Source organism: Pseudomonas poae, from assembly GCF_001439785.1.
In the GTDB taxonomy this organism is placed as follows: Bacteria; Pseudomonadota; Gammaproteobacteria; order Pseudomonadales; family Pseudomonadaceae; genus Aquipseudomonas; species Aquipseudomonas poae.
Map to the genome: position 1 here is coordinate 1 of NZ_JYLI01000015.1, position 57,000 is coordinate 57,000.

55 protein-coding genes (1 of these 55 only partly in view) are annotated in these 57,000 nt (G+C 60.8%); 26 read left to right on the plus strand and 29 right to left on the minus strand.

The features are described 5' to 3' along the window. Window positions 1–114: 114 nt before the first annotated feature. Together istA and TU75_RS17785 are read right to left on the minus strand one after the other, a co-directional pair. Window positions 115–1,116, minus strand: a complete 1,002-nt coding sequence (gene istA / locus TU75_RS17780) for an IS21 family transposase (RefSeq protein WP_231982007.1) — start codon at window positions 1,114–1,116, stop codon at window positions 115–117. Between the two features lie 239 nt (window positions 1,117–1,355). Continuing rightward, window positions 1,356–1,619 carry a hypothetical protein gene (locus tag TU75_RS17785; RefSeq protein WP_012723150.1) on the minus strand — a complete coding sequence of 88 codons (264 nt, stop codon included), beginning with the start codon at window positions 1,617–1,619 and terminating at the stop codon, window positions 1,356–1,358. A 112-nt stretch (window positions 1,620–1,731) separates the two neighbouring features. Here TU75_RS17785 and TU75_RS28120 point away from each other — a divergent pair, with 112 nt between their 5' ends. Both TU75_RS28120 and TU75_RS17795 read left to right on the plus strand, forming a co-directional pair. Continuing rightward, window positions 1,732–2,772: a hypothetical protein gene (locus tag TU75_RS28120; RefSeq protein ID WP_012723149.1), complete on the plus strand. Its 1,041-nt coding sequence runs from the start codon at window positions 1,732–1,734 to the stop codon at window positions 2,770–2,772. Between the two features lie 60 nt (window positions 2,773–2,832). Next, entirely contained in the window at window positions 2,833–3,507 is a 675-nt protein-coding gene (locus TU75_RS17795) for an ISL3 family transposase (protein WP_256097796.1), read from the plus strand. A gap of 55 nt (window positions 3,508–3,562) precedes the next feature. Here TU75_RS17795 and TU75_RS17800 read toward each other — a convergent pair whose 3' ends face one another. From TU75_RS17800 to TU75_RS17860, 13 genes are all read right to left on the minus strand, one after another. Next, entirely contained in the window at window positions 3,563–3,775 is a 213-nt protein-coding gene (locus tag TU75_RS17800) for a cold-shock protein (RefSeq protein ID WP_003237709.1), read from the minus strand. A gap of 392 nt (window positions 3,776–4,167) precedes the next feature. After that, a complete protein-coding gene (gene gcvT / locus TU75_RS17805; RefSeq protein WP_060549650.1) occupies window positions 4,168–5,292 on the minus strand; it encodes a glycine cleavage system aminomethyltransferase GcvT in 1,125 nt (374 codons plus the stop codon). Between the two features lie 53 nt (window positions 5,293–5,345). After that, the gene (gene gcvP / locus TU75_RS17810) at window positions 5,346–8,183 is read right to left on the minus strand and encodes an aminomethyl-transferring glycine dehydrogenase (RefSeq protein ID WP_060549651.1); all 2,838 of its coding nucleotides are present in this window, start codon (window positions 8,181–8,183) and stop codon (window positions 5,346–5,348) included. A gap of 10 nt (window positions 8,184–8,193) precedes the next feature. Beyond that, window positions 8,194–8,577, minus strand: a complete 384-nt coding sequence (gene gcvH / locus TU75_RS17815) for a glycine cleavage system protein GcvH (RefSeq protein ID WP_003237716.1) — start codon at window positions 8,575–8,577, stop codon at window positions 8,194–8,196. A gap of 315 nt (window positions 8,578–8,892) precedes the next feature. Next, window positions 8,893–10,401, minus strand: a complete 1,509-nt coding sequence (locus TU75_RS17820) for a sigma-54-dependent transcriptional regulator (protein WP_003237717.1) — start codon at window positions 10,399–10,401, stop codon at window positions 8,893–8,895. Window positions 10,402–10,485: 84 nt separating this feature from the next. After that, on the minus strand, window positions 10,486–10,848 hold the full coding sequence (locus tag TU75_RS17825; protein ID WP_060549652.1) for a DUF5064 family protein: 363 nt from the start codon (window positions 10,846–10,848) through the stop codon (window positions 10,486–10,488). Between the two features lie 329 nt (window positions 10,849–11,177). Continuing rightward, window positions 11,178–12,527 carry a CoA transferase gene (locus TU75_RS17830; protein ID WP_060549653.1) on the minus strand — a complete coding sequence of 450 codons (1,350 nt, stop codon included), beginning with the start codon at window positions 12,525–12,527 and terminating at the stop codon, window positions 11,178–11,180. Between the two features lie 40 nt (window positions 12,528–12,567). Continuing rightward, complete coding sequence (locus TU75_RS17835; protein ID WP_060549654.1) at window positions 12,568–13,911, minus strand: sensor histidine kinase; 1,344 nt, start codon at window positions 13,909–13,911, stop codon at window positions 12,568–12,570. Window positions 13,912–13,981: 70 nt separating this feature from the next. After that, window positions 13,982–14,458, minus strand: a complete 477-nt coding sequence (locus tag TU75_RS17840) for a Spy/CpxP family protein refolding chaperone (RefSeq protein ID WP_015372834.1) — start codon at window positions 14,456–14,458, stop codon at window positions 13,982–13,984. A gap of 400 nt (window positions 14,459–14,858) precedes the next feature. Beyond that, on the minus strand, window positions 14,859–15,536 hold the full coding sequence (locus TU75_RS17845) for a response regulator transcription factor (protein WP_060549655.1): 678 nt from the start codon (window positions 15,534–15,536) through the stop codon (window positions 14,859–14,861). A gap of 7 nt (window positions 15,537–15,543) precedes the next feature. After that, a complete protein-coding gene (locus tag TU75_RS17850) occupies window positions 15,544–15,951 on the minus strand; it encodes an SH3 domain-containing protein (RefSeq protein WP_003237729.1) in 408 nt (135 codons plus the stop codon). A gap of 106 nt (window positions 15,952–16,057) precedes the next feature. Then, window positions 16,058–16,357: a YciI family protein gene (locus tag TU75_RS17855; protein WP_003237731.1), complete on the minus strand. Its 300-nt coding sequence runs from the start codon at window positions 16,355–16,357 to the stop codon at window positions 16,058–16,060. A gap of 1 nt (window position 16,358) precedes the next feature. Continuing rightward, the gene (locus TU75_RS17860; RefSeq protein ID WP_003237732.1) at window positions 16,359–16,955 is read right to left on the minus strand and encodes a septation protein A; all 597 of its coding nucleotides are present in this window, start codon (window positions 16,953–16,955) and stop codon (window positions 16,359–16,361) included. An 87-nt stretch (window positions 16,956–17,042) separates the two neighbouring features. Here TU75_RS17860 and TU75_RS17865 point away from each other — a divergent pair, with 87 nt between their 5' ends. The 7 genes from TU75_RS17865 (at window position 17,043) to rluB (ending at window position 22,468) form a co-directional block, all read left to right on the plus strand. Then, on the plus strand, window positions 17,043–17,906 hold the full coding sequence (locus TU75_RS17865) for a PHP domain-containing protein (RefSeq protein WP_015372833.1): 864 nt from the start codon (window positions 17,043–17,045) through the stop codon (window positions 17,904–17,906). A gap of 13 nt (window positions 17,907–17,919) precedes the next feature. Continuing rightward, window positions 17,920–18,549 (plus strand): L-threonylcarbamoyladenylate synthase, encoded by a 630-nt coding sequence (locus tag TU75_RS17870; RefSeq protein ID WP_003237737.1) that lies wholly within the window; start codon window positions 17,920–17,922, stop codon window positions 18,547–18,549. Beyond that, window positions 18,550–19,368, plus strand: coding sequence for a segregation and condensation protein A (locus tag TU75_RS17875; protein ID WP_003193795.1), 819 nt, complete (start codon window positions 18,550–18,552; stop codon window positions 19,366–19,368). 12 nt (window positions 19,369–19,380) lie between these two features. After that, window positions 19,381–20,301 carry an SMC-Scp complex subunit ScpB gene (gene scpB / locus TU75_RS17880; RefSeq protein WP_060549656.1) on the plus strand — a complete coding sequence of 307 codons (921 nt, stop codon included), beginning with the start codon at window positions 19,381–19,383 and terminating at the stop codon, window positions 20,299–20,301. A 138-nt stretch (window positions 20,302–20,439) separates the two neighbouring features. Then, the gene (locus tag TU75_RS17885) at window positions 20,440–20,838 is read left to right on the plus strand and encodes a hypothetical protein (RefSeq protein WP_003237742.1); all 399 of its coding nucleotides are present in this window, start codon (window positions 20,440–20,442) and stop codon (window positions 20,836–20,838) included. A gap of 70 nt (window positions 20,839–20,908) precedes the next feature. After that, on the plus strand, window positions 20,909–21,100 hold the full coding sequence (locus TU75_RS17890) for a DUF1289 domain-containing protein (protein WP_003237744.1): 192 nt from the start codon (window positions 20,909–20,911) through the stop codon (window positions 21,098–21,100). 144 nt (window positions 21,101–21,244) lie between these two features. Further along, on the plus strand, window positions 21,245–22,468 hold the full coding sequence (rluB, locus tag TU75_RS17895) for a 23S rRNA pseudouridine(2605) synthase RluB (protein WP_060549657.1): 1,224 nt from the start codon (window positions 21,245–21,247) through the stop codon (window positions 22,466–22,468). A 191-nt stretch (window positions 22,469–22,659) separates the two neighbouring features. Here rluB and TU75_RS17900 read toward each other — a convergent pair whose 3' ends face one another. Both TU75_RS17900 and TU75_RS27675 read right to left on the minus strand, forming a co-directional pair. After that, complete coding sequence (locus TU75_RS17900; protein ID WP_003237749.1) at window positions 22,660–23,619, minus strand: CgnE/CgnB domain-containing protein; 960 nt, start codon at window positions 23,617–23,619, stop codon at window positions 22,660–22,662. A gap of 73 nt (window positions 23,620–23,692) precedes the next feature. Continuing rightward, complete coding sequence (locus tag TU75_RS27675; protein WP_003237751.1) at window positions 23,693–23,830, minus strand: hypothetical protein; 138 nt, start codon at window positions 23,828–23,830, stop codon at window positions 23,693–23,695. Window positions 23,831–24,476: 646 nt separating this feature from the next. On the opposite strand from TU75_RS27675, the gene TU75_RS17910 reads away from it, so the two are divergent. Both TU75_RS17910 and arfB read left to right on the plus strand, forming a co-directional pair. Next, the gene (locus tag TU75_RS17910) at window positions 24,477–25,880 is read left to right on the plus strand and encodes an amino acid permease (RefSeq protein WP_060549658.1); all 1,404 of its coding nucleotides are present in this window, start codon (window positions 24,477–24,479) and stop codon (window positions 25,878–25,880) included. A 36-nt stretch (window positions 25,881–25,916) separates the two neighbouring features. Continuing rightward, entirely contained in the window at window positions 25,917–26,330 is a 414-nt protein-coding gene (gene arfB, locus TU75_RS17915; RefSeq protein ID WP_003237756.1) for an alternative ribosome rescue aminoacyl-tRNA hydrolase ArfB, read from the plus strand. Here arfB and TU75_RS17920 read toward each other — a convergent pair. The 3 genes from TU75_RS17920 to TU75_RS17930 form a co-directional block, all read right to left on the minus strand. After that, window positions 26,327–27,523, minus strand: coding sequence for an MFS transporter (locus TU75_RS17920; RefSeq protein ID WP_060549659.1), 1,197 nt, complete (start codon window positions 27,521–27,523; stop codon window positions 26,327–26,329). The two genes, arfB and TU75_RS17920, sit on opposite strands and share 4 nt — an antisense overlap. 94 nt (window positions 27,524–27,617) lie before the next feature. Next, entirely contained in the window at window positions 27,618–27,803 is a 186-nt protein-coding gene (locus TU75_RS17925) for a hypothetical protein (protein ID WP_015372824.1), read from the minus strand. A 316-nt stretch (window positions 27,804–28,119) separates the two neighbouring features. Continuing rightward, window positions 28,120–28,431 (minus strand): Mpo1-like protein, encoded by a 312-nt coding sequence (locus TU75_RS17930; RefSeq protein ID WP_003237761.1) that lies wholly within the window; start codon window positions 28,429–28,431, stop codon window positions 28,120–28,122. Between the two features lie 160 nt (window positions 28,432–28,591). On the opposite strand from TU75_RS17930, the gene TU75_RS17935 reads away from it, so the two are divergent. Continuing rightward, a complete protein-coding gene (locus TU75_RS17935; RefSeq protein ID WP_060549660.1) occupies window positions 28,592–29,650 on the plus strand; it encodes an AraC family transcriptional regulator in 1,059 nt (352 codons plus the stop codon). On the opposite strand, the gene TU75_RS17940 is transcribed toward TU75_RS17935, so the two are convergent. Further along, complete coding sequence (locus TU75_RS17940; RefSeq protein ID WP_015372821.1) at window positions 29,607–31,061, minus strand: TrkH family potassium uptake protein; 1,455 nt, start codon at window positions 31,059–31,061, stop codon at window positions 29,607–29,609. The genes TU75_RS17935 and TU75_RS17940 overlap by 44 nt on opposite strands. Before the next feature lie 136 nt (window positions 31,062–31,197). On the opposite strand from TU75_RS17940, the gene TU75_RS17945 reads away from it, so the two are divergent. Then, on the plus strand, window positions 31,198–35,346 hold the full coding sequence (locus TU75_RS17945; protein ID WP_060549661.1) for a dermonecrotic toxin domain-containing protein: 4,149 nt from the start codon (window positions 31,198–31,200) through the stop codon (window positions 35,344–35,346). An 80-nt stretch (window positions 35,347–35,426) separates the two neighbouring features. Here the strand turns inward: TU75_RS17945 and TU75_RS17950 are convergent, their stop codons facing one another. The 6 genes from TU75_RS17950 to TU75_RS17970 all read right to left on the minus strand — a co-directional run bounded on the left by TU75_RS17950 (window position 35,427) and on the right by TU75_RS17970 (window position 41,243). Next, the gene (locus TU75_RS17950) at window positions 35,427–36,770 is read right to left on the minus strand and encodes an imelysin family protein (protein ID WP_060549662.1); all 1,344 of its coding nucleotides are present in this window, start codon (window positions 36,768–36,770) and stop codon (window positions 35,427–35,429) included. Window positions 36,771–36,897: 127 nt separating this feature from the next. Next, window positions 36,898–38,949, minus strand: a complete 2,052-nt coding sequence (locus tag TU75_RS17955) for a putative bifunctional diguanylate cyclase/phosphodiesterase (RefSeq protein WP_060549663.1) — start codon at window positions 38,947–38,949, stop codon at window positions 36,898–36,900. Between the two features lie 185 nt (window positions 38,950–39,134). Further along, complete coding sequence (locus TU75_RS27680) at window positions 39,135–39,305, minus strand: hypothetical protein (protein WP_163001042.1); 171 nt, start codon at window positions 39,303–39,305, stop codon at window positions 39,135–39,137. Window positions 39,306–39,459: 154 nt separating this feature from the next. Next, entirely contained in the window at window positions 39,460–40,056 is a 597-nt protein-coding gene (locus tag TU75_RS17960; protein ID WP_060549664.1) for a superoxide dismutase, read from the minus strand. 177 nt (window positions 40,057–40,233) lie between these two features. Next, window positions 40,234–40,836: a LysE/ArgO family amino acid transporter gene (locus TU75_RS17965; RefSeq protein WP_015372818.1), complete on the minus strand. Its 603-nt coding sequence runs from the start codon at window positions 40,834–40,836 to the stop codon at window positions 40,234–40,236. A gap of 5 nt (window positions 40,837–40,841) precedes the next feature. After that, complete coding sequence (locus tag TU75_RS17970; protein ID WP_060549665.1) at window positions 40,842–41,243, minus strand: ACT domain-containing protein; 402 nt, start codon at window positions 41,241–41,243, stop codon at window positions 40,842–40,844. Between the two features lie 95 nt (window positions 41,244–41,338). On the opposite strand from TU75_RS17970, the gene TU75_RS17975 reads away from it, so the two are divergent. From TU75_RS17975 to TU75_RS18025, 10 genes are all read left to right on the plus strand, one after another. Then, the gene (locus TU75_RS17975) at window positions 41,339–42,235 is read left to right on the plus strand and encodes a LysR family transcriptional regulator ArgP (protein WP_060549666.1); all 897 of its coding nucleotides are present in this window, start codon (window positions 41,339–41,341) and stop codon (window positions 42,233–42,235) included. A 49-nt stretch (window positions 42,236–42,284) separates the two neighbouring features. Beyond that, the gene (locus TU75_RS17980; protein ID WP_060549667.1) at window positions 42,285–43,283 is read left to right on the plus strand and encodes an NAD-dependent epimerase/dehydratase family protein; all 999 of its coding nucleotides are present in this window, start codon (window positions 42,285–42,287) and stop codon (window positions 43,281–43,283) included. 123 nt (window positions 43,284–43,406) lie between these two features. Beyond that, window positions 43,407–44,240, plus strand: a complete 834-nt coding sequence (locus TU75_RS17985) for a hypothetical protein (RefSeq protein WP_060549668.1) — start codon at window positions 43,407–43,409, stop codon at window positions 44,238–44,240. Window positions 44,241–44,754: 514 nt separating this feature from the next. After that, the gene (locus TU75_RS17995; RefSeq protein ID WP_003237787.1) at window positions 44,755–46,014 is read left to right on the plus strand and encodes a D-mannose isomerase; all 1,260 of its coding nucleotides are present in this window, start codon (window positions 44,755–44,757) and stop codon (window positions 46,012–46,014) included. Between the two features lie 104 nt (window positions 46,015–46,118). Beyond that, entirely contained in the window at window positions 46,119–47,405 is a 1,287-nt protein-coding gene (locus tag TU75_RS18000; RefSeq protein ID WP_003237789.1) for an ABC transporter substrate-binding protein, read from the plus strand. 92 nt (window positions 47,406–47,497) lie between these two features. Continuing rightward, on the plus strand, window positions 47,498–48,406 hold the full coding sequence (locus TU75_RS18005) for a carbohydrate ABC transporter permease (RefSeq protein ID WP_003237790.1): 909 nt from the start codon (window positions 47,498–47,500) through the stop codon (window positions 48,404–48,406). Further along, window positions 48,399–49,244 (plus strand): carbohydrate ABC transporter permease, encoded by an 846-nt coding sequence (locus tag TU75_RS18010; RefSeq protein ID WP_003237791.1) that lies wholly within the window; start codon window positions 48,399–48,401, stop codon window positions 49,242–49,244. Before TU75_RS18005 ends, TU75_RS18010 begins: the two co-directional genes overlap by 8 nt. A 2-nt stretch (window positions 49,245–49,246) precedes the next feature. Further along, window positions 49,247–50,407: an ABC transporter ATP-binding protein gene (locus tag TU75_RS18015; RefSeq protein ID WP_003237793.1), complete on the plus strand. Its 1,161-nt coding sequence runs from the start codon at window positions 49,247–49,249 to the stop codon at window positions 50,405–50,407. Window positions 50,408–50,493: 86 nt separating this feature from the next. Continuing rightward, a complete protein-coding gene (locus TU75_RS18020) occupies window positions 50,494–51,840 on the plus strand; it encodes a carbohydrate porin (protein WP_057007124.1) in 1,347 nt (448 codons plus the stop codon). Window positions 51,841–51,939: 99 nt separating this feature from the next. Beyond that, entirely contained in the window at window positions 51,940–52,785 is an 846-nt protein-coding gene (locus tag TU75_RS18025) for a D-hexose-6-phosphate mutarotase (protein ID WP_060549670.1), read from the plus strand. 115 nt (window positions 52,786–52,900) lie between these two features. Here the strand turns inward: TU75_RS18025 and TU75_RS18030 are convergent, their stop codons facing one another. Next, window positions 52,901–53,761, minus strand: a complete 861-nt coding sequence (locus TU75_RS18030; RefSeq protein ID WP_169895723.1) for a MurR/RpiR family transcriptional regulator — start codon at window positions 53,759–53,761, stop codon at window positions 52,901–52,903. 220 nt (window positions 53,762–53,981) lie between these two features. Here TU75_RS18030 and zwf point away from each other — a divergent pair, with 220 nt between their 5' ends. Genes zwf through TU75_RS18045 form a run of 3 tightly spaced genes read left to right on the plus strand, consistent with a single transcriptional unit; the run spans window position 53,982 to window position 56,831 of the window. Next, window positions 53,982–55,448, plus strand: coding sequence for a glucose-6-phosphate dehydrogenase (zwf, locus tag TU75_RS18035; RefSeq protein WP_060549671.1), 1,467 nt, complete (start codon window positions 53,982–53,984; stop codon window positions 55,446–55,448). Beyond that, complete coding sequence (pgl, locus tag TU75_RS18040; protein WP_003237804.1) at window positions 55,435–56,148, plus strand: 6-phosphogluconolactonase; 714 nt, start codon at window positions 55,435–55,437, stop codon at window positions 56,146–56,148. Before zwf ends, pgl begins: the two co-directional genes overlap by 14 nt. 17 nt (window positions 56,149–56,165) lie before the next feature. Continuing rightward, window positions 56,166–56,831 carry a bifunctional 4-hydroxy-2-oxoglutarate aldolase/2-dehydro-3-deoxy-phosphogluconate aldolase gene (locus TU75_RS18045; protein ID WP_003237806.1) on the plus strand — a complete coding sequence of 222 codons (666 nt, stop codon included), beginning with the start codon at window positions 56,166–56,168 and terminating at the stop codon, window positions 56,829–56,831. 156 nt (window positions 56,832–56,987) lie between these two features. On the opposite strand, the gene TU75_RS18050 is transcribed toward TU75_RS18045, so the two are convergent. Then, window positions 56,988–57,000, minus strand: partial view of an aminotransferase class V-fold PLP-dependent enzyme gene (locus tag TU75_RS18050; protein WP_060549672.1) — the 3' portion only. Its footprint extends 1,163 nt past the window's final position; only the last 13 of its 1,176 coding nucleotides appear in the window; its start codon lies beyond the right edge, outside the window; its stop codon occupies window positions 56,988–56,990.

A 57,000-nucleotide genomic window follows, 5' to 3' on the forward strand; every position in this document is an offset into this window, starting at 1 on the left:
GAGCACGAGGTCGGCAGCCTCGCGTTTGAATTCAGGAGTAAAGGAGCGGCGTTGTTTGGTCATCTGACACCTCGATCTGGCGAGCATTCTCGCCTAAATGGGTGTCCGGTTTCATTAGACCACTACATACACCCACTTGCTGTAGCTGTACTTATGTTCTGGGAGCGGCTTGAGGGCTGGATAGTCAAGCTCAAGGAAGCGGCTGGTTCGGCTCTTAGGGTACGTTCGAGTGATTCGACTGTTTAGCTCATCAACCCAGTAGCTGATTTTCTCGTTGAGCTCTTCTAAGGAAAAAAAGGTGCTCGCTCTCAGCCTTGCGAGAACGAATCTTTGTACCAGTTGAACAGCAATCTCACCTAGCGACTTGTCTTGCGGTTTACGCGGTCTGGCGGGGTAAATTTGAAATCCGTAGTGCTCAGAAAACTCGGCGTAGGCACGATTTAGGGTCACCACATCTCTCGTGTTTTTCGTCACTGCTGACTTCAAATTATCAGGCACAACGAACCGTGGAACCCCGTCGAAGAACTCCAGGGCCAGAATGTTGCATCTGAGCCAGTCTGGGATCGTTTGACTTCTCACGGCGGTGGCAAAAATGTATCCCGAGGCACCTAGCGTTGCCACGAACACCTGAGCTTGGCTGATTGCTCCAGTATCCGGGTTGGTCACAGGCATTGTCCTGCCACAAAAGTCCACGAAGCACTTGTCTCCGGGGAGGTGAGTCTGTCGCATGCTCAGCTTTTGCCTATTGACCCATTCACGATAAATCCGTGTGAACTGAGCATAAGACACGCCTTCTGGCTCGCTTGTACGAAACTCTTGCCATAGGAGTTCCAAGGTGATGTCAGGAAGTTTTAGCTGTTCATGGATGGCAGGCCATGACGGGTAAGCCTTCCTTTGAGATGAGACTTTTGGCTGGGTATGCAGACGCTCCGCCAGCGCTTTGTCGTCAAGGTGCTTCAGTTCTTCCCAGCTTTGTCCACACTGTGCCAACTGATCCCGAATGGTGCGAACAGTGTTATGGGACACTTTGGCTAATAGGCCAATAGCCCTATTCGACAGCTTGGGGTCGCTCGTAAGGCGTAGCACCTCGCGCTGCGTACTTATTGGCAGCCTCATATGTTCTCCTCGCGACAGGTGTGTGAACACCTCACAGGTCGCGCCGTGTGAAAATTGCAGACAAACGGAATGTGATCGACTTGACGCCGAACGCGAGGGAACACAGAATGACGGCGCGTAGGGCTGAAACCTAACACCATCAAAAAAGCCTAGGGCTCCACCCCTGGGCTTTTTTGTGCTCCAAATCCACCGGCTAGCTCCTATCCTGATCTCATTGTGATACTCCTCATATGCTTAGTTCATACGGCCTGCTGCCGTGCGCAGCGCTGCGTAGCAATCCACCAAGCGACCTCTTTGGACAGAGCAAAGAACCCCCGACGATTAGGCACTTCAAATAGCGGCACCTCAATTGTCCCTCGCTGTTTAGCTTTACGAAACGCGTCGTACGATGTGTAACCCAACTCTCTCCACAGCGCGCTGCCACCCACCATCAGGCCATATCGCTGTTTGAGGTCGAGCTCTAATTCGAATGACAGAAATTGGATTTCAAGGGGCTCGCGCATCGCACTTAATGTCCGGTTTGGTCACAGTTGATAGTAATAAACCGCCCCCTTGCGCTCCAGCCGTAAGACTTCTACATTTTTTACGGTACAAAGATCGTTCGGGGATTTTTAAGTGTCTGATTTTAAGAGAATTGCAAACATTTATTCGGAGTTCGCAGGCAGCTTGCGCGAACAAATTCCGGAAAATAGCCGCCCCCGAAGCAACACAGTGGAAATGCTCGCAGTGGGCTACTGGTTCGAAGGACTGAGGCAGCGGACAGGCCTCAAAACTGCCTATGCCCTTGAGCTGTATTTCGAAAAAGAGTCATTTCGAAGAAATACGAATGGCACGATCCGGCATTACCGAAGCAAGTGGTCTAGGTACGAACAGAAAATGATCTCCCCCAAGGCCAAGACCTTGAGTAGGGTGGAACTGCTAGCACCTGGATCGTCCCGCGACCTGAATCATCCCATATGGACTTTGATGAAGCTGATCTCCCGGCAACAGAAAATCAGCTTCGACAGCTACTTCCGTGCGTTAAATACCGATGTCCAACTGGTGCTTTATCGCAGCACCAGCAACATGATTTGGGACAGTGTTCAGCGCGAACCAATCACTCAAGTTCTACTCGAAAAACTCGAACGCAGGGCAAGCTTGGATGCCCTCGCTGCGTTGATCGCGATAGTGGTCGAAGCAGATCTCCTAGGTCGAAAAACCGTTGCTATCAAGGCAGCAGGCACCTTGCACAAAGTACTTCTGATGCTGGCAATGGAGCTTCAAGCGCGCGGTGTTGCCGTTGGCCTAATCGATTGGCTCGTGTTCAACGTCCTACCCCTTGGAGTGCCTGCCCATCTGCATATCTGGATGAGCAGCGCTGACTACATCCACGCGTCGGCGCATTTGAACACCATGGTTTACCAGCATCCGGAAAGGCGCGGAAAAGCCCTACCTTGGAAGCTTCGTAATAAGCTGATGTGCAAGCTGCTTGCCGGGGACATGGGAATTGACGTTTTGCACGCAATGCGCCCTCAGTTCGAGTTGCGGACGGACATAGGGGAAATTGCGGCCGAGCTGGTCGAGGAGTTTAAGAAGACGTCGGCACTGAGAACTTGGGGATGGATGTGCATCATCGATGGCGCGCCACAGACAGTGCCACCAGTACCGCTGCTTTAGCCTTTCAAATGACTCGCTAGGCGAGTGGTCAAGTCCAATGCAAATGCCTGGTCACTTCCGATGCAAACGACTGGTCAAGTCGAATGCAAATGGCTGGTCAAATGGGTTGCAATTTCCCAGCCGGAGGGATGTGCTCGAATCCAAGCGGTGGCGATGGACATGAATACCGCTTTTGACCTGGAGGTTCGTCAGCACTGCCCGAAAGCGCGAGTGGTGTACGACCTCTTTCATGTGGTGGCCAAATATGGCCGAGAGGTGATTGATCGGGTCCGCGTCGATGAAGCTAATCGGCTACGTCATGACAAGCCTGCCCGAAAGGTCATCAAGCAAGCGCGATGGCTGTTGCTACGCAACCCGCAGAACCTGAAAACGCCGGAGCAACAGGTGCGTTTAAAGGACCTGCTGGCGGCCAACCAAGCATTGATGACAGTCTATCTAATGAAGGCTGAACTCAAAACGCTTTGGGCACCTAGCAGCGCCTGGGGCTGGCGATCAGCCTGGCAGCAATGGCTGCGTCATGCTCATGAAAGCGAGATACCACCTCTGATCCAGTTTGCCAAACGGCTAAAGGGTTACTGGCGGGGCATCGTCAGCCGGGTTCGCTGGCCGATGCATACGGGTCAGTTGGAAGGAATAAACAATCGAATAAAGGTCATCAAGCGGATGGCGTACGGTTACCGGGATAGCGAATTCTTTTTCATGAAGATCAAGAACGTCTTTCCCGGTAATCCGTGAAGAACCATAAAAAAGCCCCTGATGTAATATCAGGGGCTTTTTGTTGCAGGAAGGATCAGCCTTCCGCTTGTACTTCGTCAGCCTGCATGCCCTTCTGGCCCTGCACGGCAACGAAGGTCACTTTCTGGCCTTCTTTCAGGCTCTTGAAGCCGTTGCCCTGGATAGCGCGGAAATGCACGAACAGATCCGGACCGCTTTCTGGTGTGATAAAACCAAACCCTTTTTCGTCATTGAACCACTTGACGGTACCGCTCTGACGTGTGGACATTTCTTCTTTCCTTTGACGCTAAAAATTAATGACAGCCCCTTTCACATGAAAGAGCACTGGGCTGGGTTGCAGGAAAGTAAGAGACGTCGAACGGGTTGTAGCAAACTACCTCAGCTACTGCCCAGGTCCAGGTTCCAAGCGACCCATGCAAACACAGTGGACAGACTCTACGCCAACTAACGCAGAAAAAACAAGCCCTGCAAAACCCCCAGCGTTTACTCGGCTTCGTGGCACTTTGACCCGCCACGTATTGCCGTCTTATTCGATAGATAAGTTCACTTGTTATAAGCGCTTGCCTATAAAAAAGCCTATCAGTAATGCACTGTTTTATGGCGGCTGCGTGACAGTTTAGTGCACGTTAACGCAGCCGCGTTACTTATAGAAACAGCCAGTCAGCCACGGTAGTAACGCTGTGGTACGAATGGCATTTTACTTACACGTAATGGCACCTTTTTCCCACGCACCAAGGCAGACACCTCGGTATCCAGTGCGGTGAACGCGCTGTCCAGGTAACCCATTGCCAGCGGGCCACCGAGGCTCGGCCCAAAGCCGCCGCTGCAGATGGTGCCGATAACGGTGCCCTGTTCGTCGACAACCTCTGCACCTTCACGCACGGGTGTACGTTCCTGGGGCAGCAGGCCGACACGCTTGCGGGTCACGCCAGTTTGTTGCTGGCTGAAGATTTTCTCGGCGCCCGGGAAGCCGCCGGCGCGTGCGCCGTCGCTACGACGTGCCTTGGAGATGGCCCATAGCAGGCTCGCTTCAATCGGCGTGGTCTCGGTGTTCATGTCATGGCCATAAAGGCACAGGCCGGCTTCCAGGCGCAGGGAGTCGCGGGCGCCGAGGCCAATCGGCTGCACTTCGGTTTCGGCCAGCAGACTGCGCGCGAGGCTTTCGGCATTGGCGGCGGGTACGGAGATCTCAAACCCATCCTCACCGGTGTACCCCGAGCGGCTTACATAGCAGTCAACCCCCAACAGGCGAACGCTGGCGAACTGCATGAACGTCATCCGAGTGACTTCCGGCGCCAGGCGTGCCAGTACCTTTACCGCCGCCGGGCCTTGCAGGGCCAGCAGCGCGCGCGCTTCGAACAGAGGCTCGATGCTGCATTGCTCACCGATGTGTTTGCGCAGGTGTGCCAGGTCCTGATCCTTGCACGCGGCGTTGACCACCAGGAACAATTCGTCATTGCCCAGGTTGGCCACCATCAGGTCGTCAAGAATGCCGCCCTGTTCGTTGGTGAACATCGCGTAGCGCTGCATCCCCACCGGCAGGTCGATAATGTCGACCGGCACCAGGCTTTCGAGGGCCTTGGCGGCATTGGCGCCGCTGAGGCGGATCTGGCCCATGTGGGACACGTCAAACAACCCGGCGTGTTCGCGGGTGTGCAGGTGTTCCTTCATCACGCCCAGCGGGTATTGCACCGGCATGTCGTAGCCGGCGAAAGGCACCATGCGCGCGCCAAGTTCGAGGTGCAGGGCGTGCAAAGGGGTTTTCAATAGAGTGTCAGTGGACATGTTCAGCTCCTGAAAAAGGGCGAAGTGTGAGAGGGAGCAAGCTCCCTCCCAGCTCAGGCGTAGCTTTCGATTGACGGGCAGGCGCACACGAGGTTGCGATCGCCGAACACGTTGTCCACGCGCCCAACTGGCGGCCAGTATTTGCCATCGATCAGCGACGCAACCGGGTACACCGCCTGTTCGCGGCCGTACGGGTGGGTCCATTCGCCAACCAGCTCCGCCGCTGTGTGCGGGGCGTTTTTCAGGGGGTTGTCGTCCTTGTCGAGCGTGCCGTTTTCCACCGCGCGAATTTCTTCACGGATGGCGATCATGGCCTCGCAGAAACGGTCCAGTTCTTCCCGTGATTCGCTTTCGGTCGGTTCGATCATCAACGTGCCCGCCACCGGGAACGACATGGTTGGCGCATGGAAGCCAAAGTCGATCAGGCGCTTGGCCACGTCATCCACGCTAATGCCGCTGCTGTCCTTGAGTGGGCGCAGGTCAAGGATGCATTCGTGGGCCACCAGGCCGTTGCTGCCGGTGTAGAGCACCGGATAGTGCTCTTCGAGGCGACGGGAAATGTAGTTGGCATTCAGGATCGCCAGCTGCGAAGCCCGCTTGAGGCCTGCGCCACCCATCATGCTGATGTACATCCAGGTGATCGGCAAAATGCTCGCGCTGCCGAACGGCGCCGCGCACACCGCGCCTTCCTTGCGCGCCATGGCCGCGTGGCCCGGCAAAAACGGCGCCAGGTGCGACTTGACGCCAATCGGGCCAACGCCCGGACCGCCGCCGCCGTGGGGGATGCAGAACGTCTTGTGCAGGTTCAGGTGGGACACGTCGCCACCGAATTTGCCCGGCGCGCAGAGGCCGACCATCGCGTTCATGTTGGCGCCGTCGATGTACACCTGGCCGCCGTTGTCATGAATGACGCCGCAGATTTCGCGGATGCCTTCCTCGAACACGCCGTGGGTGGACGGGTAGGTGATCATCAGCGCGGCGAGGTGCTCGCGGTGTTCGATGGCCTTGGCGCGCAGGTCGTCGATATCGACGTTGCCGCGCGCGTCGCAGGCGGTGACCACCACGCGCATGCCGGCCATGTTGGCGGTGGCGGGGTTGGTGCCGTGGGCGGACGAGGGGATCAGGCAGATGTCGCGGCGTTCATCGCCACGGCTCTGGTGATAGGCACGAATGGCCAGCAGGCCTGCGTATTCGCCCTGGGAACCGGCGTTCGGTTGCAGCGAAATCGCGTCGTAGCCGGTGGCCGCGCAGAGCATGGCTTCCAGGTCGGAGGTCAACTCCAGATAGCCGGCGCTTTGCTCGGCCGGGGCGAACGGGTGCAGCGCACCGAATTCGGCCCAGGTCACCGGGATCATTTCGCTGGCGGCGTTGAGCTTCATGGTGCACGAGCCCAGCGGGATCATGGTGCGGTCCAGTGCCAGGTCCTTGTCGGCCAGTTTACGCAGGTAGCGCATCAGCTCGGTTTCCGAGTGATAACGGTTGAACACTGGATGGCTGAGGATCGGTGACTGGCGCAGCAAGGCCGCTGGCAGGGTGCTTTGAGCCTGGGCGAAAACCGGCAGGTCCTTGCCGTCGGCGAAGAGCGACCACAGGGTTTCGATATCGGCCTGGGTGGTGGTTTCGTCGACCGAAATGCCCACACGCTCGGCATCCACCCACCGCAGGTTGATGCGCTGCGCGTGCGCCTTGTCGTGCAGGGCGGCAGTGTTGGCGCCGGTGCGGAGGGTGAGGGTGTCGAAGAAGTGTTGCTGCTCCACCGTCAGGCCCAGGGCGGTCAGGCCTTTGGCGAGAATCGCGGTGAGGTGATGAATGCGCTGGGCGATTTGGGTCAGGCCTTTGGGCCCGTGGTACACGGCGTACATGCTGGCGATGTTGGCCAGCAGCACCTGGGCGGTGCAGATGTTGCTGGTGGCTTTCTCGCGACGAATATGTTGCTCGCGGGTCTGCATGGCCAGGCGCAGGGCCGGCTTGCCGAAGCGGTCGACGGAAACACCCACCAGACGGCCTGGCATGTCGCGCTTGAACGCATCCTTGGTAGAGAAGTACGCCGCGTGCGGGCCGCCAAAGCCCAGCGGTACGCCAAAGCGCTGCGCGCTGCCGATGGCGACGTCGGCGCCGAACTCGCCCGGCGGGGTCAGCAGGGTCAGCGCCAGCAGGTCGGCGGCTACGGCCACCAACGCATTGGCGGCGTGGAAGCGCTCGGTCAGCTCACGGTAATCGAACACATCGCCGTTGCTGGCGGGGTATTGCAGCAACGCGCCGAAGAAGGCGCTGACGTCGCTCAGCTCGCGCTCATCGCCCACCACCACGTCGATGCCCAGTGGCTCGGCACGGGTGCGCAGCACATCCAGGGTTTGCGGGTGGCTGTGGATCGAGGCGAAGAAGGCGTTGCTGCCCTTGTTCTTGCTCAGGCGCTTGCAGAACGTCATGGCCTCGGCGGCGGCGGTGGCTTCGTCGAGGAGGGAGGCGTTGGCGATCGGCAGGCCGGTGAGGTCGCTGATCAGGGTCTGGAAGTTCAGCAGCGCTTCCAGGCGGCCCTGGGAAATCTCCGGCTGGTAAGGGGTGTAGGCGGTGTACCAGGCCGGGTTTTCCAGCAGGTTGCGCAGGATCGGCGACGGCGTGTGGCAGTTGTAGTAGCCCTGACCGATGTAAGTCTTGAACAGCTGGTTCTTGCCGGCGATGGCCTTGATCCTGGCCAGGGCCTCGGCTTCGCTCAGGCCGTCTTCCAGGCCGAGCACGCTGGTGCCCTTGATGCTTTCCGGGATCACGCTGGCGCTCAGGGCTTCAAGGGAATCAAAACCGAGGCTGGCGAGCATGTGCTGCTCGTCTTGCGGGCGCGGGCCGATATGGCGGGCGATGAATTCGTTGGCAGTGCCGAGAGTGATGGTCATGGTGCGCTCCTCAAGCTTCAGCGTTGGCTTTGATCAGGCGATCGTACGCGTCCTGATCGAGCAATTTGGCGACCGCTTCGGCATCGGCCGGTTTGAAGCGGAAGAACCAACCTTCACCCATCGGGTCTTCGTTGACCAGCTCCGGGCTGCCATCGAGCTGGTCGTTGACTTGTAGCACTTCGCCGTCCAGCGGCATGTACACGCCGCTCGCCGCTTTTACCGACTCCACGGTAGAGGCTTCAGCGCCTTTGGCGTAGGCCTGCAACTCCGGCAGTTGCACGAAAACCACATCACCCAGCGCGTTCTGCGCGAACGCGGTGATACCCACGGTGACGCTGCCGTCGGCTTCGGCGCGCAGCCATTCGTGATCTTCAGTGAAACGCAACTCGCTCATGGAAACTCCTGGGGCCAGAATCGGAATGATGAGCGTTGATTAGCAATATTGCGGCCAATGTTAATAAGTCCATATAAATCAATGGCTTGATAAATATGGATATAACGTTAGAGGGTGCGTGTGTAGCGATATCGTTACGGCTCGGCCCGTGAAAAAAAGCCTATGTGGATCAAAGCCTTGCAGGGCGCGTTTAAGCGATGGCTGTAGCGATATCGTTCCGCTGTAGCGCTTTCAGTACACTGGATGTCGTTCCTGGACCAAAAATTGAAGCGCCAAGTGCACTGACAGCGCCCACCGTTTGATCGGTGCGCGGTTTCAGGGTTTGTTGGGAATGCCGTACTTGCGCAGGCGATGGGCGATAGCCGTGTGGGAGGTCTGCAACCGGCTCGCCAGTTGGCGGGTCGAGGGGTAGCGGCTGTACAGCTTGTCCAGCAGGTCGCGCTCGAAATCTTCCACCGCCTGTTCCAGGCTCTCCACCTCGCCGTCGCTCTGGCGTGCCACGGACGTGCCGGCGATATCCAGGTCGCCGATGTCCACCAGGCTGCTTTCGCAAATGGCCGCAGCGCGAAAGATCACGTTCTGCAATTGCCTGACGTTACCCGGCCAGCGGTTGTCGAGCAGGGCCGGGTAGGTGCCGGGCGCCAGGCGACACATCGGGCGCTGGATCTGCGCGCAGGCCTGCTGCATGAAGTAGCGCGCCAGCAGCAGGATGTCCTGGCCGCGCTCACGCAACGGCGGCACTTCGACGTTGAGTACATTGAGGCGGTAGAACAGGTCTTCGCGAAAGGTGCCCTCGCCGACCATTTTTTCCAGGTCGCGGTGCGTGGCGCTGAGGATGCGCACATTGACCTTCACTTCGCGATCACCGCCCACCCGGCGAAAGCTGCCGTCATTGAGAAAACGCAGCAACTTGGCCTGCAGATACGGCGACATTTCGCCGATCTCATCGAGAAATACCGTGCCCTGGTTCGCCAGCTCCATCAGCCCTGGTTTGCCACCGCGCTGGGCGCCGGTGAAGGCACCGGGGGCGTAGCCGAACAGCTCGCTTTCGGCGAGGTTCTCCGGCAGCGCCGCGCAGTTGAGTGCCAGGAACGGCGCACTGTGCCGCGCACTGATCGCATGGCAGGCACGGGCCACCAGCTCCTTGCCGGTGCCGGTTTCGCCCTGGATCAGCAGCGGTGCATCCAGCGCCGCCACCCGTTGCGCCCGCGCCTTCAGGGTGCGGATCACTGGGGATTCGCCCAGCAGGGCATCGAACCCTTCGGCATGGTCATGGTGCAGCGCCGACAGTTGCTCGCCGATGCGGTTGGGCTGGTAAAGGGTCAGCAGCGCGCCCGCATCGGTGATCGGCGTGGCGTCCAGCAGCAGGGTCTGGCCGTTCACGCTGATCTCGCGCAAAGGCAGGCGAAAGCCGTGTTCGAGCAAGGTGTCGAGCAGCGCAGGGTCATTGAACAGCTCACTGATGCTATCGCCGGCGGGTTCGCGTCCATACAGCGCGATCAACGCCGGGTTGGCCAGCAGGATCTTGCCCGCGCTGTCCAGAGCCAGCACCGGGTCGGTCATGGCGGCCAGCAAGGCATCGAGCTGCAGATGCCGACGCTGGCCGGGAAGGATGTCGACCACCGTCACGGCCTGCACGCCCTGCACGCTGAACAGCGCGTCGCGCAACTCTTCCAGCACCGCGGCGCTGAGGGTCGGTGCGTCGATATACACGTTGGGCGGCACCATCTCTACCGCGTCCAGATTGAGATTGCGCCCACCGAGCAGGGCCAGGACTTCCTGGGTGATACCGACGCGGTCGATAAAGCTGACGTGGATACGCATGGGGCGCTAGTAATTCTTGAGAGCGGGAGGCGGCAAGTATGCCTTGCAGATGATGGAGATCAAAATGTGGGAGCGGCGGTGTGCTTACTCCAAGTGTTCGGGCTTGACCGGGTCACCGGATTTCACGTCCAGTTGATGGCGCACATCCTCGAACATCTGGTCGTATTGCTTATGCATCGTGCCATTCAGGACCGCCGTTTTCGGCATGCCGTACTTGTATGTAATGTGCATGGCGTGCCGGGCAAAATCGAAGGCCTGGTCTTTGGGCAGGAAGAATTCCTCGTTGAGGTCCTTGCCCTGCACCGAACCGTGCAGCTTGAACAGCATGCCCGTGCCTTCCTTGGGGTCCTGACTGACGGTGTATTCGATATGCAGGTTGTAGCTGTAGTCGTCCTGGTTGAGCGCATGGCGCTCGACATGCAAGTGTCCGGGTTCAAAGGTAGCCATTGGCATCTCTCCTCTATGTCATAGATAGGTGAACCGCTCCCACAGTTGTGACCGCGTACGGCCATTGAAATGCGATCCGACGGTGGGAGTCTCCGCTAAATTTGGACTTAACGCTGTCGCGCGCCAAACAGAGAGACTGTGGTGAGCGGGCTTGCCCCGCGTTGGGGTGCGAAGCGCCCCAATCCAGCAAAACGCGGTGTACCTGATACGGCGCGCCTGGTTTTGGGGCTGCTGCGCAGCCCGACGCAGGACAAGCCTGCTCGTCACAGGGATGTGGTTGCCTGAAATAACTCATGCGCAGTCGATATTCGATAGGAGCAGATCCTGATTTACCACTGCGCCCGGTGCGAGCCCAATTCCTGCGCCGGCAAATCCCATTGCAACGGTGTGCCGCTGATGTTCAACGGCGCCAGCAGCCGATGCGCCGGGCCCCAGGCGGTCTGCTCCACCACCAGGCCTTGATCGCCGGGCTCTTCGGCGCGCAACGCCGGTTGCTCCGGTACTTGCCCCGCTTCCAGTAAACACTTCGCCGTTCGTGCCAGCGACAAGCGTGCCGAACCGCCACGCCCGGATCGCAAGCGCTCGCTCAAGGCCTGCAGGGCACTGGCTGCCATCAGGTAACCGGTCGCGTGATCCAGCGCCTGCACCGGCAGCGGTAGCGGTGTGTCGGCCTGTTTCCAGGCCATGCCCGCCTGGGCAATCCCGCAGCTCATCTGCACCAGGCTGTCGAACCCACGCCTATTGCGCCACGGGCCGCTCCAGCCGTAGGCGTTGAGGCTGACGTCAATCAGGCCGGGGGCCAGTGTCTGCAACTCAGCCGTCGTGTAGCCCAAATGCTCCAGGGCATCGGCGCGGTAGCCGTGGAACAGGATATCGGCGTCCTTGAGCAAACCTTCGAACGCCTGGCGATCGTCGCTGCGTTTGAGGTCCAGCCGGGCGCAGCGTTTGCCCAGGGTCATTTCCGGCACCACGCCCGGCTCGTTCCAGGTGGGTGAGTCGATGCGCAACACATCAGCGCCCAGGCCGGCGAGAAAGCGGCTGGCCACAGGGCCGGCCAATACCCGGGTCAGGTCCAGCACCTTGATGCCGGCCAGCGGCCGCGCGATGGAGCCGAGCCATGGCGTTTCGCGGGCAGTGGCGAAGGTCTGACGCTGTACCAGTGGCTCGCTGTTAACCGCCAACCCCTGGGGGTGACGTTGCCAGTCCTGCACGGAACGCATCTGCGCGGCGCAACCGTCGGCCTGCACAATCGCCTCTTCCAACTCGGCGGCATTCCAGCGGGCGACGTTCGCGGCCATGCCGGCGCGGTCAGCCACCTTGCCGAGTACCCGTTCGGCCGCCGCGCGATGATGGGGCGCATTGGTGTGCAGGCGAATCCAGCCATCGGCGCTGGCGTAGTCGCCAGCGACCGCATCCCACAATGGCGGCACCTGCCAGCCCTGCGGGCGGATCGAGGACGCGAACCAGAAGGACGCCAGGCGTCGATCGACACTCACGCCGGGCAGGCGCCCGGTCTGTTGCTCGATCAACCGGGCCATGGCCTGGCCTGCGGCGGCGATGCTGGCGCTGGCCAGGTCAGTGACGGCGAACGCCGAGGGCAGGGCGCCGGCCCCGTTGAAGGTCGGCGCGGTGGCGGGCAGTGCGAGTGCGGCTTGGATGGTGTTGAGCAGGTCAGTCATCAAGGGCCCTCCGTAAGAGAAGGGCCACTATAGAAGATCATCACACCGCTGTGACAACCCCGGGCACCAACGGCAGGTCGATGCTCGCTATAAACCCGCCATCGGCATGGTTGGCCAGGATCAGGTTTCCGCCATGACGCTCGGCGGCACGGCGCGCAATCGCCAGGCCCAGGCCGTGGCCCTGGGCGGTCTGGCCGGGCGCGCGGTAGAACGGCTCGCCGAGCTGGCTCAGGTGCGCGGCGTCGACGCCCTGGCCGTGGTCGCGCACGCTGATCAGGATGCGCTCGCCCTGAAGCTGTGCCTGCAACTCGATGGGTTGTCCGGGCGGGTTGAAGCGCTGGGCGTTGCGCAGCAGGTTATCCACCGCGCGCTCAATCATGGTCGGCCAGCCCTTGAGGTGCAGGTCGGCGGCGGCGGTGAGCTGCACTGTTTGTTCCGGCGCGCTCAGTTGGGCGTCTTTTTGCAGGGTCTTGAGCAGCAGGGTGAGGTCGATGTCCTCGACGCTGGCGTTGTCGGCGTCCACCCGCGCCAGTACCAGAATCTCGCTGATCAGCGCTTCCAGGCGGTCGCATTCGCGGGTCAGGCGCGGCCAGAGTTTTTCCCGTTCTTCGCTGCCGGCACGTTCGGCCAGGGCCAGGGCGATACGCAGGCGCGCGAGCGGCGAGCGCAGTTCGTGGGACACATCGCGCAGCAGTTGGCGCTGGCTGCCGATCAGGCTTTGCAGGCGGGCCCCCATACGGTTGAAGTCGGTGGCGAGCACGCCGAACTCATCGCGGCGGTTGGCCAGGCGCGCCAGGCTGTTCTGCTGATAGGTGGCCTGGCCCAGGTCATGCACCGCGCCGCGCAGCCGGCTTAACGGGCGCGTGATGGACAGCGTCACGAACAGGCTGAACAGGGTCAGCACCACCAGGGCAATCGCCAGCGCGCTCAATGGCCACGCCAGGCTACTGCGGTGCCATTGGTCGAGTTCGGGGTGCGGAATACGGTAGATGAAGAGGTAGGTGTCGCCGGTCTTTTCGCTGGTGTACTCGGCGGTCAGGCGCCGCCAGGGCAGGGGGCCAACCTGTCCGTCGGTCTGGCGCGCTTCAAACGCAGCGGCCCGTTTTGGAAAGGTGCCACGCACCACCGCTTCGCCGCTTTCGTTGAGCACTTGCACGTCGATGTGGTACTGACGCTTGCGCTGTTGCAGCAGTTGCTGCGCGGCATCCTCGCCCTGGGCTTCGTACAGTTGAGTCCACTCTTCGGCCAGGTTGCTGACGCCGGGATGACGGCTGAGAATCCAGGCGTCCTGATTGAGCATGTGCCCAAGCAGCAGCGACAACCCGGCAACCAACGCGATGGCCAGCCAGAAACTGGCCAGGATGCGCCAGAACAATGAACGCACAGGAAACCCTCAAACAGGAAAAGCCCAGCGGCGCACGGCCGCTGGGCTGGGGGGGTGTAACACTAGGGCATTATTGCGCTTTTTGCGGCTGTTGCGCTTTCCAGGCTTTGAACTCTCGCCATTCGGCACGACGCTGGTCCTGCTTTTTGACGATCTCGTCGAACTGCTTTTGCTGCTCGGGCGTCAGCACGGCGCGAATGCTGCTCTGGGTTTTCTTGCGGCTGGCGTCCTTCTCATCCTGCATGGCTTTCTGGTCGGCGGCCGGCATTTTGTCGAGGTACTTCTCAACCAGCTCACGACGGCCTTCCCTCTGCTCGCGCATCAGGCGGTCGATCTGCTGATGCTGTTCGGGGGTCAGGTCCAGTTCGCGCAACGGACCGCCGCGGCCACGTGGGCCATGATCGGCACCAGGGCCTGGGCCGCCCATCATGCGACCTTCAGGGCCGCCCATCGGGCCGGCGCCTGGGCCTGGACCTTCGGGCATGGCAGCCATGGCAACGGCGGGCAGGGCAGTGGCGAACATCAGAGCGATAAGGGTCTTGCGCATGGTGATTCTCCTGTCTCTATTCCGGTGAGTCCGGATGTGAGTAGAGTACGGCGATCAAGGTCAGCCGCTGTCAGCGCAGGGTAAGGCTTCGGTAAAGACAGTTTGGCGGGCGCCTGACAAAACTGCCACGGCGAATGGCGCGAGAGGCAGTTTCGTGGCGGTGGGGCTTGTCCTGTGGCGAGCGGGCTTGCCCTGATGCCGCTCAGTTAAGGAAAGTTTGTAGGCTTATTGTGGCGAGCGGGCTTGCCCCGCGTTGGGGTGCGAAGCGCCCCCAATCCAGCAAAACGCGGTGTACCTGATACGGCTCAGCGCCTGGTTTTGGGGCTGCTGCGCAGCCCAACGCAGGACAAGCCTGCTCGCCACAGAGGTATTCGCTGATTCACAGAGACCGGCGTTGCATTTAGAGGCTGTAGTAGTAACCACGGCTGCGCAACGCCACGATCCGTGGCCGACCATCCGGGTGCGGACCGATTTTTTTGCGCAGGTTACTGACGTGCATGTCCAGGCTGCGATCGTACAGCGTCAGCTTGCGGCCCAGGGCGATCTGCGCCAGCTCCTGCTTGTCCAGCGGTTCGCCGGGCTGGCGCAGCAAGGCTTCCAGCAGGCGGCTTTCGGAGACGGTGAGGGCAAATTCCTGTTCGTCGATGCTGACCACGCCGCGTATCGGGCTGAAGCACAGGTCGCCGAGTTCGAGTTGGGTGGACACGGCGGCCGGGTGGCTGCGGCGCAGCACCGCGCGCAGGCGGGCGGTGAGTTCGCGGGGGTCGCAGGGCTTGGCCAGGTAATCATCCGCGCCCAGTTCCAGGCCGAGGATGCGGTCCAGCGGTTCGCCCCGGGCCGAGAGCATCAGCACCGGCAGCTCCGGGTGGTCGTTGCGCAGTTGCTTGAGCAGCTCCAGGCCGCTGCCGTCGGGCAGCATCACGTCAAGCACCACGGCGGCGGGCGCGCTGTCGGCCAAGGCTTTACGGGCGCTCAAGCCATCGTGGCAGGCGCGCACCTGAAAACCTTCCTGGCTTAACCAACTGGTCAGCAGCTCACAGAGCTCCTGGTCATCGTCTATCAGTAACAGCTCGCTCATGACTCACTCAATTTAGCCATTGTCGACGGCGACGGTGCCCACCGCTGGCAAAGATCCCGCACAGCAGGGCGATCAGGGCGACGGCGGCGCCCGTGACAAACCACTGCTGCTGCTCGGTGAGCCAGCGGCTCAAGGCCCCGCCCTGTGTTTCTTTGAGCTGCTGGGCCAGGCGTTGGTTCTCCTGGCGTAAACGGCTCAGTTGCGCGCTTTCGCGGTTGGCGTCCGCGGTTTGCAGTTGTCTGCTCAATTCTTCACGCAGCCGTTCGCTTTCTTTCAAACGCTGCTGCAACTCGCTGACCTGGCTGGCGGCACTCAGGGACAGCGGCGTGGAGCTGCCATTGTTCGAGGTTTCTTCAGCGTGGGCCGTGGCCCCGGCCATGATCACTGCCAACAGACACAACTGAGGTAAGCGCATCGGAACTCCTGATTCCACACGAATATTCAGAAAGTTGTCGGCAGGTTACCGGGAATAATGAGCAATTAGGAGCGCGCCGAACCGATAAGGCTCGGCGTCACCTGAATCAAGGCAGGACTTGTTTGAATGGTTTGACGTTGACGTTCGCATACACGCCCGCCGTGACGTACGGGTCAGCGTCGGCCCAGGCCTGGGCGTCGGCCAGTGAAGCGAACTCGGCAACGATCAGGCTGCCGGTGAAACCGGCGTCGCCCGGGTCATTGCTGTCCACCGCCGGGTGCGGGCCGGCCAGTACGATCCGGCCTTCGGCTTGCAGCACTTTCAAGCGCTCGACATGGGCCGGGCGCACGGACAGGCGTTTTTCCAGCGAGTGGGCGACGTCGGTGGCAATGATGGCGTAGAGCATGTCAGTCCTCGGTTTTCGGCGTGGTGGGGTCGGTGTCATGCAGATGGCGCGACAGGTAGATGCCCTGGGCGACCAGGAACAGCACGGTCATGCCCAGGCTGCCGAAGACTTTGAAGTCGACCCAGTAGTCCTGGAACGTGAACGCGACGAACAGGTTGGCGGCACCGCAGAACAGGAAAAACACAATCCAGGCCACGTTCAGGCGAGTCCACACGGGCTCCGGCAGGGTCAGTGCGTGGCCCATGATCCGCTTGATCAGCAGGCGATCGCCGATGAAGTGGCTGCCGATAAACGCCAGGGCGAACAGCCAGTTCACCACCGGGGCTTTCCATTTAAGGAAGGTTTCGCTGTGGAAGGCCAGGGTCAGGCTGCCGAAGACAAGGCAGGCGATCAGGGTCAGCCATTGGCTTTTTTCCAGTTTGCGCTGGGAGATGAAGATGGCGCCGTAGACCACGACAGAGCTGATGATCAGCACAGCAGTGGCGCTGTAGATGCCGCCAAAGGTGAGCTCGTGGCCGGCCAGATCGACGACCCGAGGGTCGAGTTTGTAAACGATGAAAAACAGCAACAGCGGGATGAAGTCGATGAATTGTTTCACAGTAAGAGCCAGAAGCTGGATGTGGCGGCATAATAACAAACATCCTTGGTTGCGATAGCGCCAGCTGACTTGAGGTTACAGACCCCCGTGAATGTTGATTTGCACTGCCACAGCACGGCCTCCGACGGCGCCCTGGCGCCTGCGGTACTGGTTGCGCGTGCGTTTGAAAAAGGCGTGCGAGTCCTGGCGTTGACCGACCACGATACCGTCGAAGGCCTCGACGAGGCCCGCGCGACAGCCCAGGGCCTGGGCATGCAACTGGTCAATGGCGTGGAGTTGTCGTGCACCTGGGGCGGCGCCACCATTCATGTGCTGGGCTACGGTTTCGACCAGAACGCGCCGGCTCTGGTCGCCGCCATCGCCCAATTGCACGATGGCCGCTGGCTGCGGTCCGAAGAAATAAGCCGCAAGTTGAGCCTCAAGGGCATGCCCGGCGCCCTCGACGGCGCCCGCGCCATTCAGCAGGAACTGGGCGACAGCGGCAATGCGCCGGCCCGGCCGCACTTCGCCGACTGGATGGTGCGCGAGGGCTTCGTGAAGGACCGCGCCGAAGCGTTCCGCAAATGGCTGGGCGCCGGCAAGCTGGGCGATGTGAAGCAACATTGGCCGACCCTGGAAGACACCGTGCAGACCCTGCGGGCCGCCGGGGCCTGGGTCAGCCTGGCGCATCCCTGGCATTACGATTTCACGCGCAGCAAGCGTCGCAAGCTGATTGGTGACTATATAAGTGCCGGCGGCCACGCGATTGAAGTGGTCAACGGGCATCAACCCGCCGATCAGGTGGGCAGCCTGGCGATCCTTGCCCGCGAGTTTGGTCTGCTGGTCAGTGCCGGCAGTGATTTTCATGGCCCAGGCGGCTGGTCCGAGATTGGCGAGTACCGTGCCATCCCGGAAGATTTGCCGCTGTTGTGGGGGCGATTCAAGCATGACCCCATTATTGCCACCGTCTGAACAGGTAGAGCACGTGAGTCAATTCTTCCAGATTCATCCGGAAAACCCCCAGGCGCGCCTGATCAAGCAGGCAGTCGAGATCATCCGCGCCGGCGGCGTGGTGATCTACCCCACGGACTCGTCCTACGCTATCGGTTGCCAGATCGGCGACAAGAGCGCGGTCGAACGTGTACGACGCCTGCGTGACCTGGACAAGAACCACAACTTTGCGCTGATCTGCAGCGACCTGTCCCAGTTGGGCCTGTTCGCCAAGGTCGACACCGGCACTTTTCGCCTGCTCAAGGCCCACCTGCCCGGGCCCTACACCTTTATTCTCAATGCCACCCGCGAAGTGCCGCGCCTGCTGCTGCACCCGAAGAAGCGCACCATCGGCCTGCGTGTGCCCGAGCACCCGATTGCCCTGGCGTTGCTGGCCGAGCTGGGCGAGCCGTTGATGAGCGTGTCGTTGATCATGCCCGGCGACACTGAACCGCTGGAAGACCCTTATGAAATGCGTCAGCTTCTGGAAAAGCAGGTCGACCTGATCATCGACGGCGGCTTCGGCGGCGGCAAGGCCTCCACCGTGATCAACCTGGCTGACGGTGAGCCGCAGGTGGTGCGCGTCGGTTGCGGCGACCCCACGCCCTTCATGGTCGAGGCCTGAATGTCGGCCGTGGAAACCGCCGATCCCCAGGCAGGCGCTCAGCAGGAACTGCCCTTTGCCATGGTCTACGGCCAGGCCGTCATGGAAATGCCGCTGGACCTGTACATCCCGCCGGACGCCCTGGAAGTCTTCCTTGAAGCCTTCGAGGGCCCGCTGGACTTGCTGCTGTACCTGATCCGCAAGCAGAACATCAACATCCTCGACATCCCCGTGGCGGAAATTACTCGCCAGTACATGGGCTATGTCGAGCTGATGCAGTCGGTACGCCTGGAGCTGGCTGCCGAGTACCTGGTGATGGCCGCCATGCTCGCCGAGATCAAATCGCGCATGCTGCTGCCGCGCTCCGAAACCGTCGAGGCCGAGGAAGACGATCCGCGCGCCGAGCTGATCCGGCGCCTGCAGGAGTACGAACGCTTCAAGGCGGCCGCCGAAGGCATCGACGGCCTTAGTCGCGTGGGCCGCGACGTGGTGGTGCCCAAACTGGACGCGCCCGAGGCCCGCGCGCGCAAGCTGCTGCCGGACGTGAGCCTGGAGGAATTGCTGATGTCCATGGCCGAAGTGCTGCGCCGAGGCGACATGTTTGAAAGCCACCAGGTCAGCCGTGAGGCACTGTCGACCCGCGAGCGCATGAGCGATGTGCTCGAGCGCCTCAAGGGCGGCGGATTTGTGCCGTTTGTCGAGCTGTTTACCGCCGAGGAAGGGCGCCTGGGGGTGGTGGTCACGTTTATGGCGATCCTGGAACTGGTCAAGGAATCGCTGGTTGAGCTGGTGCAAAATGAGCCTTTTGCGGCTATCCACGTGCGGGCGCGAGCCGAATAAAGAGCTGAATCGATGAATCTGACTGAACCCCGTGAACTGGCGCCGCTGCTGGAGGCCTTCCTCCTGGCTTCGGGCAAGCCGCAATCGCTTGAGCGCCTGTTCGAATTATTTGAAGAGGCTGAACGCCCTGAGCCGCCGGTGTTCAAGAAGGCGCTGGAGATCCTGCGCAAGTCTTGCGACGGCCGCGCTTTTGAACTGCGCGAAGTGGCGTCGGGTTATCGCCTGCAGATCCGTGAGAAGTTTTCCCCGTGGGTCGGCCGTCTGTGGGAGGAGCGCCCGCAACGCTATTCACGGGCGATGCTGGAAACCATGGCGCTGATCGCCTATCGCCAGCCGATCACCCGAGGCGAGATCGAGGATGTGCGCGGCGTGGCGGTGAACAGCCATATCGTTAAAACGTTGCTGGAGCGGGAATGGATCCGCATCGTCGGCTACCGCGACGTGCCCGGTAAACCGGCGATGTTCGCCACCACCAAGGTGTTCCTCGACCATTTCAACCTGAAAAACCTCGACGACCTACCGCCGCTGGCCGAATTGCGCGAGATGGAAGCCGAGCCGGTGCTCGATTTCGACGACGCGCCGGTTCCGGCGAGCTTGCAGGAACTGGCCGATGCCACGGCGGAGCCCGAAGAGCCCAAGGACGAAACCAGTTTCCATACCTTGCTTCTGGAGCTGGACGATATGGAGCAGGGCATCAAGACCGATTTCGATGACCTGTTGCGAGAGGGGGCCGTTGAGCCTGAATTCCCGCCGAGCACTGAGCCTCAAGTCCAGGCACAAGCCGAAGAAGACAGTCTCGGCGTCGCCGCCGCTCGGGAACAGCTTCTGGCCGCCGTCGCGGCGCTGGAACCCCCTCAATTGAGCGACGAAGAGGCCGAAGCTCAGGCCTTGGCTGAAGCGATTGAAAACGAGCGCCATTCTTTCGAGCCCTGATTTTCCCGTCTTCTTACCTGTTAGTTCTGACAGTTGTTCCAGCCCGGTGCCCGGCGTTTACTTGGCAAACGCCATTGCGCTTGTGCCTTTTCATCTGCGGTGGTGGCAGTCCCTCTCTTTTGATAAGGATGATCCATTATGAAAAGCACTCGTCGATACTTCGTGGCGTCATTGGGCGCGATAGCGTTAATGGGCCTGGATGCATTGATTTCTGCTCAAGCGCTTGCGGCGACCTATAACCCGCTCGGTGGTGATGTCAGCGTCAAGATCATCGCCGGGGCCGCTCCCACTGGCGCTGTTGGTTTGAGTACCGGGCCAACCGGAGTGGAGCGCCCCGTGTATTTCCGCCCGGGTTCGTCTGATGCGTTATTCATTGGGGCCAGCAACACGCTGCCGGCTGGGTGCAAACCCACGGATTTCAAGGACGACGACGGCACGACTATCCCTGTCCTGGTCAAACTCGACTGCAATGGAAAGCCCTGGCAAGCCAAACTCTCGAAGACCGGCAAACTATTCAGTGTCAAACCTCTGCCGTGATCTAGGGTAAGGTGCCTCCTGTGGTAGTCGCTGGCGCAAGAATGCCGCCAGCGCTCACGGAGGATTGCCCATGAGTTCAACCAAAGACCCCTGCATCAGTGTCTGCAAATTCAGCGACGACATCTGCGTCGGCTGTGGCCGCAGCAAGCGCGAAATCCGGGCCTGGAAGAAACTCGACAAGGTCGACAAGCGCACGGTGCTGGCCGAAGCCGAGCTGCGTCTGCTCGCGCTGGGCGCCACCGGTCGGCGGAAAAGCAAATGACCGGGTCCTTATCGACTACTCTGTGATGCGCAACACTCGCCATACGCGTATGATTCGCGACCCTTTGCCGATGCAGTCGCGCAAAGCCCCGCTTTCAACACTCTTCAGGCCAGGCCTGAATCGACCCACCGGGAGGTGCTTAAGATGAACGACAAAGACCAGAACGACAGCCAGGAAATCGGCCCAGCAGGCGAAAAACTGCAAAAGGTGCTGGCGCGTATCGGCGTGGGCTCGCGCCGCGACGTCGAAGCCTGGATCACCCAGAAGCGCATCAAGGTCAACGGCGTCGAGGCAACCCTCGGCCAGCGCGTCGATCTGCACGACGCAATCACCATCGATGGCAAGGTCATCAAGCGTGAAGAGGCCGCCGAATCGGTGCGCCGGGTGATCATGTACAACAAACCCGACGGCGAGATCTGCACCCGTGACGACCCTGAAGGCCGTCCAACCGTGTTCGACAAGATGCCCAAGCCCAAGGAAGGCCGCTGGATCAACATCGGCCGCCTGGACATCAACACCACCGGCTTGCTGATGTTCACCACCGACGGTGAGCTGGCCAACCGCCTGATGCACCCGTCCTACGAGATGGACCGCGAATACGCGGTGCGCGTACGTGGTGAAGTCGACGACGAGATGATCGAACGCCTCAAGGCGGGCGTGGTGCTCGAGGACGGCCCGGCCAAGTTCACCGACATCAAGCAGGCGCCCGGCGGCGAAGGTTTCAACCACTGGTACCACTGCGTGGTGATGGAAGGCCGTAACCGTGAAGTGCGTCGCCTGTGGGAATCCCAGGGCCTGGTGGTCAGCCGCCTGAAGCGCGTGCGTTTTGGCCCGGTGTTCCTCAACTCCGACCTGCCGATGGGCCGCTGGCGCGAAATGAGCCAGTACGAAGTCGACATCCTCAGCGCCGAAGTCGGCCTGGCGCCGGTCGCCATGCCGCAAATGAACGCCAAGAGCAAAGACAAGCTTGAGCGCATGCAGCGCAAGTCGTCGCGCCCGGTGCCCCGCACCGAACGCGTGGCACGCACCCTGCGTCCGGCGCTGGATGCACCGGCCACCGGCGGGCGTATCTCCCGTCAGCCGCACATCGAAGGTGAGCGTCGTCCTACCGCGCCGTCGCGTCAGGAAGGCGAGCGTGCACCCCGCACCCCGCGTCCAGCTCGTGGCGAAGCGCCGAGCGGCGGTCGCAGTAACCGTGGTGAAGCGGACCGTCCGGCCGACAACGCCAGCACCAAGCGCCCGGCCAAGCCGGCGGCGAACAAACGGCCCGGCCCGAAACTGGTTGCCGACGAGCCATCGGGCAAGCGCCGTGGCGCCCCGGCTGGTTCGGGACAGCGTCCTGGGTTTGGTCGCAAGAAGCCGCAGTGATGCGTTAAGCCGCGCATAAAAAAGCCAACCTCAGGGTTGGCTTTTTTTCGATCTGAATTTGCAATGCATTCCACTGTGGGAGCTGGCTTGCCTGCGAAGGCGGTAGTCCAGCAAACATTGATGTTGACTGACCCACCGCTTTTGCGGGCAAGCCCGGCTCCCACACGGACCTGCGTCATCCTGACGTTCTGTTAAAACGCAAATGTGCCATCAAACACCGGCTTGTCATCCAGCGCCAACACGCCGCTGGCAAAGATCAGGTCCAGGTGGTGGCTGCCTTTCTGTCCCCCGCCCAGTCCCAAGTGCAAACCGCAGTGGCGCTCCTCAAAACCGGCATTGCGTGCATACAAGTCCTTGACCCCTTCATTGGTGCCAATCCCCAGCTCTTCGACGCGACGATTGGACGGGTTGGCATTCAGGTATTTGTTGAAGTCTTCTGCCAGCCCCGGCACCTCGCTGGCCACGCTGCAGATGGTCGAGTTCTCGATCCACAGCTCCAGCGGGGACTCCAGCACGCCGTACTTGCGGGCAAACGGGATGGTGCTCAGAAAGGTGCCGACAAAGCGCACCTGACCATTGATGGCTTCACTGTGGGTGGCGATCTCGCCGGGGGCCAGGTCGTGGTTGCCGACCCCGTTGATATTGGTCCACTTCTTGATGCTGCTCATCGGCGCCTCAATACGTGAACCGTGCTTGTCGGTGAAGCTCAGCACGTTGGCCTGGCTCATGCGCCGGATCAGCGTGGCGTTGAGGTCGGCAATGCGCTGTGGCGCGACGCTGAACGTGTCGTAGAAGTAGTCGCCATAGTCCTTGAACAGCAGGGATTTTTTCCAGTGCTCAGCCATCACGCCCTGCAAGGCGCGGATGAAGTCCGGGCCTTCGGCGCGCGGGTTGGGCAAGGTCGAGGAATCATAGAGAAACAGGTACAGGTCGCAGGCTTCGATGGCTTCGGCCAGGGCGTCGCTGGCGGCCAGGTCCAGGCGCTGCACCTGGAAGTTGAAACGGGCATTGTTGCCTTGGGTGATGGCCTGGGCGATGGCGTCGTAGCGCTCGGTGTGGCCCAGTAGCACGGTAGGGCAGCGCAGGCCTTCAAGGGCCGGATGGTGCGCGAGGTAGTAGAGAAAGTGTTCGACGGCGCGGGCCTTGTCCATGACGTGTGTCCTTCTGTGCCTTGGGTAAGGGGGCAGGTGCCGTGCACAGCACCTGCCGAATGCCTGCCGGGTGTTAGAACGGCCACATCGCGGTGCCGAACGGCACAACGGCGTCGGCTTGCATCATTTCAACGGCGGCCTCATGGGTCGGCGCTTCAAACCAATCGTCAAGTTGCAGTTCAGTTTCCAGGTCTTTTTCCAGTGCTTGCATGGTGTATCTCCTAGAGGACGTTGTTTGAGAACGCTTGCCAACGGGCTTCGCTGGCAAGTGGGATGAACCTAGGAGAGAGTGTTTCAAAATGCAAAATATTTATTGACACGGTTTCATTTGGATTTTTTCTTCGGTTTTTTTCGAAAAAAAATTTATGCAGAGAAAACAGGCAATTGGCTGAACCGATTCTTCAGAAGTTTGCCACCGACAATTTTTCGTAAACTGCCAAAAAACCCCGCCGTAACGCACACTTTCCGGCTTGTAACGATAGTTTTACGGTTGTGGCCGGTCTTTCAGGCGTGTGCCTGAGCTGTAAGGATTGGCTGACAGATTGTCGCGCGCACCGTCCTGGGGCGTGCCGAAGCGGTCGAGCGGTGTACAATGCCCCGCGTTTTACTGTGACCGCCTCGCGTATATCACGCACAAGGCCCAGAACCGGGGTTCACCCACCTCGATCACTCCGCCCGGCCACGAGCCAGGCGGGTTCGATTTCGTCACAGATAAAAACAAACAGGTGACGCATGACCGTTAGAACGACGCTGTACTCCTGGTGCCTGCGCTGGGGTTTGAGCGGCGCTGCTTGAGTCGGTAATTCAAGGCAGCAACCTGCATTCAACATCATCAAACCTTGCGTGAGAGCCTATTCATGAGTGAACCCCATTCCCCTTCAGGCGAGCTGAAACGCGGCCTGAAAAATCGCCATATCCAGTTGATCGCCCTCGGTGGCGCCATCGGCACCGGGCTGTTCCTGGGCTCGGCCGGCGTGCTCAAGTCCGCTGGCCCGTCGATGATCCTGGGTTATGCCATCTGCGGCTTCATCGCCTTCATGATCATGCGCCAACTGGGCGAAATGATCGTCGAAGAGCCGGTCGCCGGCTCCTTCAGCCACTTTGCCCACACGTACTGGGGCGGTTTTGCCGGTTTCCTGTCGGGCTGGAACTGCTGGATTCTGTACATTCTGGTGGGCATGTCGGAGCTGACGGCCGTTGGCAAGTACGTGCACTACTGGTGGCCGGAGATCCCGACCTGGGTCTCGGCGGCGGCATTCTTCGTGCTGATCAACCTGATCAACCTGGCCAACGTCAAAGTCTTTGGAGAGGCCGAGTTCTGGTTCGCGATCATCAAGGTGGTGGCGATTGTCGGCATGATCGCCCTGGGCAGCTACCTGCTGGTCAGCGGCAGCGGCGGCCCGCAAGCCTCGGTGAGCAACCTGTGGGAACACGGCGGTTTCTTCCCCCATGGCGTGGGCGGGCTGGTGATGGCGATGGCGATCATCATGTTCTCTTTTGGAGGCCTGGAAATGCTCGGCTTTACCGCCGCCGAAGCCGACCAGCCGCGCACCGTGATCCCCAAGGCCATCAACCAGGTGATTTACCGCATTCTGATTTTCTACATTGGCGCGCTGGTGGTGCTGTTGTCGCTGACACCCTGGGACAGCCTGCTCGCGACCCTCAACGCGTCCGGCGACCCCTACAGCGGCAGCCCGTTCGTACAGGTGTTCTCGATGCTGGGCAGCAATACGGCGGCGCACATTCTTAACTTCGTGGTGCTGACCGCCGCGTTGTCGGTGTACAACAGCGGCACCTACTGCAACAGCCGCATGTTGTTGGGCATGGCCGAACAGGGCGACGCGCCCAAGGCCCTGGCGAAGATCGACAAACGCGGCGTGCCGGTGCGCGCCATCCTCGCCTCGGCGGCGGTCACCCTGGTGGCGGTGCTGATGAACTACTTCATCCCGCAACACGCCCTGGAATTGCTGATGTCGCTGGTGGTTGCCACGTTGGTGATCAACTGGGCGATGATCAGCTATTCCCACCTCAAGTTCCGCCAGCATATGGATCGCATTGGCCAGGTGCCGTTGTTCAAGGCGCTGTGGTATCCGTACGGCAATTACATCTGCCTGGCGTTTGTGGTGTTTATCCTGATGATCATGCTGATGATTCCGGGGATTCAGGTGTCGGTGTATGCGATTCCGGTGTGGGTGGCATTTATGGGGCTGTGCTATGGCATCAAGAACAAGCGGGCGGCGGCCGCAGCCCTGAAGCCGTGATCGTATTAAACCCCTGAATGTGGAGTCGGGCTTGTCATGCTGGTCATTTCCAACACCGTCCACCTCCCCGACGCCGAGATCGAGCTGACCGCCATTCGCGCGCAGGGCGCGGGGGGGCAGAACGTCAACAAGGTGTCGAGTGCGGTGCACCTGCGCTTTGATATTCCAGGGTCGTCGTTGCCGGAGTTCTACAAGGAGCGCCTGCTGGCGCTGCGCGACAGTCGGATTACCGGTGATGGTGTGCTGGTGCTCAAGGCCCAGCAATACCGGACCCAGGAACAGAACCGTGCCGATGCGCTGGAGCGTCTCGTGGAGTTGATCCAGAGCGCCACCAAGGTCGAGAAGAAGCGCCGGCCCACCAAGCCCACGCTGGGTTCGAAAAAGCGTCGGCTGGAATCCAAGACCAAGCGCGGCAGCATCAAGGCCGGGCGCGGCAAAGTCGACTTCTAGGCGTTGCGCGTTTCGCGGGCCTTGGGTGCCTGGCTGTAAAGGTACAGACAGAGCAGCATGCCACCCAAGGCTGCAAGCGCGGCGAACAGGAAGATCGACGCAAAACCGAACCCCGCCGCCACCGCCCCGGCCAATGGCCCGGTGACCCCCAGTGACAAGTCGATAAAGAGCGAGTAGGCCCCCACCGCCGAGCCACGGCTGGAGGCCGGCACCAGGTTGACCGCTTCCACGCCCAGCGCTGGAAACACCAGGGAGAATCCGAAGCCGCTCAACGCCGCGCCGGCCAGTGCCAGGTGAGCCTCCGGCGCCAGCCATAACAGCAGCAGGCCGAGTATTTCCACCGACAGGCAGGCGATGGCTACCCGAAAGCCGCCGATGCGGTTGATCAGGTTACCGAACAACAATCTCGCGCCGATAAAGCTGGCACCGAACAGGCTCAGGGCCCACACCGCGTTATCCCAGTGCTGGGTGGTGTAATACAAGGTGATAAAGGTGGCGATGGTGCCAAAGCCGATCGAGCCCAACGCCAGTGCGCACCCATGGGGGAAAACCCGGCCCAACACATTCATGAACGGCAGTCGCACACCGGCCACAATCGGCACCGCCTCTTTGCGCCAGCCGAGCGCCACGCCCATCACCGCCAGCAAAATGATGCTCACGCCCATGCTCCACAACCCCAACTGGCTGACCAGCACCACACCCAGTGGCGCGCCGATGGCCAGTGCGCCGTAGCTGGCGATGCCGTTCCACGAGATGACTTTGGCGGTGTTCGCCGCACCCACACGGCCGATGCCCCAGCCGATGGCGCCCGAGCCTACCAGGCTCTCGGCGCTGCCCAGCACGAGTCTGCCGATAAACAGGCTGGTCAGACTGAGCGCCGGAAAGCTCGCGAGCCACGCCGCGAGCAGCATGAACACACCGCTCAGGCCACAACCGGCCATGCCGATCAGCACCGCGCGCTTGCAGCCCAGGGTGTCGATCATGCGTCCGGCATAGGGTCGGCTCAGCAGGGTGGCCAGGTATTGCACACTGATCACCAGCCCTGCGATGACCGCGCCATACCCCAGTTCGCTGTGGACATAGCCTGGCAGCACGGCCAGAGGAATGCCGATGTTCAGGTAGCCGATAAAGGTGAACAGCACGATGGAAACAACTTGCAGCGTAACCGCCATGGGGCGCTGGGTATCAGGCATGGGAGAGGATCCACTGTCGCAGCAGGTAAAGATAGGCTGCTAATGATACCGATGCTTGCGCCTGTGCAGGGCGGCAAAAAGAAAAAATCCGGGATCAGGGCTGGGCAGGGGCCAGCAGTTGCGTGGTGACCAGGGCAGCGAGTGCGTTTTCCTGGGTGCCGAAACGCTTGAGCAATAGCGCTTGCTTGTGTTCGCTGAGGCGGTTCCACACCTCGACCATCTGCAAGGCAGCGTCGAGTACGGCGTCGTCGGGGGCGGTAGTGGTGGACTGGTCGGACATGGCGGATATCTCACGGTTCAGGCAGTGTGGAAAGCGCTCACATTGCGCTTTCCACACGGTCTGGTGCGGCGTCAGTCCTGGCTTTCGCTGGCGACTGGTTGTGCTTGTTGGGCTTCAGGCTGCTTCTCGCTGGCCTGTTGCGGGGTTGGCTGCTCAGTTTCGTGCAGGCTTGGGAAGGGGAGATTAGGTATCTCGTGCATCGTCGTCGCTCCTTGCAAAGTCTGTTTGTTCAATCGCAGGTAATTGCGCGCGCTCAAAAAGCCTTGGCAGGATACAGCACTGTAAATGACAAACAGACTATTAAATCGGCGTGCTGCTAGAAGGGCACCTTGCCCAGAATCATGTCGCGGTACATCACAAAGTCCCCCAGCAAGCTGTAGAACGGATGCTGGAAGGTCGCCGGACGGTTCTTTTCGAAGAAGAAGTGGCCAATCCAGGCAAAGCCATAGCCGGCAATCGGCACGGCGATCAGTAGCGGCAATGAGCCTCTTGCGATGGCATACGCCAGAACTCCGATCACCAGCGTGGTGCCGATAAAATGCAGGCGCCGGCAGGTGCTGTTGCCATGTTCACTCAGATAATACGGATAAAATTCGGCGAAACTGTTGAATTTCCTGACATTTTCCAAGATTGGCGGCCCTTTGATTGTTGTGCCGCCCAACAGATGTTCGGCGGGGAGCTTAATTGAGTCTAGAGTGATCAGTGGTAACAGCCAGTGACAATAGATGCCACTTTAGTATCCTTGGCTTCCTGGCTGCCGTTCAAGCCAGCCTAATTAAGAAGACGCCATGAGCGAACGAACAACTTCTGCAAGCTGGGCGATGGGGATAGTGAAGGCATTGGAAATGGACGGTCTGGACTGCCGTGCCTTGTTCAGGCAACTGGGTCTGGACTACGCCGCGCTCAGCGACCCCGACGCACGTTTCCCACAGGATTCGATGACCCGCCTTTGGCAGCGCGCGGTGGAACTGTCGGGCAACCCGGCGATTGGCCTGAACATGGGTAAAGTCGTGCGCCCGGCGTCATTTCATGTGGCCGGGTATGCGCTGATGTCCAGCAACACCCTGGCCGAAGGCTTCATGCGCCTGGTGCGTTACCAGCGCATCATCGCCGAAAGCGCCGACTTGAGTTTCAGGCTTTTACCCGAAGGGTATGCGCTGATTCTGACTGTGCATGGCGACCACCTCCCTCCCACCCGGCAAAGCGCCGAAGCGTCACTGGCCAGTGCATTGGCGCTGTGCGGCTGGTTGACCGGGCGCACCCTGCAACCGCGCAAGGTGCTGTTGCAGGGCGCGCAGCCAGCGGACCTTGCGCCCTACCGGCAAGCGTTCCACGCCCCCCTGGAATTCGATGCGCCCTATGACGCGCTGATCTTTGAACGCGCCGACATGGACGCGCCGCTGCCCACGGCCAACGAGGCCATGGCGCTGCTGCACGACCGCTTTGCCGGTGAGTACCTGGCGCGGTTTTCCGAGAGCCGCGTGACCCACAAGGCACGCCAGGTGCTGTGTCGCCTGTTGCCCCAGGGCGAACCCAAGCGCGAAGTGGTGGCCCACACCCTGCATTTGTCACAGCGCACCTTGCAACGCCGCTTGCAGGAGGAGGGCACCAGTTTCCAGGCGCTGCTCGACGACACCCGCCGTGAACTGGCCGAGCAGTATCTGGCGCAGCCGAGCATGACCTTGCTGGAGATCGCCTACCTGCTGGGCTTTGCCGACCCGAGCAACTTCTTTCGCGCGTTTCGCCGCTGGTTCGATGCCACCCCCGGCGAGTACCGGGCGCGGCTGCTGCAGACGTCGACGGTCAGTGACGCCAGAACGCCGGAATGCATAGAACAAAGACCGTAATGATTTCCAGCCGGCCCAGCAGCATCCCCAGCGACAGGATCCACTTGGCCGCATCCGGCAGGCTGGAAAAGTTGCCGGCCGGCCCAATGGTTTCGCCAAGGCCTGGGCCTACACCGGACACGGTACTGGCGGCGCCGGTCAGCGCGGTCATCCAGTCCAGGCCCAGCAACGACAAGGCCAGAGCGATGGCGCAGATGGTGATGGCGAAGAAAAACGAAAAGGTCAGGATCGACCGCACGATTTCTTCGTCGAGGCGGTGGCCGTTGTACTTTTGCTTGATCACTGCGCGCGGGTGAATCAACTGGTTCAAGTTGGCCTTGAGCAGGATGTAGGCGACCTGGAAGCGGAAAATCTTGATCCCGCCGGCAGTCGAGCCCGAGCAGCCGCCGATAAAGCCCAGGTAGAAAAACAGCATCAGTGAGAAATTGCCCCACAGGCTGTAGTCCCCCAGGGCAAAGCCGGTAGTGGTCACCACTGAGGTGACGTTCAACGCCACATGGCGCAGCGCCTCCAGCCAATGCAGGTTGGTGGTCCACCAGTACCAGGTGCCCAGCACCAGCCAGGTGACCACCAGCAAACCGAGCAGGCCCTGCACCTGTTGATCCTTGAGCAGTGCCCGGCGGTTGCCGCGTAACGTGGCCACATACAGGGTGAACGGCAAGCTGCCGAGGATCATCACCACCACCGCTACCCAGTGCACGGCCGGTTGTTTCCAGTGCGCCAGGGACTCATCGGAAGTGGAGAACCCGCCGGTGGAAATCGCCGACATCGCGTGGTTGATCGCATCGAACAGGCCCATGCCGGCCCACCAGAACGCCAGACTGCCGAGGATGGTGATGCCGACGTAGGCCGCCACGATCAGGCGCGCCACCATGTGCGAGCGCGGCATGACCTTTTCCGAGCGGTCCGAGGATTCGGTCTGGAACAGGCGCATGCCACCAATGCGCAGCAATGGCAGGATCGCCACCGCCATGCCGATAAAGCCGATACCTCCGAGCCAGTGCAGCAGCGAGCGCCACATCAGGATGCCCGGCGACATGCTGTCCAGCCCGCTCAGCACCGTGGAGCCGGTGGCGGTTATGCCGGACATGCTTTCGAAAAACGAGTCGGTGTAGCTGATGTGCTGGGTCAGCAAAAACGGCAGCGCGGCGAATACACACACCACCACCCAGCTTGTGACGGTGAGCAGGTACATGTCCCGCGGACGCAGGTGCACATGCTCGGGGCGGCCCGGAATCACCAGGGCCAGGCCGGCGATAAAGGTGATCAGGCTGGCCCAGAGGAACGAGGGCAGATCGCCGGTGCGGTCGAAGATGACCAGAGTGGCCATTGGCACGACCATCGCGATCGCCAGGGTGATCAGGAAGATGCCGATGATGAAACCGATGATGCGTAGGGTCGGCAACGCCATGAAGTCTGCTCGGATGGTCGCGGAAGGCGCCATTCTACCTGCGGTGCAGGGCATGTAAACCGACACATGTATAAAGCACGCGTGGCGGTGCGCTTGTTCAGCATGAGGGCTTCTTCAGTGTTTCCAGAGACTTTCCATGCCGTACGAATCGTTAACCGACACGCCGTTGATACGGCGCTTGAATGCCAATGACACCCCCTCGCAGATGGCCCTGGTAAAAAAGCTGTCCGCGCTCAATACCCAACTCATGCAGGATCTGGCGCCTCAGCCCAGGTTTGGCGACTTTGTACAATGGCGCTTCGAACAGCGCTTGAGCATCAAGCCAGCGGCGCAGGTGCACAGTGTCTTTGTGCAGAGCCGCGACCGCCAGCCAGCCTCCTTGGTACCCGCGCCAACCACGGTGGATGAAACGCTGGAGCTCAAGGCCCCGCTGCCCACGTTGATGGATGCGGTGATACAGCGCATCGTGACGGGCCAGGCATCGACCTTCGCCAGCCGTGACACCGAGTTTTTGCGCGCGTCCGAGGAGGGCGGCGAACCGCAACGTATCCCCGAGTTGACGGGCCAGGCCGTCGATGAATTTCTTGAAGACCTGGCCACGGGGCTGGATGGCCACTACCAAACCTTTATCCAACGCTATTGGGACGAGCAACGCGCGACCGATGCACGTAGCCGCTGGCTACGGGTGCTTGACGGTCGAATCGCGCAACTGCGCAGCGAAGTGGCCCTGCTAAAAAATGATGGCGTGCTTAGCACGGCGGGCGAGGCGTTGTTCGAGATGGTGGTGCGCCTGCCCGATGCGCTGTCGCGTCGTACGCTCAAGGCCTACAAACCGTGCGTGTATGGTGTGGCGCTCAAGGGCAAGGACGCTGTCAATCCGCTGCTCCACGGAGCGTTTATCCTGACCGCCCGTGACCCGCAGGACGCCGAGGTGGGCTGGGAGACGGACACGCAGGCGGCCCCGCAGGTACGTCCTGTCGACCCTTCCAGCAATCTTGGCCTTGTTCTGCTGTACAGCCCGGGCAACGGCCTCGAAGAGTTCGACTCCCTGTCCAGTCTTGATCACGAACTGCACCAGCGCCTGAACCACCCGGTGCAATTCACCCATTTGTTGGCCTTGATGGCGGAAAAACACCAGCCCCACGGCCTGGCCCTGCACCGCGAGGCCAAGACAAGCGGTCAATTGGCGTACCTCGAGTGGCTTGACTCTCCCTTCAGCCGTTCACTTGAAGATCAACGCCTCAAGCTTCATGAGGACTTCACCGCCACCGTGGCCCTCTATCAGGCGCCTGCTACGCAGACCGAGAGCGCTCGGTTGGCCGAAAGCCTGGACCGTGTCACGGACAGTGCGCGCGCTCTGGATGCGCAGCGGGTGCTGGTGGCGCGCATTCAAAAACGTGCGCAGGCTCAGCTTAAAATCTTTCTTGAGGGGGCGACCGACGCCGACAAACAGGCCTGGCGAGCAGCCATGCAGTCTTACTGCGATGGGCTCAAAAGCCTGCCTGAGTCCGAGGGGCTGCCCTCGCTTGCCCAGTTCAGTGACAAAGCCGCCATGTGCGCCTACAGCAAGGCTCAACTGACTGCGTTGATCGAGTCGCAATTGGGCTTGCAGGTTGACCCGGATGAGCTTCAGGTGCATACGCGAGCGCCTGATGTGCCCACCGTGCCTTTCGTGCCGGGGGCTCCCGCATCGTCACCGCGGGAGCCCGGCGCGCCGCTGTACACGTATCGCCAACGCAGCCTCAGTGAGTTGGCGCTTGAAAACGTGGGCGGCCTGGACTTCAACTTCACCAACTTTTCCCATCTGACCGATAAAAAGAAGCAGGCCTACACCGCCCTGACCGTCGAGCAGGTGAAGGACCTGGTGCGCACGGCCAATATCGGTAACCGCTATGACGTGTTTTTAAAGGATCGGCTGATCACCTCGCCCGAGGCCATCGCCCGCAAAAGCAATTTCGCCCGGTACCTGGCGTTGCAGGTACGGATGGACGCCATCGAGGCAAAAATCGCCGGTGATTTTCTGCCGGATCACGCCAGTCGCGGCTTCAACTGGGTACAGGTGGTACTGGATGAGCCTGTAGACAGTGACCGCCGCCAGACCGTCGAAGCCCATCGGATCATGGTGCAAAGCTTGATGCTGCGCGGCGCGCGGGTGCGAGGCGTGTGGCTGTTTCGCACGACCTCCTCGGCGGTCGCCTCCACCGTGGTCTACACACCGCAAGCGCCAGGCGGTCGGATGTTTCATGAGTTTCACGATGAGCGTTTGTTGAACGACTTCGTCTTCAACAGTTCCTGGCGTGACTATCTGGTGAGCCGCGTCGAACTGGCCCAGCGCAAAAGGATCCGCGGCATTTTACGCGGCCGCGGCTCCGCGACCATGGTGTACATGCCCAGGATTGCCGACAACCTGTTCGAGGAGGCCTACGAGATCGAGGCCAGCTTCGCCATCAACGATGCAGGGGCGAAATCGACCACAACCGGCGAAACCGACCTTGAGACCGCAATATCGGTGGGCACGGCAGCGTTCGATCTCATCACCCTGGTGTTACCGATCAAAATCATGCTGCCCATCGGCTTGGCCCGCAGTCTGTTCTCGGTGTTCAGGGCGGTAGACGCCGCCGCGCTGGGCGACCGCGCCGAGACGGCCCACCACCTGGTGCGTGCGCTGGGTGAGTTTACCGGCGCCTTGATCGACGGTGCCGTCGCCGGCCTGGCTGGCGTGCGCACCTCTGCATCCGCGTCCGGCGGGCTGAACCCGTTGATGGCCCTTAAGAAAAAACCTGGCGACGTGCAGGTACTCGACGGTTGGGAAGGCAAGGGCATTTATTACAAGGCTGCCGGCGCTGAGGGCCGCCGTCACTATTTCCTCAATGAGCAGAACCGCTGGTTTTCGATCCTCGACGAGGGCGGCGAAAAGGCCTGGCGCGTCAAGGATGCGCGCAAGCCTTACCGTTATCACCATGATCCGATCCGCCTGGACGCCAAGGGGCGCTGGGAAGTGGGCTCGCATCCCGATCGAGGATTGCGTGGAGGTCTTTCACCGGTTGAGGCGTTAAGGGCGCTCTATCCGAACCTCAGCGAAGGCCAGGCTCGCCTGGTGTTCGAGTCGTTCAATTTTCCGCGCGGGCGCGAACTGGAACTTCAATTGAGCGTGGTCCACCACCTCAGGTCGGGCACGTTACTTGACGCCTTCTATCAATATTTAAGCGTGACCCCTCAGCGGTTTTCGGTGCGTGTGCGGGGGGGCGAAGTCCCGGGTCTGTCGCTCACGTCCGTCGAGCCGGTACCAAGTACCAGCCAGGCGCGACCAGCCAGGCCGGCGTCTGAACGCATTGCCGATTGGGGACGATCCATCGATGCGGGCGAGATGCTGTTGAAAGATGCGAACTATGGGGTTTATCAGCGAGTGGGTGGGGACCCTGCGCTGCGGGGCACCGAATACCTTAAAATCGACGAGCGCTACTTTCCCATCCTGCCTGATGGCAGAGCCGCTACCACGCGGGCCGCCACTGTTCTGATGCACGACCCTGACATCCCGATCGGCACCTACGACCAATTTGAAACGATGCTCAGGACGGACCTCTATAACCAGCCGCGTGCCGCTACCTTCGCAAGGGCAGACGGTCGCTGGGTCAACGATATCGACCTGCCGTTCCAGAAAACCCTGGCCGCCTATGTAGGTGACGCCTGGCCGATGTTGTCAGTCTCCAGCCAGGCTGACGTCGCCCGTAGCCTGTTCAACAGGGTCAACAGGAATGGCCTTAACGTCGTAGGCGTCGCCACACTGCAGAGAATCCTGAGGCATTGGCGCCGAGAGCGCACGGTGGTCGAGGCGACGCTGGGCGACCCGCTGCTGTTGCTGCCTGTGACCCCGCGATCGGTTAGCGGCGAATGGCCTCTATCTCGCCAGCCAGGGCAGTACACACAACTTACCTTCCGTACGGATCAGGTTCACAGCCTGTTCCAGGACGCGGTGACCAACCGCAGCCAGGAAGCACTCAAGGCATTGATGGCCGACGTGCTTCGCCGCAATCGTTATCAACTGGTCCCCGGTTACGATCAGGTCGGCGAGCTGCTGTTCAAGCATCCAGGGCATGCCACGGTGTACTGGATGCAGGTGCACAGTGCGTTTGGATACGCCGTGGGCAACCGCGCAAGCCAGGTCGCGCCCAGAGCTTCGCTCATGAGTGCGCAGACGCGCAGCGCCCCGCTGGTGCCGCTGATTGGCGGCATTCAGTTGAGCTTCGAGGGCGGTGCCACGCTCATCTACGTGATCCGCATCTGACTCGGCAGGCTCGCGCGCAAAAAAATGCCCCGAGCCAGTCGGGGCATTTTCAGTGCGGTGCAACCATCATCCCGCCTTGATCAGAACTCGTGATCGGCGCTGTCGGGGTTCAGGTCGCTGATGCCCAACTTGCCCGCTGCGGTTTCGATCGAGCCGGTCTGCTTGACCAGTGCGGCAATGGCGTCACGCACGATCTGGTTGCCCGCGTCGTTACCGGCGGCGATCAACTGGTCGTAATGCTCACCTTTGCCTGCGTGGTCGACCATGACCTGGATCTTGGCTTCGGTCGCCGCCAGGTCTGCCTTGAGTGCCGCGTCGGCAGCGGGGTCGGCCTTGGCCACCAGGGACGAGAGGCTGGCACCGGTCATCTGAGTGCCGTCGACGCGGGTGTATTCGCCCAAGTAGACGTTACGGATGCCCTTGGCGTCGTAGAAGTGCGAGTTGTGGGTGTTGTCGCTGAAGCAGTCCTGCTCGTCTTCCGGCGAGTTGGCCTCCAGGGACACCTTCATGCGCTCACCGGCCAGCTCGCCCAGGGACAGGCTGCCCATGCCGAACAGCATTTTGCGCAGACCGTCGGTGGCGGGTTCGCTCTCCAGGGTGGCGCGGTAGTTGTCTTCGACGTTGGGCTTCCAGTTGCCGACCATTTCTTCAAGGTCGCTGACCAGCAGTTGCGTCACCGAACGCAGGTAGGTGCGACGGCGTTCGTTGTGGCCGCCGGTGGCACCGTCACCTGTCAGGTAGTCCGAAGCAGGACGGTTGCCCGCGCCCGGGCCGGTGCCGTTGAGGTCCTGGCCCCACAGCAGGAATTCGATGGCGTGGTAGCCGGTGGCGACGTTGGCTTCGGAACCGCCCAGCTCATTGAGGCTGGCGAGTTTTTCCGGGGTGATGTCTTTGACGTCGACCTTGTCTTCGCCGACCTGGATCTCGTTGTTGGCGATGATGTTGGCGGTAGCGCCCGGGTTGCCCAGCGCGTGCTCGTAGGATTTGTCGGTGTAGTCGATCAGGCCTTCGTCCAGGGGCCAGGCGTTCACCTGGCCTTCCCAGTCGTCGATGATGGTGTTGCCAAAGCGGAACACTTCACTCTGCAGGTACGGCACGCGCGCGGCGATCCAGGCGGTGCGTGCGGCTTTCAGGGTTTGCTCGTTCGGGTTGGCGAGGAAGGTGTCGACGGCGGTCTGCAGGGTTTTTGCAGTGGACTCGGCATCGCTGTACACCGCGAACACCATGTCAGCGTAATGTGCGACCACCGCTTTGACGGCAGCTTCGTCGACGTTGCCTGCCGGTGTGGCAGCCGCTGGAGCGGTGGTGCTGGCAGCCGGGGTCGGCGCCTGGGGTGCTGCGGCCTTGTCTTTACCTTCTCCGCAACCGGCGAGAGAAATGGCAATGGCCAGCAGACTGGCGGTGGCCAGGGGCATACGAATCATGGCGAACATCCTGCTTCGAGTGTTGATAGGGCGCGCGGGGGCGCGCAAAAACTGCGACATAATGCGAAAGATTTGCATTTTGTGTAAAGGGTTATACGCGGGAAATATCAAGTATCGCCGTGTCGATTTAAAGAATCGTGGCGTGATCGCGCTCCGATTGCTTCAGGTACGCCACCAGCTCCCGCGCCTGCAGCGGCTTGCTGTAGTGGTAGCCCTGACCTTCATGGCAACCTTCGGAAATGATGTAAGCCTCCTGTTCCAAGGTTTCCACACCTTCGGCGATCACCTGCATGCCCAGGCTTTTGCCCAGTTGGATAATGGCGCGCACGATGGTGGCGTCGTCATCGTCGTCCAGCAGGTCCTGCACGAAACTCTTGTCGATCTTGATCTTGTCCAGCGGCAGGCTCTTGAGGTAACTCAAGGATGAATAGCCGGTGCCGAAGTCATCGATGGCGATCAGTGCGCCGGAGCGGCGCAGGCTCAGCAGGTGCTGGGCAGCGGTGCTGATGTCTTCCATCAGGCCGGTTTCGGTCACTTCCAGCTCAAGGCTGCCCGGCGGCAGACGGTAGACCTGCATCAGGTTGTTGACCATTCGCGGCAACTCGCTGTGGTGCAACTGCACAGTGGACAGGTTGACCGCCATGCGTAGCGCGGTGAAGCCCAGGTCATGCCATTCGCGCAGTTGCCGACACGCCTGGTCCAGCACCCACTCGCCAATCGCAATAATGGTGCCGTTCTGCTCCGCCAGCGGGATAAACAGGTCCGGCGGTACCATGCCGTGTTCCGGATGCTGCCAGCGGATCAGCGCTTCAACGCCGACCACGCGGTGGTCGCGATAGCTGATCTGTGGCTGATACACCAGGTGAAACTGCTCGCGGCCCAGGGCCTCGCGCAGGTCCTTTTCCAGCTCGCGGCGGCGACGAATTTCGCTGTCGACGCTGGCGATATAGAACTGGTAGCGGTTGCGCGAGCGGCTTTTGGCCAGGGTCATGGTCTGTTCGGCTTTCTGCAACAGCTTCTCGGTGCTGTCCCCGTCTTCCGGGAACAGGGTGATGCCGATGGTTGCGCGCAGGCGGATGTGTTCGTGTTCGAGGGCAAACTCCGCTTCCAGGTCATCAAGGATGCTCTGCGCCAGTTCGGCGGCTTCGTAGGGTTGTTCGATGTCGGCCTGCACCAGCGCAAACTGGTCACCGCCCAGGCGCGCCAGGGTGCCGAGCCGACCGCTGTGGGCACGCAGGCGGTCGGCCAGGGCTAGCAGCAAGCGGTCGCCGGTCTGGTAGGTGAACTGCTCATTGACACTTTTAAAGTCGTCCAGCCCCACGCACAACACGGCCACGCAGCGTTGCCGGCGGCCGGCATCGATCAGGATCTTGTCCAGTTGCTCCTGCAGCTTCTGGCGGTTGGGCAGGCCGGTGAGAAAGTCGTACTGGGCCATGCGCAGCAAGCTGGACTCGGCTTCGTGGCGCAGGTGGGTGTTGCGCTCGATGGATTCGAGCAACTGGTTGGCGGTGGTGATCCATAGCCCCAGTTCGTTGCGTTCATGGCCCTTGAGTTGCGGGATCTTGTGCTCGCTGGGCCTGTCGGGGTTGATCGAGGTCAGGTGCTCGATGATCCGTGACAGCGGTCGGGTCAGCATCCAGTGATACACCAGGTACAGCACCAGCCCCATGGCCAGCGCACGCAGCACGCCGGAAATGAAGATGATCACCGAGCTGACCAGAAACCCTTCGCCATAGGTGGCGGTGTCGAGGGTGATACTCAGGTCACCGTAATACTCGCTGTAGGGGCCTTTGCCGACCAGTGATGTGGTGAATGAGCGTTCCTGACCCAGAATCAGGTCGGTCAACCAGCGGCTGGCGGATTGCTCCAGGGGGCGGCTTTTTTCCGCGAGCATGGTCTCGTTGGGGTGGCCGATGGAGGCTGTGCGCACCGCTTCGTCCTGAAAGAGTCCTTCGATCACCTGCATGCCCATCTCGCGGTCCAGGCTGTAGACGGCTTGGGTGGAGGGGTCGCGAAACATGTCGAGGATGCGCTGGGCATCGCCGGCGACGGCCTGGCGCGTCTTGTAGGCATCGAAAACGATTTGCGCCACGCTCAGCGCCACGCCCACGATCAACGCCGACAGCAGCACTACCCGTAGCAACTTCACCGACAAGCTGTTTTTGAGTTCCAGCTTCAAAGGGGCATTCCTTGTCTCATGCGGGTGGCCTTCAATATGCCATGAGTATTGGCAATCCACGCATGGCAGTCAAAGGAACATTCGGGCCGGGATAAGCGGAAGTGTTAGAAGGAGGGGGGAGGGGAAGAGGGCGGATGGCATCCGCCGCTCTCTGATACTGCGCTTGGGCGTGAGACGAGTGCTTGTTACGAGTACGTAATCTGCACGGAGTTGGCCTTGTGCGTGTCTGCGCCGATTTTGCCTTGCTCCTGATCCTGGTTTTGCTGGTCCATCATTTTGCTCATCATGTCCATGCCTTTTTCCAGCATCGGCATGATTGCTGACATAGCCGACATACCCATCGAGATAGGATCCATTGCGAACGCTCCTGCATGAAATGAGAGAGTTATTTCTCTCTCTGCCTGTGTGGTAAATGCCTCCTGCCGAGTTCCATCCGTCCTGCATCATGCTCCGGGTGTCGCCCACAAAAAAGCCCGGCAATCGCCGGGCTCTTTATCCTGCAAGCGTTACTCAGGCAGTGAAGGTCTTGCCTTCGAACTGCTCGGCCACGAACTTCCAGTTGATCAGGTTCCAGAACGCTTCCACATACTTTGGACGCACGTTGCGGTAGTCGATGTAGTAGGCGTGTTCCCACACGTCGCAGGTCAGCAGCGGGGTATCGCCGCTGGTCAGCGGGTTGCCGGCGCCGATGGTGCTGGCCAGGGCCAGGGAACCGTCAGCCTTTTTCACCAGCCAGCCCCAACCGGAACCGAAGGTGCCGACGGACGTCTTGGTGAACTCTTCCTTGAATTTGTCGAAGGAACCGAAGGCTGCGTTGATGGCTTCAGCCAGTGCGCCGGTCGGTTGGCCGCCGGCGTTTGGCGCCAGGCAGTTCCAGTAGAAGGTGTGGTTCCAGACCTGAGCGGCGTTGTTGAAGATGCCGCCCGAAGAAGAAGTGACGATTTCTTCCAGGGTCTTGCCTTCGAACTCGGTGCCAGGCACCAGGTTGTTCAGGTTCACGACATAGGTGTTGTGGTGCTTGTCGTGGTGGTACTCCAGGGTTTCCTTGGAGATATGCGGCTGCAGGGCATCGTGTGCGTAGGGCAGCGGCGGCAATTCGAAAGCCATGATGATTCTCCTAATCAGGTCAGTTGCGGTGAGCGCAAGGCCGATCACGGGCGGCCAAACAAGCGCCGGGGAGTTTGTACTCTTTGCGGCGCAGGGGCAGGATCATAGCACCGGGGGTGCGGCAAAACCACGCAACAACTGTGTGGGATAGAGGTTCCAAAGCCTTTTGGAATAAGTTCAGGGCGTGCTTATTAATTGGTAGGCCACGCTGAACATCATCACCGCCACCAAGAGGTCCAGCAGCCGCCAGGTTGCCGGGCGTGCAAGCCAGGGCGCCAGCCACGCGGCACCTAGCGCCAGGGCGGCGAACCACAGGAATGACGCGCTCGCGGCCCCGGCCACAAACGCTGCGGGTGCAGCCTGTTGTGCGCCCAATGAGCCGATCAGCAACACCGTGTCGAGGTAGACGTGGGGGTTGAGCAGCGTGACCGCCAACGCGCTGAGCATCACCGCGCGCAATGAGCGCGCCTTGAAGCCTTCGTCCTGGTCCAGGCTCTGCTTCGAAAACGTGCGACGCAAGGCGAGGGCGCCGTACCACAACAGAAACGCCGCGCCGCCCCAGCGTGCAATCGCCAGCAGCAGCGGGTTCTGTGCCAGCACCGTGGCCAGGCCGAACACCCCGGCTGCAACCAGAATCGCATCGCACACGATGCACAGCGCCGCCACCGGCAGGTGATGTTCACGGCGCAGGCTTTGCGCCAGCACGAAAGCGTTCTGGGTGCCGATGGCCATGATCAGGCCGAGGGCGATCAACAGCCCGTTCACATAGCTTTGCCACATAGGATTTACTCCGCGTCCGCCGCCAATTTCCGCAGCACCTGCAGGGCGCGTTGCGCATCGGCGCATCCGACGAACAGGTGGTCGTGGTAATAACCGGCGATTACATTGCAGCTGATCCCGGCCCGGCCCAATGCGCTGGCGAAGGCGGCGGTCAAGCCCACCGCTTCGAGCGCCGAGTGCACGTTCAGGGTGATCCACGCGGCCACGTAGTCGAAGGCCAGCCCGGCCCGTTCGGCTTGCTGGCGCTCCACGATCAGGGTCAGGCCCTCCTGCTCGCGAAAGCTGCCGATCACTTCGCAGCCGGCAGGGATGTGGTTATCGGGGACTGTGCAGAACACGTATTCGCCATCATTCAGATGAGGGCTCATGCTGCGCAGCAGGGTCGTGAGGGCGGTTTCGCCAGCCATTTGAAGGTCCTTTATAGAGAGGCAATGCTGGCTATTTTCATCGGATGGGTTATATAAGAAAAACCAATATTGCTGATCGCTCATTAGAGAAACTGATGTTCGACTATAAATTGCTGTCCGCCCTCGCAGCTGTGGTAGAGCAGGCCGGCTTCGAGCGTGCCGCTCAGGTGTTGGGGCTGTCGCAGTCGGCCATTTCCCAGCGCATCAAGCTGCTCGAGGCGCGCGTCGGCCAGCCGGTGCTGGTGCGGGCCACGCCGCCTACACCTACCGAGATTGGCCGAAGACTGCTCAACCATGTGCAGCAGGTGCGGCTGCTGGAACGCGACCTTCAGGGCCAGGTGCCCGCCCTGGACGAGGAGGGCATGCCCGAGCGCCTGCGTATCGCCCTGAATGCCGACAGCCTGGCCACGTGGTGGGCCGAGGCCATCAGCGATTTTTGCGCCGAACAGCATCTGTTGCTCGACCTGGTGGTGGAAGACCAGAACGTGGGCCTCAAGCGCATGCGCGCCGGTGAGGTGGCAGCCTGCATCTGCGCGAGTGAGCGCCCGGTGGCCGGCGCGCGTAGCCTGTTGCTCGGCGCCATGCGCTATCGCGCGCTGGCCAGCCCTGCCTTTATCGCTCGACACTTTCCCGCCGGGGTAAAGGCCGAGCAACTGGCGCGCACACCGGCCCTGGTGTTTGGTCCGGATGATTTCCTGCAACACCGTTACCTGGCATCCCTCGGGGTGGATGGCGGTTTCGAACATCATTTATGCCCGTCGTCTGAAGGGTTTATCCGTCTCACCGAAGCCGGCCTGGGCTGGGGCCTGGTGCCGGAACTGCAGGTGCGCGACCAGTTGCTGGGTGGCCAGTTGGTCGAGTTGTTGCCTGATAAGCCCATCGATGTGCCGTTGTACTGGCATCATTGGCGCAGCGGCGGGCAACTGTTGGGCTTGCTGACCGAGCATCTGGCCCGGTCGTGCGGGCAATGGCTGGTGTCGTTGGAGGGATGACGGGCGTCAAGGTAGCAGCGATGAAAAACGAAAGAACACGGAGTAATACATGAAGATTCTGGTCACCGGCGCAAGCGGCTTCATCGGCGGGCGTTTTGCACGCTTCGCCCTGGAGCAGGGCCTGGACGTGCGGGTCAACGGGCGGCGCGCCGAAAGCGTGGAGCACCTGGTACGGCGCGGCGCCGAGTTTATCCAGGGCGATCTGAGTGATGCCGAACTGGTACGCCATCTATGCCGTGACGTCGAAGCCGTGGTGCATTGCGCCGGCGCCGTGGGCGTGTGGGGCAAGTACCAGGCATTTCATCAAGGCAATGTGCTGGTGACCGAAAATGTCGTCGAAGCCTGCCTCAAGCAGCGGGTCGGGCGCCTGGTGCACCTGTCTTCGCCATCGATCTATTTTGACGGGCGCGACCACCTGGGCCTTACCGAAGAGCAGGTGCCCAAGCGCTTCAAGCATCCGTACGTTGCCACCAAGTACCTGGCCGAGCAGAAAGTCTTCGGCGCCCAGGAATTCGGCCTTGACGTGCTGGCTCTGCGTCCGCGATTCGTCACCGGCGCGGGCGACATGAGCATCTTCCCGCGTCTGCTGAAAATGCAGCGCAAGAACCGCCTGGCGATCGTGGGCGATGGCCTGAACAAGGTCGACTTCACCAGTATTCACAACCTCAATGAAGCCTTGCTCAGCAGTTTGCTGGCTACCGGTTCCGCGCTGGGCAAGGCCTACAACATCAGCAACGGCACGCCGGTGCCGGTATGGGATGTGGTCAACTACGTGATGCGCCAGATGGAAATGCCCCAGGTGACCCGGTATCGGTCCTACGGCTTGTCCTACAGCGTAGCGGCACTCAACGAAGCCTTCTGCGCGATGTGGCCAGGGCGCCCGGAGCCGGCGCTGTCGCGCTTGGGCATGCAAGTGATGAACAAAGATTTCACGCTGGACATCAGCCGGGCGAGGCATTATCTCGACTATGAGCCCAAGGTCAGCCTGTGGACCGCCCTCGACGAGTTCTGCAGTTGGTGGAAAGCCCAGGATCCGGGGCTCAAATAAGCTCACAACCAGCAACACATCGGGAACCGAATTTACGGTTCCGGGTCGATCAGTGCGGCGGGCGCACGGTTTATACTCGCGTCGCTCGGCTTGCCAGCCATCTCACCGATTCAGGGTTGATTCATGCGTAACGATGCCAACGACGATTTCGACAATGTTCCCAGCCTGCGGGCCGACGCCGGGGACGACGATGATTTCGTGCCGACGCCCGCCACGTCCGTACGCTCGCGGCCCACGCCCGTGGTCAAGGTCAGGAGCGCCAGCACCGGGCCTTTGTGGGCGCTGGTCGGCGCGCTGCTGATCGCGTTTGCCGGCCTTGCCTGGTGGAGTTTCCAACAGATCTCCCTGATGGGCCAGCAACTGGTGGCAACCCAGGAAAGTTTCGCGCGCATCAGCGAAGAAGCGGCGGGGCGTCTGCAGGATATTTCCGGCAAGGTGGTGGCCAGTGAAGCCAACGTCAACACCGGCAGCGAAGCGCTGAAGCAGCAGATCAAGCAGCTGGAAACCCAACTGCTGGAGCAGGGCAAGCAACAGGTTGGTGTGGCGGGCCAGGCCACCGAGTTGGACAAGCGCCTGGCGCAGATGACTGCCAGCACGACTGAACTGTCCAGCGCCAATGCCGCCTTGCAGGGTCAGGTTCAGGCGCTCACGGATGCCGTGGCGACCCTTAAGGCGGCGCAGGGTGATGCCGGCAAGCGCGATGCCGAGCTCAAGGAACTGGCTGCCGATGTGGCTGCGTTGAAAAAGCAGGGCAACCCGACGGCCGCCATTGCCCGCCTTGAGCAGGACATGGTGGTGCTCAAAAGCGCACAGGAAACCCAGCCTGCCAACGTGGATGCGCCGACCAATAAAGAGTTCGACGTATTCCGTATCCAGACCACGCGCAATATCACCACCCTGCAGAGCCAGGTGCAGACCCTGAGTCAGCAGCTCAACGCGCCGCGAGCCGGCCAGTGACCTGAACCGGATCAACTGGCCTGTTGTGGCGAGCGGGCTTGCCCCGCGTTGGGGTGCCAAGCGCCCCCACTCCAGCAAAACGCGGTGTACCTGATACGGCTCAGGGCCTGGTTTTGGGGCTGCTGCGCAGCCCAACGCAGGACAAGCCCGCTCGCCACAGGGAATCTGCGCTTTAGGGCTTGCCTGCGAAGGCGTCGGCCCAGCCAAAAGTAATCAAAAGGTCCTCGCCCCAACACTCGGTGCCTCGCCTAGGCTCGGCATGCCCACTCCGGCTTTGCAGCGTGTTTGACGGGGCGCCCCAGATCGAGATCAAGAGCGCGGCGGCCTTGGAGCCGGCCGGTATGGTTTGCCGAACGCTGTACACAGTGTGGGAGTAGGCTTGCTCCTTCTCTGGATTGCGGCCAGATTCATAAATGTCACCAGCCTGTGACATTTACCTTCCGCTTCGTTACTTGCCCCTTTCGCGCCCTTGTTTAGACTCCGGTTATCCCACAAAAAATAATAAGGGCCACCCATGACCACGCAACCACTGCCTGCCAGCAGTTGGCTGAACGCGCCTGCCCATCACGCCTGGCTTGCCGCCGAAGGTCAGCGCCTGCTTTCATTCGCCAAGGCCTCACGCCTGCCTGACGGTTTTGGCAACCTCGATGACAAAGGCCAACTGCCGGCCGACGCCCGCGCCGAAACCATGAACACCGCCCGCATGACCCACAGCTTCGCCATGGCCCATGCCATGGGGTTGCCCGGCTATGCAGAGCTGGTGGCTCACGGCGTGGCCGCCCTGAGTGGCCCGCTGCGCGACAGCGAGCACGGTGGCTGGTTTGCTGCGCCCGATGCCTGCGATGGCGATAGCGGCAAGGCTGCCTATCTGCACGCCTTCGTCGCGCTCGCAGCCAGCTCGGCCACCGTGGTCGGTGCGCCCGGCGCGCAGAACCTGCTCAACGACGCGATCCACATCATCGATCAGTTCTTCTGGAGTGAAGAGGAGGGCGTGATGCTCGAGTCCTTCGCCCGGGACTGGAGCGGCGTTGAAGCCTATCGCGGCGCCAACAGCAACATGCACGCTACCGAAGCCTTTCTTGCCCTGGCCGATGTCACCGGCGACACGCGCTGGCTGGACCGCGCGCTGCGCATTGTCGAACGGCTGATCCACACCTTTGCGGCCGGCAAACAGTTCATGGTGATCGAGCATTTCGACGCTCACTGGAAACCACTGCCTGCCTATAACGAAGACAACCCCGCCGACGGCTTTCGTCCCTACGGCATCACGCCGGGCCACGGGTTCGAGTGGGCGCGGCTGCTGTTGCATCTGGAGGCCGCGCGCCTGCAGGCCGGGCTGGCCACGCCGGACTGGCTGGTGAGCGACGCTAAAGGTCTGTTCGCCAGCGCCTGCGAATACGCCTGGGCCGTGGATGGTGCGCCGGGCATCGTCTACACGTTGGATTGGAACCACCGTCCGGTAGTGCGCGAGCGCCTGCACTGGACCCATGCCGAAGCAAGTGCCGCTGCCCAGGCCCTGCTCAAGCGTACCGGTGAGTTGCATTACGAAATTTGGTATAGACGCCTTTGGGAGTTCTGCGAAACTCAGTTCATCGACCGTGTCCACGGCAGCTGGCACCATGAACTGAGCCCGCATAACCAGCCCAGCAGCAGGATCTGGGGTGGCAAACCGGACCTCTACCATGCCTGGCAAGCGGTGGTGCTGCCTGCACTGCCGTTGGCACCGAGCATGACGACCGCATTGAACACCGGGTGCTATGTCACAAGGTGGTGACATTTGTGCATCCCTTTGTTACCTGCGCTTGCAAAATCGATGTTTAAACTCCGTGCAGCGCAAGCTCTAGACTTGCATGCATAACAACAAGAAAAGGTATTCAGATGAACGCGATTAATCGCCTCGCCCTAGCTATTTCCGTTGCCTCGTTGTTTCCCCTCAGTGCATTTGCCGCCGACTCCAAAGGTACGGTTGAAGTCGTGCATTGGTGGACCTCGGGTGGTGAAAAAGCGGCTGTGGATGTCTTGAAGGCCCAAGTCGAGAAAGACGGCTTCACCTGGAAAGACGGCGCCGTCGCAGGTGGCGGTGGCGCCACTGCCATGACCGTGCTGAAAAGCCGCGCGGTAGCCGGCAACCCGCCAGGCGTTGCCCAGATCAAAGGCCCAGACATCCAGGAATGGGCATCCACCGGCTTGCTCGACACCGACGTCCTCAAGGACGTGGCCAAGGAAGAGAAGTGGGATTCCCTGCTCGACAAGAAAGTCTCCGATACCGTGAAGTACGACGGTGACTACGTGGCCGTCCCGGTGAACATACACCGTGTGAACTGGCTGTGGATCAACCCGGAAGTCTTCAAGAAAGCCGGCATCACCAAAAACCCTACCACTCTCGAAGAATTCTACGCAGCCGGCGACAAGCTGAAAGCTGCGGGCTTCATTCCGCTCGCCCACGGTGGCCAGCCTTGGCAGGACAGCACCGTATTCGAAGCCGTGGTCCTGTCGGTGATGGGCGCCGACGGCTACAAGAAGGCTTTGGTTGACCTCGACAACGCGGCGCTGACCGGTCCGGAAATGATCAAGTCGCTTACCGAGCTGAAGAAAGTCGCGACCTACATGGACGTCGACGGCAAAGGCCAGGACTGGAACCTGGAAGCGGGCAAGGTCATCAACGGCAAGGCTGGCATGCAGATCATGGGTGACTGGGCCAAGTCCGAATGGACCGCCGCCAAGAAAGTCGCCGGCAAGGACTACGAGTGCGTAGCCTTCCCGGGCACCGACAAGGCCTTCACTTACAACATCGACTCCCTAGCGGTGTTCAAACAGAAAGACAAAGGCACTGCGGCTGGTCAGCAGGACATCGCCAAAGTCGTACTGGGTGAAAACTTCCAGAAAGTGTTCAGCATCAACAAGGGTTCGATCCCTGTGCGCACCGACATGCTGACGCAAATGGACAAGCTGGGCTTCGACTCCTGCGCCCAGACCGCCGCCAAGGACTTCCTGACAGACGCCAAGTCCGGCGGCCTGCAGCCAAGCATGGCGCACAACATGGCGACCACGCTCGCGGTGCAGGGTGCGTTCTTTGACGTCGTGACCAACTACATCAACGACCCGAAAGCTGATCCGGCCGACACGGCCAAGAAGCTGGGTGCTGCGATCAAGTCGGCCAAGTAAGCTGCACGCTGCAAGTTAACAGCTGCACGTGGTGTCTTGCCGCTTGTAGCTTCTAACTTGCAGCTGCCTTTATTCTTCTATTGGATTTTCCCATGAGTTCTGTTGCTGTGTTCAGCAAGGCCTCGCCGTTCGATGCTCTGCAGCGCTGGCTACCCAAACTGGTGCTGGCGCCGAGCATGTTCATCGTTCTGGTGGGCTTCTACGGCTATATCCTGTGGACGTTTGTTCTTTCGTTCACCACGTCCACGTTTCTGCCCAACTACAAATGGGCGGGTCTTGCGCAGTACGAGCGGTTGTTCGACAACGATCGCTGGTGGGTCGCAAGCAAGAACCTGGCGCTGTTTGGTGGCATGTTCATCGGTATCACCCTGGTAATCGGCGTAACCCTGGCGATTTTTCTCGACCAGAAAATCCGCCGCGAAGGGTTCATCCGCACTATTTATCTGTACCCGATGGCGCTCTCGATGATCGTCACCGGTACTGCCTGGAAATGGCTGCTCAACCCGGGCATGGGCCTGGACAAACTGCTGCGTGACTGGGGCTGGGAAGGCTTCCGCCTGGACTGGCTGATCGACCCCGACCGCGTGGTCTATTGCCTGGTGATCGCCGCCGTGTGGCAAGCCTCGGGCTTTATCATGGCGATGTTCCTCGCGGGCCTGCGGGGTGTCGACCAGTCGATCATCCGCGCCGCGCAGATTGACGGCGCCAGTTTGCCGCGCATCTACTGGAGCGTGGTGCTGCCCAGCCTGCGCCCAGTGTTCTTCAGTGCCGTGATGATTCTCGCGCACATCGCGATCAAGAGCTTCGACCTGGTCGCGGCCATGACCGCCGGCGGTCCCGGCTACTCGTCCGACCTGCCCGCAATGTTCATGTATTCGTTCACTTTCAGCCGTGGCCAGATGGGCATGGGCTCTGCCAGTGCAATCCTGATGCTCGGTGCGATCCTCGCGATCATCGTGCCTTACCTCTACTCCGAGCTGAGGACCAAGCGTAATGACTAGTCTCGCTAACAAACCGGCGATCAGCCTGAGTCGCATCGCCATCTATGCGGTGTTGATCCTCGCTGTATTGCTCTACCTGGTGCCGTTGGTGGTGATGCTGCTGACCAGCTTCAAGACCCCGGAAGACATCAGCACCGGCAACCTGCTGAGCTGGCCCACCGTGGTCACCGGCATCGGCTGGGTCAAGGCCTGGGCCACGGTGGATGGCTACTTCTGGAACTCGCTGAAGATCACCGTTCCGGCCGTACTGATCTCCACGGCGATTGGCGCACTGAACGGCTATGTGCTGTCGTTCTGGCGCTTCAAAGGCTCGCAGTTGTTTTTCGGCCTGCTGCTGTTCGGCTGCTTCCTGCCGTTCCAGACCGTCCTGCTGCCGGCCTCGTTTACCCTCGGCAAGATGGGTCTGGCCAGCACCACCACGGGCCTGGTGTTCGTGCATGTGGTCTATGGCCTGGCGTTTACCACCCTGTTCTTCCGTAACTACTACGTGAGCATTCCGGACGCGCTGATCAAGGCCGCCCGCCTGGACGGTGCCGGTTTCTTCACTATCTTCCGTCAGATCATTCTGCCAATGTCGACGCCGATCATCATGGTCTGCCTGATCTGGCAGTTCACCCAAATCTGGAACGACTTCCTGTTCGGTGTGGTGTTCTCCAGCGGTGACTCCCAGCCCATCACGGTGGCGTTGAACAACCTGGTCAACACGAGCACCGGGGCCAAGGAATATAACGTGGATATGGCGGCGGCGATGATCGCCGGGCTGCCGACCCTGCTGGTCTATGTGATCGCAGGCAAGTATTTCGTGCGCGGCCTCACGGCCGGCGCGGTCAAGGGGTAATCATGGCTACGCTTGAACTTCGCAATGTAAACAAGACCTATGGCGCCGGCCTGCCCGACACCTTGAAGAACATCGAACTGTCGATCAAGGAAGGCGAATTCCTGATTCTGGTCGGCCCTTCAGGGTGCGGTAAATCCACCCTGATGAACTGCATCGCGGGCCTGGAGACCATCACCGGCGGCGCGATCATGATCGGTGACCAGGACGTCAGCGGCATGAGCCCCAAGGACCGCGACATCGCCATGGTGTTTCAGTCCTACGCGCTGTACCCGACCATGAGCGTGCGCGAGAACATCGAGTTCGGCCTCAAGATCCGCAAGATGCCCCAGGCCGATATCGACGCCGAAGTGGCGCGCGTGGCCAAGCTGCTGCAGATCGAGCACCTGCTCAACCGCAAGCCGGGCCAGCTCTCCGGTGGTCAGCAACAGCGTGTGGCCATGGGTCGTGCGCTGGCGCGTCGCCCGAAGATCTACCTGTTCGACGAACCGTTGTCCAACCTCGACGCCAAGCTGCGCGTCGAGATGCGTACCGAAATGAAGCTGATGCACCAGCGCCTGAAAACCACCACCGTGTACGTCACCCACGACCAGATCGAAGCGATGACCCTGGGCGACAAGGTCGCGGTGATGAAGGACGGCATCATCCAACAATTCGGCACGCCGAAAGAAATTTACAACGACCCTGCTAACCTATTTGTGGCAAGCTTTATCGGTTCACCACCCATGAACTTCGTTCCCATGCGCCTAAAACGCAAAGACGGTCACTTGGTTGCGCTGCTCGACAGCGGCCAGGCCCGCTGCGAATTGCCGCTGAGCATGAACGACACGGGTCTGGAAGACCGCGATGTGATCCTGGGCCTGCGCCCGGAGCAAATCGTGCTGGCGACGGGTGAGGGCAATGGGGTGTCGAGCATTCGTGCCGAAGTCCAGGTCACCGAGCCCACTGGCCCGGACACCCTGGTGTTCGTGCAACTCAATGACACCAAGGTGTGCTGCCGTCTTGCACCGGACGTGGCACCCCAAGTGGGGGAGACGCTGACCCTGCAATTCGACCCGGCCAAGGTCTTGTTGTTCGACGCCAACACCGGCGAGCGCTTGGGCACCGCTTCTTCATTGCCCGCACAGGGGCATGCCGACAATGTGGCCCAATTCAAAGGTCGCTGAAGCGGTTAACCTGTTGTTTTGATTGAAAAAATGTAACCCGCGTTAGATAAAAACAGTTTAATAACAATAAAGACGAGGATGTAGGGATGAAAAAGCAACACAACAACACTCGACTGCTCTGCCAACTGTCCGCAGCAGCAGCCCTGGTATTGTCCGCCAATGCGATGGCGGCCGATGCATTCAGTGCCGATTCCAAGTGGATGACCGGCGATTGGGGTGGCGAGCGTACCAAGCTGATCGAGCAAGGTATCGACATCAAGGCTGACTACGTGGGCGAGATGGGCTACAACGCCCACGGCGGCTTCAACGACGACAAGACCGGTCGCTACTCCGACCAGTTCGGTCTGGGCGTTGCGCTGGATCTGCAAAAGCTGTGGGGCTGGGACAACACCCAGGCCAAGATCCAGCTGACCAACCGTAATGGCCAGAACATCTCCAACGACCGCATTGGTGACCCGCGTGCCGGCACGCTGAGTTCGTCCATGGAAGTCTACGGCCGTGGCCACATGGTGCGTCTGACCCAGTTCTGGATCCAGCACCAGATGTTCGACAACAAGCTGGACGTAAAACTCGGTTACTTCGGCGAAGGCGAAGACTTCAACACCTTCCCGTGTGACTTCCAGAACCTGTCGTTCTGCGGCTCGCAAGTGGGTAACTACGTGAGCACCTGGTACAACTGGCCAGTCAGCCAGGCGGCCATCCGTGTGAAATACAACATCACGCCTGAGCTGTATGCGCAGATCGGCGCCTACAACCAGAACCCGTCGCAGTTGGAGCACGGCAACGGCTTCAAGCTCAGCGGCAGCGGCACCAAGGGCACCGTGATTCCGGTGGAATTGGTCTGGTCGCCGAAGGTCAACAACCTGCCGGGCGAATACCGTGTGGGCTACTACAAGAGCGCGGCCGATGCAGCCGACGTTCGTGAAGACGTGAACGGCAATGACGCGGGCACCACCGGCGCTGCCTTCCGTACCCACAGCAGCAAGAAGGGCTACTGGTTCGTTGCGCAACAGCAACTGACTACCCACAACGGTGACGCTTCCCGTGGTCTGAACATCGCGGCCAACGCCACGTTCCACGACAAGGAAACCAACCTGGTCGACAACTATCAGTCGATCATGCTGGTGTACAAGGGCCCATTCGATGCACGTCCTAAAGACGACATCGGCATCGGCGCTGCGCGTCTGCACGTCAACGACGACGTGCGCAAGAACGCTGAACTGGTCAACGCCTCCAACGGTTTCACTGACTACGACCAGGCAGGCTTCGCGCCACTGCGTTCTACCGAATACAACTACGAAATCAACTACGGCTTCCACGTTACCAACTGGCTGACCGTGCGTCCCAACCTGCAATACGTCACTCACCCAGGTGGCGTGGATAAAGTCGACAACGCGGTAGTCGCCGGCCTGAAAATTCAGTCGGTGTTCTAACCCTGCTGCGATAAGCTCCTCTCTCTGTGCGCATTTTGCGGGTAGCCATGGCTATCCGCTTTTTTTTGGGTTGCACTGTGAAATTCAGGACCGTGGCACATGCATGAGCATCCGCTGCAACGCTTTTTCAAATCCCTGCGCGAACGTCCGGTGTTCGCCTGGGAGCGCTTTCAGATGCGCGATGTATTGGTGATCGACCATCCGCTGTGCCAGGCAGTGTTCAGTCGTCAGGGCGCGCAATTGCTGCATTTTCAACCCGCCGGGCAAAAGCCCTGGCTGTGGTGCGCGGCCAAGTGGCCGCAGGTCGGCGCCATTCGTGGCGGCGTGCCGGTGTGTTGGCCGTGGTATGGCCGGCATCCGAGTGAAAACGCGTGGCCGTCCCATGGCTGGGCGCGGCTGATCGACTGGAAACTGCTCGAGAGCAGCAGCGCCGAAGATGGCGTGCGCCTGCACTGGCAATTACAGCTGTGCGACTGGCAGGTGGACCTGCACGCCCATCTGGGCGATACCCTGGAACTGCGCCTGAGCACCGAGCATCAGGACGAGTTGCCGTGCCAGTTGAGCCATGCGTTGCACGCTTACTGGCGTATTGGTCACGTTGATGAGGTAGCGCTGTCTGGGCTCGATGGCGCGCAAGGCTATGACCAGCTCAATCGTCAGGTTTGCCAGCAGGAAGGTGAGCTGCGGGTGGACGGCGGCTGTCAGCGGGTGTTCCAGCACGAAGGTGAATTGCAGCTCAAAGACCACGCCTGGCAACGCGAGTTGTGCATCGACACGGGCGAGAGCGCCGATACGGTGGTGTGGCACCCGGGCAGCCGGCCGCTGCTGGGCGTCAGTTTTAACGAGGCTTCCGGGTTTGTGTGTGTGGAGTCAGCGATGGCGGCGGCCTGCCTGGCGCCGGGGGAGAGGGCGCATTTGAGTTTGCAGGCTCGGGCTGGGGTTTAGCGTTGTTTCTTATGGCGCCATCGCAGGCAAGCCAGCTCCCACAGTTGGAATGCATCTCCCTTGTGGGAGCTGGCTTGCCTGCGATGACGCCGGTACTGCCGGTAGAGATCTCTGCTTAGTTGAACTCATCCCCCACCGGATACCGGCTGTCATTCAAACTCTCTTTGATCTTGCGCAGATGCGGCTGAAAATCCACCCCGCGCCGTAATGTCATGCCGGTCGCCAGTACATCCAGCACCGTCAACTGGATGATCCGCGACGTCATCGGCATGTAGATGTCCGTGTCTTCCGGCAACGGGATGTTCAGGCTCACCGTGCTGGCCTTGGCCAGCGGCGAGTTCTCGGCGGTCACTCCCAGCACCGAGGCGCCGTTTCCGCGAGCGATACGCGCCACTTCCACCAGCTCACGGGTACGCCCGGTGTAGGAAATAATCACGAACAGCTCGCCCGTGTGCGCCACCGACGCGATCATGCGCTGCATCAGCACGTCGGCGTGGGCGGTGACCGACAGATTGAAACGGAAAAACTTGTGCAGGGCGTCCATGGCCACTGGTGCCGAAGCGCCCAGGCCAAAGAAGTGAATCTGCCGCGCCTGAATCAGCAAATCCACGGCCTTGCTGATCAGAGCCGGGTCAAGGGCCTGACAGGCGCTGTCCAGCGACGCAATGGCGCTGCCAAAAATCTTCTGCGTGTAGGCCTCCGGGTTATCATCGGCTTCCACCGCGCGGCTGACATAGGCCGCGCCGCTCGCCAGGCTTTGCGCCAGCTGCAATTTAAGTTCAGGGTAACCACTGACGCCGAACGAACGGCAGAAGCGGTTGACCGTCGGTTCACTGACCGAGGCGGCCTGGGCAAGGGCGGCGATGGAGAAGCGGGTCGCCTGCTGCGGGTTGAGCAGGATGACCTCGGCGACTTTTTTCTCGGCCTTGTTCAATTCTTCGAGGCGGTTCCGGATCTGTTCCAGAAGATTTCGCACGCGGTCCATTCAGTCTTTCCTTCGGGCGACGATGCAAATAAAAAAGCGGTAACCAATCGATGAGTGGCTTTTCGCGGTGGCCTATCCTACTGAGGGTAGCTGAACACCACCACTCGGAATGCGTAATTCGGGAAAATGTTGTGGTTATTACTACATTTTTCCTTGAGTGATACCTTGAAAAAAGGTATTTGTAGCTTAACTTGATAAAAGAACAAACATCATGCCTTCGATAACCGTAGAACCCTGCACCTTTGCCCTGTTTGGCGCCTTGGGTGATCTGGCGCTTCGCAAGTTATTTCCTGCCCTCTATCACCTCGACGGCGCCGATCTGCTGCACGACGACACGCGCATCCTGGCCCTGGCCCGTGAGGCCGGTTCCGAGCAGCAGCATCTGGCCCATATCGAAACAGAATTGCGCAAGTACGTCGGCAAGGCGCTGGATGAGAACGTGGCCCAGCGTTTCCTGGCGCGCCTGACCTACCTGCATGTCGACTTCATGAAGGCCGACGACTACGTGGCCCTGGCCGAAAAGGTCGGCAGCGAGCAACGCCTGATCGCCTACTTCGCCACCCCGGCGGCGGTGTATGGCGCGATCTGCGAGAACCTGTCCAGGGTCGGCCTGGCGGACAACACCCGCGTGGTCCTGGAAAAACCCATCGGTTCGGACCTGGAATCCTCGCGCAAGGTCAACGATGCCGTGGCGCAGTTCTTTCCGGAGAACCGCACCTACCGCATCGACCACTACCTGGGCAAAGAGACCGTCCAGAACCTGATCGCGCTGCGGTTCGCCAACAGCCTGTTTGAAACCCAGTGGAACCAGAACTACATCTCCCACGTGGAAATCACCGTGGCCGAGCAGGTCGGTATCGAGGGGCGCTGGGGCTATTTCGACAAGGCCGGCCAACTGCGCGACATGATCCAGAACCACCTGCTGCAGCTGCTGTGCCTGATCGCCATGGACCCGCCGGCCGACCTGTCCGCCGACAGCATCCGCGACGAGAAGGTCAAGGTGCTCAAGGCCCTGGCGCCGATCAGCCCGGAAGGCCTGACCACTCAGGTGGTGCGCGGCCAATACATCGCCGGCTACAGCGCCGGCAAGCCAGTACCGGGTTACCTGGAAGAAGAGAACTCCAACACCCAGAGTGACACCGAAACCTTCGTCGCCCTGCGTGCCGATATCCGTAACTGGCGTTGGGCCGGGGTGCCGTTCTACCTGCGCACTGGCAAGCGCATGCCGCAAAAGCTGTCGCAGATCGTCATCCACTTCAAGGAGCCGTCCCACTACATCTTCGCCCCCGAGCAGCGCCTGCAGATCAGCAACAAGTTGATCATCCGCCTGCAGCCGGACGAGGGCATTTCCTTGCGCGTGATGACCAAGGAGCAGGGCCTGGACAAGGGCATGCAACTGCGCAGCGGCCCGCTGCAGCTGAATTTTTCCGACACCTACCGCAGCGCACGGATTCCCGATGCCTACGAGCGGTTGCTGCTGGAAGTGATGAACGGCAATCAGAACCTGTTTGTCCGTAAAGATGAAATCGAAGCCGCGTGGACGTGGTGTGACCAGTTGATCGCCGGGTGGAAAAAATCCGGTGATGCGCCCAAGCCGTACGCGGCGGGTTCCTGGGGGCCGATGAGCTCGATTGCACTGATCACGCGGGATGGGAGGTCGTGGTATGGCGATATCTGAATTGAAACTGCCTCAGGGCGTAACGGCCCATGAGTACCGCACGCCGGCGCTGCTGGCGGACGGCCTGGCCAATGACGTGGCCGAACAACTGCGCACGGCCATCAGTGCCCGTGGCGAGGCCACCCTGGTGGTGTCCGGTGGCCGCAGCCCGGTGGCGTTTTTCCAGCAGTTGGCCAAGCAGGGGCTGGACTGGTCCAGGGTTACCATCACCCTGGCGGACGAACGCTGGGTGCCGGTGGAGCATGCCGACAGTAACGCCGGCCTGCTCAAGCAGCACCTGTTGCAGGGCCCGGCCGCCAAGGCCAAGTTTCTGAGCCTCTACAGCGCTGCGGCCAATCTTGAAGACGCTGCCGAGCAGGCCGACCGTCTGTTGGGCGAATTGCCCGGCATTGATGTGCTGGTGCTCGGCATGGGCGATGACGGTCACACCGCCTCGCTGTTCCCCGACAGTCCGAACCTGCACGACGCGCTGGCGCCGGACGGTACCCGCCGTTGCTGGCCAATGCTGGCGCCGACCGTGCCCCATCAGCGCCTGACCATGAGTCGCGCGCTGCTTGCCACGGCGAACTACACCGTGCTGTCGATTTCCGGCAGCTCCAAATTGACCACCTTGAGCGCCGCGCTGGCCAGTGACGACGTTGCTGCCATGCCGATTCGCGCGTTTTTGCAACCTACATTAGAGATTTACTGGTGCCCATGAGCCAAGGATCAGCCGCTATGAAAAGCCCTCAACCGACCGTTTCCATGGCGGACAAAGTTGCCCTGATCGACAGCCTCTGCGCCAAGGCGCGGATCCTGCCGGTGATCACCATCGCCCGCGAGCAGGACATCCTGCCGCTGGCCGATGCCTTGGCAGCCGGTGGTTTGACCGCACTGGAAGTGACCCTGCGTTCCGAGTTCGGCCTCAAGGCCATTCAGGTGCTGCGCGAGCAACGTCCTGAACTGTGCACCGGTGCTGGCACTGTGCTCGACCGTCAGATGCTCGACGCGGCCGAAGTGGCCGGTTCGCAATTCATCGTCACCCCCGGCATCACCCGTGATCTGCTGGAAGCCTCGGTGCACAGTCCGATCCCGCTGCTGCCAGGCATCAGCAATGCGTCCGGCATCATGGAAGGCTATGCCCTGGGTTATCGCCGCTTCAAGCTGTTCCCCGCCGAAGTCAGCGGCGGTGTGGCGGCAATCAAGGCGCTGGGCGGCCCGTTCGGCGAAGTGAAGTTCTGCCCTACCGGCGGTGTGGGTCCGGCCAATATCAAGAGCTACATGGCGTTGAAAAACGTGATGTGCGTGGGCGGTAGCTGGATGCTTGACCCGGAGTGGATCAGGAACGGCGACTGGGCACGTATTCAGGAAGTCACCGCACAAGCGCTGGCCCTGCTGGACTGATCGGATGTAAAGAATCGTTGTTGCTGTGCTTAACGGCATTTTTGCGGCGCACTTGGTCGGTGTGCCGCTTTTTTTTGCCTGTAAAAAACCTCAAGGTCACACATGCCTGATGTGCAAGAGGGCTAGTGTGGGAGGGGGCTTGCTCCCTCCCACATTTCAGTCCGTGGCT

Coding starts and splice junctions, on each gene's coding strand:
- TU75_RS17825 (WP_060549652.1), bottom strand. CDS start 10,848: ATGGCTACCTTTGAACCCGGACACTTGCATGTCGAGCGCCATGCGCTC.
- TU75_RS17925 (WP_015372824.1), bottom strand. CDS start 27,803: ATGTCCGACCAGTCCACCACTACCGCCCCCGACGACGCCGTACTCGAC.
- TU75_RS17950 (WP_060549662.1), bottom strand. CDS start 36,770: ATGATTCGTATGCCCCTGGCCACCGCCAGTCTGCTGGCCATTGCCATT.
- pgl (WP_003237804.1), top strand. CDS start 55,435: ATGGCGATATCTGAATTGAAACTGCCTCAGGGCGTAACGGCCCATGAG.
- TU75_RS17980 (WP_060549667.1), top strand. CDS start 42,285: ATGAAGATTCTGGTCACCGGCGCAAGCGGCTTCATCGGCGGGCGTTTT.
- zwf (WP_060549671.1), top strand. CDS start 53,982: ATGCCTTCGATAACCGTAGAACCCTGCACCTTTGCCCTGTTTGGCGCC.
- TU75_RS17985 (WP_060549668.1), top strand. CDS start 43,407: ATGCGTAACGATGCCAACGACGATTTCGACAATGTTCCCAGCCTGCGG.
- TU75_RS18005 (WP_003237790.1), top strand. CDS start 47,498: ATGAGTTCTGTTGCTGTGTTCAGCAAGGCCTCGCCGTTCGATGCTCTG.
- TU75_RS17935 (WP_060549660.1), top strand. CDS start 28,592: ATGAGCGAACGAACAACTTCTGCAAGCTGGGCGATGGGGATAGTGAAG.
- TU75_RS17855 (WP_003237731.1), bottom strand. CDS start 16,357: ATGCTCTACGCCATCATTGCCACCGACGTCGCCCACTCGCTGGAAAAA.
- TU75_RS27680 (WP_163001042.1), bottom strand. CDS start 39,305: ATGGATCCTATCTCGATGGGTATGTCGGCTATGTCAGCAATCATGCCG.
- TU75_RS17850 (WP_003237729.1), bottom strand. CDS start 15,951: ATGCGCTTACCTCAGTTGTGTCTGTTGGCAGTGATCATGGCCGGGGCC.
- TU75_RS18010 (WP_003237791.1), top strand. CDS start 48,399: ATGACTAGTCTCGCTAACAAACCGGCGATCAGCCTGAGTCGCATCGCC.
- rluB (WP_060549657.1), top strand. CDS start 21,245: ATGAACGACAAAGACCAGAACGACAGCCAGGAAATCGGCCCAGCAGGC.
- TU75_RS17995 (WP_003237787.1), top strand. CDS start 44,755: ATGACCACGCAACCACTGCCTGCCAGCAGTTGGCTGAACGCGCCTGCC.
- TU75_RS17885 (WP_003237742.1), top strand. CDS start 20,440: ATGAAAAGCACTCGTCGATACTTCGTGGCGTCATTGGGCGCGATAGCG.
- TU75_RS17960 (WP_060549664.1), bottom strand. CDS start 40,056: ATGGCTTTCGAATTGCCGCCGCTGCCCTACGCACACGATGCCCTGCAG.
- TU75_RS17940 (WP_015372821.1), bottom strand. CDS start 31,061: ATGGCGTTGCCGACCCTACGCATCATCGGTTTCATCATCGGCATCTTC.
- TU75_RS17890 (WP_003237744.1), top strand. CDS start 20,909: ATGAGTTCAACCAAAGACCCCTGCATCAGTGTCTGCAAATTCAGCGAC.
- istA (WP_231982007.1), bottom strand. CDS start 1,116: ATGAGGCTGCCAATAAGTACGCAGCGCGAGGTGCTACGCCTTACGAGC.
- TU75_RS18000 (WP_003237789.1), top strand. CDS start 46,119: ATGAACGCGATTAATCGCCTCGCCCTAGCTATTTCCGTTGCCTCGTTG.
- TU75_RS17945 (WP_060549661.1), top strand. CDS start 31,198: ATGCCGTACGAATCGTTAACCGACACGCCGTTGATACGGCGCTTGAAT.
- TU75_RS17800 (WP_003237709.1), bottom strand. CDS start 3,775: ATGTCCACACGTCAGAGCGGTACCGTCAAGTGGTTCAATGACGAAAAA.
- TU75_RS17900 (WP_003237749.1), bottom strand. CDS start 23,619: ATGGACAAGGCCCGCGCCGTCGAACACTTTCTCTACTACCTCGCGCAC.
- gcvH (WP_003237716.1), bottom strand. CDS start 8,577: ATGAGCGAGTTGCGTTTCACTGAAGATCACGAATGGCTGCGCGCCGAA.
- TU75_RS17845 (WP_060549655.1), bottom strand. CDS start 15,536: ATGAGCGAGCTGTTACTGATAGACGATGACCAGGAGCTCTGTGAGCTG.
- gcvT (WP_060549650.1), bottom strand. CDS start 5,292: ATGTCCACTGACACTCTATTGAAAACCCCTTTGCACGCCCTGCACCTC.
- TU75_RS18025 (WP_060549670.1), top strand. CDS start 51,940: ATGCATGAGCATCCGCTGCAACGCTTTTTCAAATCCCTGCGCGAACGT.
- gcvP (WP_060549651.1), bottom strand. CDS start 8,183: ATGACCATCACTCTCGGCACTGCCAACGAATTCATCGCCCGCCATATC.
- TU75_RS17965 (WP_015372818.1), bottom strand. CDS start 40,836: ATGTGGCAAAGCTATGTGAACGGGCTGTTGATCGCCCTCGGCCTGATC.
- TU75_RS17795 (WP_256097796.1), top strand. CDS start 2,833: ATGCAAACGACTGGTCAAGTCGAATGCAAATGGCTGGTCAAATGGGTT.
- TU75_RS27675 (WP_003237751.1), bottom strand. CDS start 23,830: ATGCAAGCACTGGAAAAAGACCTGGAAACTGAACTGCAACTTGACGAT.
- TU75_RS17910 (WP_060549658.1), top strand. CDS start 24,477: ATGAGTGAACCCCATTCCCCTTCAGGCGAGCTGAAACGCGGCCTGAAA.
- TU75_RS17975 (WP_060549666.1), top strand. CDS start 41,339: ATGTTCGACTATAAATTGCTGTCCGCCCTCGCAGCTGTGGTAGAGCAG.
- TU75_RS17920 (WP_060549659.1), bottom strand. CDS start 27,523: ATGCCTGATACCCAGCGCCCCATGGCGGTTACGCTGCAAGTTGTTTCC.
- TU75_RS17785 (WP_012723150.1), bottom strand. CDS start 1,619: ATGCGCGAGCCCCTTGAAATCCAATTTCTGTCATTCGAATTAGAGCTC.
- TU75_RS17970 (WP_060549665.1), bottom strand. CDS start 41,243: ATGGCTGGCGAAACCGCCCTCACGACCCTGCTGCGCAGCATGAGCCCT.
- TU75_RS17875 (WP_003193795.1), top strand. CDS start 18,550: ATGTCGGCCGTGGAAACCGCCGATCCCCAGGCAGGCGCTCAGCAGGAA.
- TU75_RS17830 (WP_060549653.1), bottom strand. CDS start 12,527: ATGACTGACCTGCTCAACACCATCCAAGCCGCACTCGCACTGCCCGCC.
- arfB (WP_003237756.1), top strand. CDS start 25,917: ATGCTGGTCATTTCCAACACCGTCCACCTCCCCGACGCCGAGATCGAG.
- TU75_RS18020 (WP_057007124.1), top strand. CDS start 50,494: ATGAAAAAGCAACACAACAACACTCGACTGCTCTGCCAACTGTCCGCA.
- TU75_RS18015 (WP_003237793.1), top strand. CDS start 49,247: ATGGCTACGCTTGAACTTCGCAATGTAAACAAGACCTATGGCGCCGGC.
- TU75_RS18045 (WP_003237806.1), top strand. CDS start 56,166: ATGAAAAGCCCTCAACCGACCGTTTCCATGGCGGACAAAGTTGCCCTG.
- TU75_RS17820 (WP_003237717.1), bottom strand. CDS start 10,401: ATGCGTATCCACGTCAGCTTTATCGACCGCGTCGGTATCACCCAGGAA.
- TU75_RS17840 (WP_015372834.1), bottom strand. CDS start 14,458: ATGCGCAAGACCCTTATCGCTCTGATGTTCGCCACTGCCCTGCCCGCC.
- scpB (WP_060549656.1), top strand. CDS start 19,381: ATGAATCTGACTGAACCCCGTGAACTGGCGCCGCTGCTGGAGGCCTTC.